We start from the raw sequence: 53,981 nt of genomic DNA, 5'->3' as shown, positions 1-53,981 counted from the left end.
ACGTCTACGGCAGCGAGCGCGTCGGCTTCGAGGGCTCCGCCGAGATCCTGCGCTCGGACTGGGGCCTGACCTGGAACGCCGCGCTGGAGGCCGGCGGTGGTGGCGGTACGGAGCCTGCGGGGAACGCGGTCCTGCGACAGACCGCAGTCCTCCGGCTCAGGCCTGCCGGACGGCCGAGATGTCGAAGGTCAGCTTCACCTTGTCGCTGACCATGACACCGCCGGCCTCCAGCGCGGCGTTCCAGGTCAGGCCCCAGTCCGAGCGCAGGATCTCGGCGGAGCCCTCGAAGCCGACGCGCTCGCTGCCGTAGACGTCCGTGGCGGAGCCGTTGAACTCCAGGTCGATGGAGAGCGGCCGGGTGACGTCCTTGATCGTCAGATCGCCGGTGATGCGGTAGGTGTCCGCCCCGACCCTGGCCGCCCCGGTGGAGCGGAAGGTCATCAGCGGGAAGGCGTCGGCCGCGAAGAAGTCCTCGCCGCGCAGGTGGGCGTCGCGGTCGGCGATGCCGGTGTCCACGGAGGCGATCTTCACGTCGATGGTGGCGGTGGAACGGGCGGGGTCGCCGCCGTCCAGGTGCAGCGAACCGGAGTAGTCGCCGAAGCTGCCGCGGACGTTGGTCACCATCGCGTGGCGGACGGTGAAGCCGATGCTGCTGTGGGCGGCGTCGATGGCGTAGTCGCCGGTGAGGGCGGCCAGGGCCGGGTCCGCGTCGAGGGTGGCGACGGCGGCGGTGGTGTCCTGCTGGCTGCGGCGGGTGAACAGACCCATGACTCTCTCCTCGGTGGGGGTGGCGCTGTCGAAGTGGTTTAACCTTCAACGAGAACGACCGTAGACCCATTCTGTTCAAATTTCAACATCTGGTCGGGGTGTCAGGCCGTTTTATGGAACCTCCACAACCGGCGACCGTCTCGCCTGGTGGTCTTCGCGCCCCGCTCCGCGGTTCTGTGCGGGCCGGACAGCGGAACACGGCCGAGACTGTGTAGAACCAACGGAGGTTTTTCATGGTCGGCTTCGTAAGGTCGGTACATGACCGTTGTGGACCAGACTCCGAGCGAGCCGACGGACGCCCGCGGGCGCGTGGCCGAGCTGCACTCCCTGCGCGAGCAGGCGCGGCGTGGACCGAGTGACCGGGCGACCGAGGCCCAGCACGCGAAGGGCAAGCTGACGGCGCGGGAGCGCATCGCGCTGCTCCTCGACGAGGGTTCCTTCAGGGAGGTCGAGCAGCTGCGCCGGCACCGGGCGACCGGTTTCGGCCTGGAGGGCCGCAAGCCGTACACCGACGGTGTGATCACCGGCTGGGGCACGGTCGAGGGCCGCACGGTCTTCGTGTACGCGCACGACTTCCGGATCTTCGGCGGCGCGCTGGGCGAGGCCCACGCCACGAAGATCCACAAGATCATGGACATGGCCATCGCGGCGGGTGCCCCCCTGGTCTCCCTCAACGACGGCGCCGGCGCGCGCATCCAGGAGGGCGTCTCGGCGCTCGCCGGCTACGGCGGCATCTTCCAGCGCAACACCAGGGCCTCGGGTGTCATCCCGCAGATCTCGGTGATGCTGGGCCCGTGCGCGGGCGGCGCGGCGTACTCGCCGGCGCTGACGGACTTCGTGTTCATGGTCCGCGACACCTCGCAGATGTTCATCACCGGCCCCGACGTCGTGCGCGCCGTCACCGGTGAGGAGATCAGCCAGAACGGCCTGGGCGGCGCCGACGTCCACGCCGAGACCTCCGGCGTGGCGCACTTCGCGTACGACGACGAGGAGACCTGCATCTCCGAGGTGCGCTACCTCATCTCGATGCTGCCCTCCAACAACCGCGAGAACCCGCCGGTCCACGAGACCTCCGACCCGGCCGACCGCCGCTCGGACGTCCTGCTGGACCTGGTCCCCGCGGACGGCAACCGCCCGTACGACATGCACAAGGTGATCGAGGAGCTCGTCGACGACGGCGACGTCCTGGAGATCCACGAGCGCTGGGCCCGCAACATCATCTGCGCCCTGGCCCGCCTCGACGGGCAGGTCGTCGGCATCGTCGCCAACCAGCCGCAGACCCTGGCCGGCGTCCTCGACATCGAGGCCTCCGAGAAGGCCGCGCGCTTCGTCCAGATGTGCGACGCCTTCAACATCCCGATCATCACCCTGCTGGACGTGCCCGGCTTCCTCCCGGGTGTCGACCAGGAGCACGGCGGCATCATCCGCCACGGCGCCAAGCTGCTCTACGCGTACTGCAACGCCACCGTCCCGCGGATCTCCCTGATCCTGCGCAAGGCCTACGGCGGCGCGTACATCGTCATGGACTCCCAGTCCATCGGCGCGGACCTCACCTACGCCTGGCCGACCAACGAGATCGCGGTCATGGGCGCCGAGGGCGCCGCCAACGTCATCTTCCGCAAGCAGATCGCGGAGGCCGAGGACCCCGAGGCCATGCGGGCCCGCATGGTCAAGGAGTACAAGGCCGAGCTGATGCACCCGTACTACGCGGCCGAACGCGGCCTCGTCGACGACGTCATCGACCCCGCCGAGACCCGCGGGACGCTGATCGGCGCCCTCGCCATGCTCCGCAGCAAGCACGCCGATCTGCCGTCCCGCAAGCACGGCAACCCGCCGCAGTAACGAGCGAAGGAGACCTGCCACCCATGAGCAACACTGCCGACACCCTGCTGCGCGTCGAGAAGGGCAACGCCGAGCCGGAGGAGCTGGCCGCGATCACCGCGATCCTGCTCGCCCGCGCCGCCGCCGCGCCGGAAGCCCGCCCGACGCACCGCATCGGCACCCAGGCCGGATGGCGCCGCCTGGAGCGCGCCCGTGGCTTCCGCGCCCCGCACAGCTGGCAGGGCTGACCCGCAGCTGCCTTCGTCAGGCCCCGCACCCTCCCCGGACTCCGTCCCGGGCCCGGGGTGCGGGGCGACGCATGTCCGGGGCCTGCACAGGGCCCCACGGGTGCCTCCGGGGCTGCAGGGGCGGCTGAGAGCCCCTCTGCGGGCTTCCCGGCCCCCGGCTGGGTCAAAGGGCCATCGAAGCCGTACCAGGCCCTCAGGAGGCCGCCTACGGCGGGAACGGGAAAGGCCCCGTGTCCACGGGACACGGGGCCTTCGCGTACGCGCTGCGCGGTGCTACCGCAGCCGTGCCATGAGGGCGTGCTCGACCAGGGTGATGAGCGCGCTCTTGGCGTCGGCCCGGTGGCGGGCGTCGGTGGTGATGATGGGGGCGTCCGGGCCGATCTGGAGTGCCTCGCGGACTTCTTCGGGGGTGTAGGGCTGGTGTCCGTCGAAGCCGTTGAGGGCGATGACGAAGGGCAGTCCGCTGTTCTCGAAGTAGTCGACGGCGGGGAAGCAGTCGGCGAGGCGGCGGGTGTCGACGAGGACGACGGCGCCGATGGCGCCGCGGACGAGGTCGTCCCACATGAACCAGAACCGGTCCTGTCCGGGGGTGCCGAACAGGTAGAGGATGAGGTCCTGGTCCAGGGTGATGCGGCCGAAGTCCATGGCGACGGTGGTCGTCGTCTTGTCCCCGGTGTGGGTGAGGTCGTCGATGCCGGCGGAGGCGCTGGTCATCACGGCTTCGGTGCGCAGCGGGTTGATCTCGGAGACCGCGCCGACGAACGTGGTCTTGCCCACGCCGAAGCCGCCCGCCACCACGATCTTCGCGGAGGTGGTGGAGCGAGCCGCTCCGCCGTTAGAGCTTGCGAAGTCCACTGAGCACCCTTTCGAGCAGTGTCACATCTGGCTGGCCACCGGCGGATTCGTCGCCGCCGGGCTGGTGAATGGCGACAAGGCCCGCCTCCGCCAGGTCGGCGACGAGAATGCGGGCGACACCAAGAGGAATGGAGAGAAGTGCCGAGATCTCCGCAACGGATTTGATCTCCAGGCACAGGCGGCAGATGCGCTGGTGCTCGGGCAACTGCCCTTGCAGCCGCGCGGGGTCTGCCGTGGTACTGACCAGCGCCTCGATGGCGAGCTGGTAGCGCGGCCGCGTACGGCCGCCGGTCATCGCGTACGGACGCACCAGCGGGTTGTGGGCCTTGGGAGCCTGCGGCTGACCGCCCCGGTGGGGCTGCTGCTGCGGAGGTCGCTGGGGCACCTGATGCTGGGGCTGTCCGTATGGCTGTTGCTGGTAGGGAGCCTGCTCCGGCACGGTCCGGCTTGGTGCGGAGGGGAAGTTGAAGCGGTTCTGGTCGTGCCCACCCTGCGGCTGCTGAGCGCCGCCATAAGGATGTCCTCCGGGTGTTGTCACGTCTCCTCCTCCGACTCCAAGAACGCAGTACTCCCTGTGGAACCGCGCCACCGCACCCTACGGTGCGATGGCGCGAAACGCACTGCCTGTTTGCTAGTTCAGAAGGCTTCCCTGCAGTTCGGCGCGCAGGTCCGGGGTGAGGACCGTACCCGCTCGATCCACGAGGAGGGCCATCTCGTAGCCGACGAGACCGATGTCGCACTCGGGGTGCGCGAGCACCGCGAGCGAGGAGCCGTCGCTGATGGACATGAGGAAGAGGAATCCCCGGTCCATCTCGACGACGGTCTGGTTGACGGCGCCGCCCTCGAAGATGCGGGAGGCTCCGGCGGTCAGCGAGGTCAGACCGGAGGCCACGGCCGCCAGCTGATCTGCGCGGTCGCGCGGGAATCCATCGGACATCGCCAGAAGGAGGCCGTCGGCGGAGACCACCACCGTGTGGGACACCCCGGGGGTGTTGTCCACGAAGTTGGTGATCAACCAGTTCAGGTTCTGTGCCGCCTGGCTCATCGGGCTCACACTAACGCTCCTGGTCATAGCTGTTACTTGACTGCTCAGTACCCGCGCTCCGGCCCTGCTGGACACCGCGCCGCAGGTTGCTCAACCTGCCGCGCACGTCCTCCGGAGCCCGGGAGACCTGGGGGCCGTTCTGCGGAGTCGTCTCCGCAGAACCTTCGACCAGGTTGGCCTTGGGCACCCGCCGAGGCAGACCGGACGCGGTGACCCCGCCCGCCTTCGGCTCACGGAGCTTTCCGGCCGCCGACCAGCGCTCGTCGTTCTTCGAGCGCCAGGCGTCACCGCCCGCCTCGCCCTGCTCCGCCGCGGCCGGCTGCTGCTGTCGCGGCGACCGCTGCTCGAAGAGGGATCCGGGGGACTCCGCTTCCTGCTGCGCCGGCTGCCGCTGCTGCTGGCTGCCGCGGCGCGGCAGGCCCGCACCGGTCATGTGGTGACCGGCGTCGGCAGCGGCGCCCGGACGATCGAAGCCTACGCGGTCCGCGGCGGGTTCGGGAGCGACCGGGGGTTCCGATTCAGTCCCGTACTGCTGCTGGTAGCCATCGGAGTACGTGTTCTGCTCGGGCCACGCCGCATGCTGCGACTGGGCAGCGTAGCCGTTGTCGTAGCCCTGCACGTCCTGCTGAGGCTGGTGGTAACCCGCTTCCGCATAGGGGTAGTCCTGCTGCGGGTAGGCCCCGTGGCCCTGCTGGTCCGCGTGGGCCTGCTGCTCGTCGTACGAGGCGTCATAGCCCTGCGCGGGCTGCTGCTCGAACTCCGGGTACGACTGGTAGCCGTGCTCCGGCTGCGGTTCCGCATACTCCTGCTGCGCAGCGTGGTCGCCGGCCGGGGCCTGCGGCTGGTGCAGCTGCGCCTCCAGCGCCGCTCGGCGGTCCTGCTGGCCGAGGGAGCGGCCGACCGCGTCCAGGCCGCCTTCGGCATCCTGACCGTCGTAGCGGGAGTCGTCGAAGCCGAGTTCGGCGGCCGTGCGCATCGGCGCGGCCTGCTGGACGTGCTGCTGCGGGATCATCGAGGAGACGGTGAACTCGTCGTCCGGGATGCCCTCGCCACCGCCACCGTGGGTGATCGCGTCCGGGAGCATGATGAGCGACGTCGTACCGGCCGCCTCGCCCGAGGGACGCAGCTGGACGCGGATGTTGTGCCGGTCCGCCAGGCGGCCGACCACGAAGAGGCCCATGCGCTGCGAGATCGCGGCGTCCACGGTCGGCGGGTTGGCCAGCTTGTGGTTGATGTCCGCGAAGTCCTCGGCGGTCAGGCCGATGCCCTTGTCGTGGATCTCGACCATGACGCGGCTGTCCGGCAGACGCGTGGCGTTGACGCGGACCTTGGTCTGCGGCGAGGAGAACGTGGTGGCGTTCTCCAGCAGCTCGGCGAGCAGGTGCACGAGGTCGGTCACGGCCTGGCCGTGGATCTCGGCCTCGGAGACGTTCGAGAGCTCGATGCGCTCGTACTGCTCCACCTCGGAGGAGGCGGCGCGCAGCACGTCGACGAGGGGCACCGGCTGGTCCCAGCGGCGGCCCGGCTCCTCGCCCGCGAGGATGAGGAGGTTCTCGCCGTTGCGGCGCATACGGGTGGCCAGGTGGTCCAGGCGGAAGAGGTTCTCCAGCTGGTCCGGGTCGGCCTCGTTGTTCTCCAGCTCGGTGATCAGGGTCAGCTGGCCCTCGATCAGCGACTGGTTGCGCATGGAGAGGTTCGTGAAGATCGCGTTGACGTTCCCTCGCAGGAGCGCCTGCTCGGCGGCGAGCCGGACGGCCTCCCGGTGGACCTGGTCGAAGGCGCGGGCGACCTCGCCGATCTCGTCCCGGGAGTCGATCGGGATCGGCGCGACGCGGGTTTCGACCTTGCCCGGGTCGGTCCGCGAGAGCTGGTCGACGAGCATCGGCAGGCGCTGCTCGGCGACGTCGAAGGCAGCGGCGCGCAGGCGGCGCATCGAGCGGCTCATCTGGCGGGCGACCATGGCGGCCAGGATGAACGCGGCGAGCAGGGCCACGACCACCGCGGCGCCGGTCCAGATGGCGACGTTGCGGGCGTCGTCGGAGACCGCGACGGCGTCCTTGACGGCCTTGTCGAGGAGATCCTTCTCGATCTCGGCGTAGCCCTCGAACTTGGCGGTGGCACCGGCCTGCCAGGCGGCCGGCGTGACGCCGATCTTCGCCAGGGCGGCGGGCTTGTCGCCGCGGGCTATCGCATCGGTCATGCCCGTGAGCACCGAGCCGTTGACCGTGGGCGGGGTCGTGAACGTGGTGCCGTTCTGCTCCGCCTGCGCCTTCGCCGCGGCGAGCTTCGCGGCCCCGTCCTGGGACTTCTTCTGCATGACGTCTTTGAAGCGGTTGACGTCTTCGGCGGTGCCCGCGGCGATGTACTCGCCGACCGCGATCTCCTCGAGGTAGGCGTAGGAGGAGAAGGCGACCAGCTGGGCCTTGCGGACCTCTTCGTCGGGGTTCGGGCGGACCAGCAGGTGCATGCCGATGGAGCGCTGGAGCGATTCGGCGGCCTTGGCCAGCTCGATCGCGTAGACCATGCGCCCGTAGCTGGTCACGTTGCCGGTGCCCAGCCCCAGTTCGTTGGAGAACTGCATCAGGTAGTGCTGGACGAGGAGGTAGCCGTCCTCGGTCGGGATGGGACCCAACTGGGTGGGTGGGTTCTTCTTCGCCGACTCGGGGGCCTTGAAGGCCGTCTGACGGACCGTGGACAGCTTGGGCTCCTCCTGGCGGAAGAGCTGCAGGCGCCGCTCCAGACCCTGGTTCTTCGGCAGGTCCTTGACGGCCTCGGCGAATTTCGCCTTCGCCTCGTTGGTGGCGTCGTAGGCCTTCGTGACCGCGGGGTTGCCCGTGTCGCCCTTCAGCAGCGGCTCGGCCGTGAGGTCGCGCTCGTTGAGCAGCGCCTGGCCGTATTCCGCCGCCGCCTGGACGATGCGGGCGGTCTTCTCGGCGTCCTTGGCCTCGTTCCAGGTGTCGAGGGACCCCTTCACCTGGAAGCCGCCCATGACCAGGCCGACGAGGACCGGTACGAGCAGGATGGCGTTCAGACGGGTCGCCACACGCCAGTTGCGGGGCGAGAACCTGCTGGTGCTGCCGCTCTTCGGCGCCGGTTCCGCGGGCGCGTCGACGGGCGGCGCGGCCGCGCGCTGCGGCGGGGTGAAGTTGCCGCGCGCGGATTCATCCACGGGGCTCGAGTTGCTTCGCCTCACTCGACCAACAACCTCTCGGCGGTGCTACTAGCTAGTTGGTTGAATTCCAGCACGGTCAAGGGCCGTGTTCCAAACAGTTGGTTCCGGCCGGTCCCCGAGACCTTCGACACACGTAAAACGGACATAAAGAGCGAGCGGCGGCAAAAACGGGGCCGCATGTACGCGCAGCGGTACCGCCCGAACGCGCGGTGTGCAGGTCCGGGGGCAATTCTCTGTCGAAACGTTATGAACGAGAAGGGCGGGCCGTGTCGTATGACACAGCCCGCCCCTTCCCGGTCCGCACGACAGGCCCGGTTACTTCAGCCGTGCCATGAGGGCGTGCTCGACCAGGGTGATGAGCGCGCTCTTGGCGTCGGCCCGGTGGCGGGCGTCGGTGGTGATGATGGGGGCGTCCGGGCCGATCTGGAGTGCCTCGCGGACTTCTTCGGGGGTGTAGGGCTGGTGTCCGTCGAAGCCGTTGAGGGCGATGACGAAGGGCAGTCCGCTGTTCTCGAAGTAGTCGACGGCGGGGAAGCAGTCGGCGAGGCGGCGGGTGTCGACGAGGACGACGGCGCCGATGGCGCCGCGGACGAGGTCGTCCCACATGAACCAGAACCGGTCCTGTCCGGGGGTGCCGAACAGGTAGAGGATGAGGTCCTGGTCCAGGGTGATGCGGCCGAAGTCCATGGCGACGGTGGTCGTCGTCTTGTCCCCGGTGTGGGTGAGGTCGTCGATGCCGGCGGAGGCGCTGGTCATCACGGCTTCGGTGCGCAGCGGGTTGATCTCGGAGACCGCGCCGACGAACGTGGTCTTGCCCACGCCGAAGCCGCCCGCCACCACGATCTTCGCGGAGGTGGTGGAGCGAGCCGCTCCGCCGTTAGAGCTTGCGAAGTCCACTGAGCACCCTTTCGAGCAGTGTCACGTCCGGCGTGCCGCCGGCCTCTCCGTTGCCCGGCTGGTGGATGGCCACCATGCCGGCCTCTGCCAGGTCGGCCACGAGGATCCGGGCCACACCGAGCGGCATGGACAGCAGCGCGGAGACTTCCGCGACCGACTTGACCTCGCGGCACAGCGTGCAGATGCGCTGGTGCTCGGGCAGCAGGCCGGACAGGTGCATCGGATCGGCGGTGGTGCTGACCAGTGCCTCGATGGCGAGCTGGTAGCGCGGCCGAGTCCGACCGCCGGTCATGGCGTACGGGCGCACGAGCGGCTGGTCGCCCTCCGAGTACGACGAATCGTCGTACGCATCGGAATAGGCGGGGGGCGGGGTCATTGATCCTCCGGGCTGGACAGCAGTGGTCAGCGTGCCGTCTGACGGGGCGGCCGGTGGGGGGGACTGTATGACGGCCTGGCGGTGGTACTGGGCACTGGGGCGGGGCCCCGCTCCCCCGGCCGGAAGTACCGTCCGGCCGGGGAATGGTCGGTCAGATGAGCAGGCTTCCCTGCAGTTCGGCGCGCAGGTCCGGGGTGAGGACCGTACCCGCTCGATCCACGAGGAGGGCCATCTCGTAGCCGACGAGACCGATGTCGCACTCGGGGTGCGCGAGCACCGCGAGCGAGGAGCCGTCGCTGATGGACATGAGGAAGAGGAATCCCCGGTCCATCTCGACGACGGTCTGGTTGACGGCGCCGCCCTCGAAGATGCGGGAGGCTCCGGCGGTCAGCGAGGTCAGACCGGAGGCCACGGCCGCCAGCTGATCCGCGCGGTCGCGCGGGAATCCATCGGACATCGCCAGAAGGAGGCCGTCGGCGGAGACCACCACCGTGTGGGACACCCCGGGGGTGTTGTCCACGAAGTTGGTGATCAACCAGTTCAGGTTCTGTGCCGCCTGGCTCATCGAACTCAACTAACGCTCCTGCTGGTAAGTGGGGTCGATGTGGTAACTGCCGGTCTCCGGGCCGTTGTTTCCGGCCTGGCGACCCTGCTGGATACCGCGTCGGAGGTTGGTCAGACGACCCCGGACGTCATCCGGTGCACGCGAGACCTGGGGACCGGCCTGAGTGTCGGTCTGCTGCTGCGCGGTGCCGGCCACGAGGTTCGCCCGCGGAACTCGGCGGGGCAGCCCCGAAGTGGTGATGCCGCCGGCGGCGGGCTGGCGCACGCGCTCGGCCTGGCGCATCAGTTCGTCGTTCGGCGAGGAACGCCAGCTGACGGTCGGCGCGCTGCCGTTCGCCGTCTGGGCGGACTCGGCCGAAGGCTCCTGGCCGCGCTGCGGCATCGGCTGCTGCAGGCGCTGGCGCGGAGCGGGTGCCGGGGCCGGAGGGGCGGCCTGCGGCTGCTGGAACGCGGACGGCGCCTGCCCGGACGGCTGGGAGCCGTCCTGCGGGTACCAGTTCGACTCCAGAGTGTCGAAGATCGGGCTGCGCTCGCCGCCCGGGCCCCCGGCCGGCGGCAGGGCCTCCGGCTGCTGGGCCTGCGGGAGCTGCGGCGCCTGCGGCGGCGGCGGGAAGCTGCCGACGCCCGGGCCGCCGGGCCGCGGGGCCTGGAACTCGGGGCGGGCGAACTGCCCCGTGGCGGACGGGTCCGCCTGGCCGCGCACGTCCGGACGCTCGAACTGCCCGGTCGTGCTGTTGCCGCCGGCCTGCGGGCGCGGGGCACCGAAGTCCGGGCGCGGGAACTCGGCCGTGGAGCCGGGACCCGAGAGCTCGTCGTGGCCGCGCGGGACCTCCTGGCCGCCGTGGCGGGCCGGAGCGGCGCCCCAGCTGGCGGCCTGCGGGACCCCGGCGGGACCGCCGGCGGCACCGGCACCCGGGAGCTCCGGGCGCAGGGCGCCGTCGCGCGGCGGCAGCTGCGGCCGAGGGCCGCGCTGGGCCTGGGCCTCGGGAGCCCGCCCCGCGGGGGCGGCGGGCTGCGGCGGCTGGGGCCGCTCGAAGCCGTTGCCCTGCGGGAAGCCGGCCTGGCCGGAAGCGGAAGGGCCGGAAGCGGAAGGGGCCGAGGCGGGACGGCCCTGGGGGCCGCCGGCAGGACCGCGGCCCGGCAGCGGGCTGTTGCCGCCGAAGGAGCCCTGGCCCTGGCCGGCCGGAGCACCGCCCGGCGCACCCTGTCCGCCGGGCATGCCCGGCATGCCCGGGCCGCCCTGCGGACGCCCGCCGGGACCGCTCTGCTGCGGACGGCCGGGGAGGCCCTGCGGACCGCCGGCGCCGCCCTGCTGGGCCAGCGCGGCACGCTGGCCCATGGCCGCGGCCACACCGCTGCGCTGGGGGCCGGAGCCCACCGGCTGGCGGGCACCGCCGCCCGGGCCGGAGCCCTGTCCGACGGAGCCGCCGGGACCGCCCTGCGGACCCGCGGCACCCTGGCCGCCGGGGCCGCCCGGCTTCTTGCCGCCCTGGGCGACGTCCACCGGCAGCATGACGAGTGCCGTCGTACCGCCGGAGTCCGACGGGCGCAGCTGGATGCGGATGCCGTGTCGCAGGGACAGGCGGCCGACCACGAAGAGGCCCATGCGACGGGAGACGGAGACGTCCACGGTCGGCGGCGCGGCGAGGCGCTCGTTGATCGCGGCGAGGTCCTCGGGGGACAGGCCGATGCCGGTGTCGTGGATCTCGACGAGCACGCGGCCGTCGGGCAGCGCGTGACCGGTGACCTTGACCTTGGTCTGCGGGGAGGAGAACGACGTCGCGTTCTCCAGCAGCTCGGCGAGCAGGTGCACGAGGTCGTTGACGACGCGGCCGGCGACCTCGGTCGCCGGGACCGCGGCCAGTTCGATGCGCTCGTACTGCTCCACCTCGGACGCGGCGGCGCGGAGCACGTCGACGAGCGGGACGGGGCGGGTCCACCGGCGGCCCGGCTCCTCGCCCGCGAGGACGAGGAGGTTTTCGCCGTTGCGGCGCATGCGGGTCGCGAGGTGGTCGAGCTTGAAGAGCGAGGACAGCTGGTCCGGGTCGGCCTCGCGCGACTCCAGTTCGGAGATGAGCGAGAGCTGACGCTGGATGAGGCCCTGGCTGCGGCGCGAGAGGTTGGTGAACATCGCGTTGACGTTGCCCCGCAGAAGGGCCTGCTCGGCGGCGAGGCGGACGGCCTCGCGGTGCACGTCGTCGAAGGCCGCGGCCACCTGGCCGATCTCGTCGCGGGTGTGCAGGCCGACGGACTCCACGGACGTGTCGACGTCCTGCGGGTCGGACTCGGACAGCTGCTTGACGAGCTCGGGCAGGCGTTCCTGGGCGACCCGGGTGGCGGTGTCCTGCAGGCGGCGCAGCGAGCGGATCATGGACCGGGCCATGACGAAGGCGCCGACGAGGGAGACGCCGAGCACGAGGAGGATCAGGGCACCGTTGATGATCGCGTCGCGCTGCGACTCGTTCTTCAGCTCACGGGCCTTCTGCTCCATGTCCTCGAGCAGCGTCAGCTCGATGACCTTCATGGCCTGGATCTTGGTGTCGTCCGCGTCGTACCAGTCCATCCAGGACTTGTACTGCGTCTCCTTGCCGAACTGGTCCTTGGTGGACAGGACGCGGCGGGTGTAGTGGTCCGCCTTGCCGATCTCCGGGTTGCCGTCGCCGAGCGAGGCGAGGAGGTCCTCGGTCTTGCCCTGGTAGACGAGTTCGAAGGTCTTCTTCGCCTGGCTTTCCCCGCGGAGTGCGGAGAGCGCGTAGAGGCGGTCGTTCTCGGTGAGCGTGCCGGTCTTCTCGTTGCTGTCGGGCAGCGAGGCGGCGATGATCGCGCGCTGGATCGAGGCGTATTCCTTGGCGGAGGAGAACGCCGCCAGGGCACGCGTACGCTTGATCATCTCGGGGCTGGACGTGGCCTGGGCCATGTCCTGGGAGAGCGAGAGCAGCGAGACGATCAGCGAGTTGTACTCGGTGACTGTCTGCTGGGCGCCGTTCTGGTACGCCTTCTTGCGGATCGCCTCGATCTCGGTGAGCTGACGGCCGATCTGCAGGATGTTGTTGCGGATCGACTTGAGCGTCTCGTCCTTGTCCTCCGTGGCGTCGACCTTGTCGGTCGCGGCGGCGAAGGACTTGAGGGCGGCATCGGTGTTCGACCGGACACCCTGGGTGAGGCTGTCGGGCTTGCCCGACTTGTCGATGGACAGCGGACCCGCCGACTTGTCGCGCTCCTCCTGGAGCGCGGCGGCCAGGTTGGTGGCCTGGCGCGTCATCGTCGTCAGCAGCTGCATGTGCTCGAGCTGCGAGATGTCGTTGAGCGAGTCGTTGATGCGGAAGCCGCCGAGCGTGGTGGCGGCGACGACCGGCAGGGTCAGCAGCGACACCAGTCGCGTGCTGATGCGCCAGTTCTGCATGTGCAGACGCGATCCGGGCCCGGCAGGGGCCTTCGGTATCGCAGTGTCCTTGTCGGCAGGCTCCTCGACCGGGGCCTTGCCCTTGGACTTGCCCCTGGGCTTGATGCGGGAGGCCTTGCTCTTCGCTCCGGAGGGGCCGGGGCCCGTGCCTTCGACGGCCGGCCCGCGGCCCTGGGCGTGCTGGGGCGATGAGCCTCGGTCGGTCCCGCCGCGCGGGTCCTGCTCCGCAGCAGCGTCCCCTCTGCCCTGAAGGGCCTGGGGAGACCCCTTGCCGTCCCTCTTGAATCGTCCCTGCACTAGCGTCGCAACCTCTGGACCAGGCGTCCCGCCGGGTGACCGGCTGGACGGTGTCGAGTCGTGGGGCGCTGTCGCGGCCCCATGGTGGTCGTCGGTGACCGGCGCGTCTCCTTCTTCACCGCCGCTCGGCGCGGTCTCGCGCCACCTGCGCGCCGGCTGTCTCGCGCGGCGGTCTCGCGCATTCCAGCACAGTGCCGGATCTCCAACAAGGTGCGCGCACCGGCCCTGCAGATCATCGACGGAACGTGACGGTCCGACTACGGCGCGTGTGGCGCCTTTCGGGGCGAAATGGACTTACGCGATTCAAACGCAAGGACCGTCAAGGTGTCCCAGTCGAGATGATCAGCAGCGGAATGGCAGATTCAGTGGCGTAATGTCCGTTTCGCCGCTTCGAGTTGACCGTCTGCTATGTCCGAATTGCCGGGTGGCTGGTGAGCAAACTCACATGACAGAGGCCAATAGTTCCCGGTTCAGGGCGCGAATCGGATGTTTAGCCTTGCCCTTTACAGGGTTGACGGAACCGACAACCCACCCGACAACCGAGCCGAGGGCCCGAGACTCCGATGAAGACGACGATGATGTTCCGCAACATAGCCAACCCGCGCCGCACCACCCTCGCGCACCTGAAGGACGCCGAGGAGCTGCAGCCGGCCCCGGCTCCGGAACACGCCGTCGAGCTGCCGACCCAGACCGCGAACCCGCGCCGCACCGTGCTGATGCACGCCCCGGCCGCGCCCGCCGCCGAGTAGGGCACCGCCGCAGCGGCGGAAGCAGGAGGGCGCGTACGGGCGGCGGCAGCCGAGCCGGGCACGCCGCCGCGGGGCGCCGCAAAGGAACGCGAAGCCGCGCCGCCCGCCGCGCTAGCCTGGAGTCCGCAGACTCCAGCCAGCGGAAATAACAGAGGGGCAGGCGCAAGGCGTGCGCATCGCCAGGTTCTCGATCGACGGCAATGTCGCGTTCGGCGCGGTCGAGGGCGGCACCGCCCCCGGCGCCGAGGGCGAGCTCGTCCTCGACATCATCAAGGGCATCCCGTTCGCGGACTTCGAGCTCTCCGGCACGAAGGTCCCGCTGAGCAAGGTCCGGCTCCTGCCGCCCGTGCTCCCGAACAAGGTCGTGGCCGTCGGCCGCAACTACGCGGAGCACGCGGCGGAGCTCGGCAACCGCATCTTCGACGATCAAGGCCGTCCCGAGGCGCCCATCACCTTCTTCAAGCCGTCCACCTCGGTGGTCGGCCCGGGCGACCCGATCACGTACCCGTCCTTCTCCCAGGACCTCCACCACGAGGCGGAGCTCGCCGTGGTGATCGGCCGGATGTGCCGCGAGGTCCCGCGGGAGCGGGTCAAGGACGTCATCCTCGGCTACACCTGCGCCAACGACGTCACCGCCCGCGACGTGCAGCAGCGCGAGCAGCAGTGGGCCCGCGCCAAGGGCTTCGACAGCGCCTGCCCGCTCGGCCCCTGGATCGAGACCGGCCTGGACCCGGCGGCGATCGCCGAGGGCCTGGCCGTCCAGTGCACCGTCAACGGAGAGCAGCGCCAGCTCGGCAGCACCCGCGACATGGTCCGCTCCGTCGAGGACCTGGTCGTGCACATCAGCGAGGCCATGACGCTGCTGCCCGGCGACGTCATCCTCACGGGGACCCCGGCCGGAGTCGGCCCCCTCAACGTCGGCGACGAGGTCGCCGTCACCATCGAAGGCATCGGCACTCTCACCAACAAGGTGATCAAGCGTGGCTAACGCGACCCCCGTCCGCGTACGTTTCTGTCCCTCCCCGACCGGCAACCCCCACGTGGGCCTGGTCCGGACGGCCCTGTTCAACTGGGCGTTCGCCCGCCACCACGGCGGCACGTTCGTCTTCCGCATCGAGGACACCGACGCGGCGCGCGACTCCGAGGAGTCGTACGAGCAGCTCCTCGACTCGCTGCGCTGGCTCGGCTTCACCTGGGACGAGGGTCCCGAGGTGGGCGGCCCGCACGCCCCGTACCGCCAGTCCGAGCGCATGGACATCTACGCGGACGTCGCGCAGCGGCTCCGGGACGGCGGCTACGCGTACGACTGCTACTGCACCACCGAGGAGCTCGACGCCCGCCGCGCGGCCGCCCGCGCCGCCGGCAAGCCCTCCGGCTACGACGGCCACTGCCGCGAGCTGACCACCGTGCAGCTGGAGGCGTACCGGGGCGAGCACCGCACCCCGATCGTCCGCTTCCGGATGCCCGAGGAGCCGATCACCTTCACCGACCTGGTCCGCGGCGAGCTGACCTTCACCCCGGAGAACGTGCCGGACTTCGGCATCCTGCGCGCCAACGGCGCCCCGCTCTACACGCTCGTCAACCCGGTCGACGACGCGCTGATGCAGATCACGCACGTGCTCCGCGGCGAGGACCTGCTGTCCTCCACCCCGCGCCAGATCGCGCTGTACGAGGCGCTGATGGAGCTGGGGATCGCCACGGGCGTCCCGCAGTTCGGCCACCTGCCGTACGTGATGGGCGAGGGCAACAAGAAGCTCTCCAAGCGCGACCCCGAGTCCTCGCTCAACCTGTACCGCGAGCGCGGCTTCCTCCCCGAGGGCCTGCTGAACTACCTCTCGCTCCTCGGCTGGTCCTTCTCCAAGGACCAGGACGTCTTCTCGATCGAGGAGATGGTGGCGAAGTTCGACATCACCGAGGTCAACGCCAACCCGGCCCGCTTCGACCTGAAGAAGGCCGAGGCGATCAATGCCGACCACATCCGCCGGCTGGACGAGAAGGCCTTCGCGGACGCCTGCGCCCCGTGGCTGCGGGCCCCGTTCGCGAACTGGGAGCCCGAGGACTTCGACACGGCGGCCTGGGAGGCCATCGCGCCGTACGCCCAGACCCGTGTGACCGTCCTGTCGGACATCACCGCCAACGTCGACTTCCTGTTCCGCAAGGAGCCGGTCGAGGACCAGGCGTCCTGGGACAAGGCCATGAAGGGCGACCCGGCGGGCCTGCTGACCTCCGCCCGCGCCCGCCTGGAGACGGCCGACTGGAACGACCCGGAGTCGCTCAAGCAGGCCGTCCTCGCCGCGGGCGAGGCCCACGGCCTGAAGCTCGGCAAGGCCCAGGCCCCGGTCCGCGTGGCCGTCACCGGCCGCACGGTCGGCCTGCCGCTCTTCGAGTCGCTGCAGATCCTGGGCAAGGAGCGCTCGCTGGCCCGCATCGACGCGGCCCTGGCGAAGCTGGCCGCCGCCGCGTAGGCAGCAGGCGCCGTCGTCCCGCAGGGGGCGGCCCCCGGTTCGTCCGGAGGCCGCCCCCGCGGCGTTCTCCGTGACGGACTTCGCCATCGGGCCGCCGCGGGACGGGCGGGCGGCGTAGCCTCGGCGTATGCCGATCCGCGCCGTGCTGTGGGACATCGACGACACCCTGTTCGACTACACGGGGGCGGACACCGCCGGGCTCGCCCGCCGGCTCGCCGAGGAGGGCCTGGCCGAGCGCTACGGCTCCCCGGAGAAGGCGCTCGCGCTGTGGCGGGAGGCGACCGCCCGGCACTGGGAGCGCTTCGCGGTCGGCGAGGTGACCTTCCAGGGCCAGCGCCGGGACCGGGTGCGGGACTTCCTCGGCGAGCCCGCGATGGGCGACGAGGGGGCCGACGCCTGGTTCGACCGGTACGTGGAGCACTACAAGGCCGCCTGGACCGTCTTCCCCGACGTCGTGCCCGCCCTGGACGCCCTGGCGGGACGCTACCGGCACGGCGTGCTCTCCAACTCCTCCAGCGCCAACCAGGACCCCAAGCTGCGCGCGCTCGGCCTGCGCGAGCGCTTCGAGGTGCTGGTGTGCGCCGCCGAGCTCGGGGTCAGCAAGCCCGAGGAGGCGGCCTTCCACGCGGCCTGCGGGGCGCTGGGGCTCCCTCCCGGGGACGTGGCCTACGTGGGCGACCAGCCGGAGATCGACGCCCGCGGCGCCCGCGACGCCGGAATGACGGCGGTCTGGCTCGACCGCGGCGGCGACAGGGGGCCCGCACCCGCAGGCGTACACCGGATCGAGGGGCTTGCGCAGCTCCCGGAGGTGCTGGCCGGGGATACCCGTTTTGGAGCACGGTCAGCCATCCGGTAATGTTCTTTCTGCGCCGCCGGGGCGGGCCGAAAGGCCGGAAACCGGAGGAGCAGCCCGAAGGAAAATCCCGCAAGGGGTTGACTTCTGGTGGGGTATGGTGTAATTGGCAACACGAGGGTTTCTGGTTCCCTTATTCTAGGTTCGAGTCCTGGTACCCCAGCGCAGTGCAGCAGTATTCGCAGTGCTTTGCCCCCGTTGTGTAGCGGCCTAGCACGCCGCCCTCTCAAGGCGGTAGCGCCGGTTCGAATCCGGTCGGGGGTACAGATCCTTCCCGCGAGGGGTCCTGGGTAGCTCCCGGACATCTTGATGCAGGATCGCTAGGGCCCCCGTTGTGTAGCGGCCTAGCACGCCGCCCTCTCAAGGCGGTAGCGCCGGTTCGAATCCGGTCGGGGGTACTCAGGTTGGTTCAGACCACCTTGGGCTATGGTGTAATTGGCAACACGAAGGTTTCTGGTTCCTTTGTTCTAGGTTCGAGTCCTGGTAGCCCAGCGCAGTACAGCGCAAGCTGTAAGGCATGCCCCCGTTGTGTAGCGGCCTAGCACGCCGCCCTCTCAAGGCGGTAGCGCCGGTTCGAATCCGGTCGGGGGTACACACAGGAGAGGCCCTCCGCGTCCATCGCGGAGGGCCTCTTCGTCGTTCCCGCCCGGGCGGCCCCCATACGGTCCCGCCCGTGGCGCGGTGCACAAGGACGGGCCCGGAAGCGCGTGTTCGGACGTGTGCGGCGTCGTACGCGCCCCCGGGCCCGAGGGAGGGGGAAAGGCGTCGGCAGGTCAGCCGGCGCGGCGCAGGGCCTCGGTCAGGCGCGCTGCGGCGTCGATGACCGCCTGGGCGTGCATCCGGCCGGGGTGGCGGGTCAGGCGCTCGATCGGCCCGGAGACCGACACGGCGGCCACCACGCGGTTCGAGGGTCCGCGCACCGGTGCCGAGACGGACGCCACACCGGGCTCCCGCTCGCCGATCGACTGTGCCCAGCCGCGGCGCCGCACTCCGGACAGGGCCGTCGCCGTGAAGCGCGCGCCCTGCAGTCCTCGGTGCAGCCGCTCGGGCTCCTCCCAGGCCATCAGGATCTGCGCGGCCGAGCCGGCCTTCATCGGGAGCGTGGAACCCACCGGCACCGTGTCCCGCAGACCGGACAGCCGCTCGGCGGCCGCCACGCAGATGCGCATGTCCCCCTGCCGGCGGTAGAGCTGCGCGCTCTCCCCGGTCACGTCGCGGAGGTGGGTGAGTACCGGTCCCGCCGTGGCCAGCAGGCGGTCCTCGCCGGCCGCGGCGGCGAGCTCCGCCAGCCGCGGTCCCAGGATGAACCGGCCCTGCATGTCCCTCGCCACCATCCGGTGGTGTTCCAGTGCCACGGCCAGGCGATGTGCCGTGGGTCGTGCGAGCCCTGTCGCCGCGACCAGCCCGGCGAGGGTGGCCGGACCGGACTCCAATGCGCTCAGAACCAGAGCTGCCTTGTCGAGAACGCCGACGCCGCTAGAGTTGTCCATGAAACGATATTCACGTCTCACACTGTGAAACGCAAGTTCAATTTTTCCAAGAACCAGCGAGTCTGTATGTGCGGGTCCACGAACCACTGGGTCCGAGGCCGTCGTCCGGCACGTGGGGTACCGGCGATCGGCGCACCACATCTCTATGAAGCGCCGGCCACACCGGCCGGCCGGAGGGAAAGCGATGGGTAGGACACTCGCGGAGAAGGTCTGGGACGACCACGTCGTCCGGCGCGCCGAGGGCGAGCCCGACCTCCTCTTCATCGATCTGCACCTGCTGCACGAGGTGACCAGCCCCCAGGCCTTCGACGGCCTGCGGCAGGCCGGCCGCAAGGTCCGCCGTCTCGACCTCACCATCGCGACCGAGGACCACAACACCCCCACCCTCGACATCGACAAGCCGATCGCGGACCCGGTCTCCCGGGCCCAGCTGGAGACGCTGCGCAAGAACTGCGCCGAGTTCGGCGTACGCCTGCACCCGCTCGGCGACGTCGAGCAGGGCGTCGTCCACGTCGTGGGACCGCAGCTCGGCCTGACCCAGCCCGGCACCACCGTGGTCTGCGGCGACTCGCACACGTCCACGCACGGCGCGTTCGGTGCGCTGGCCTTCGGCATCGGCACCAGCCAGGTCGAGCACGTCCTGGCCACCCAGACCCTGCCGCTGGCCCGCCCCAAGACGATGGCGATCACCGTCACCGGCGAGCTGGCCGAGGGCGTCACCGCCAAGGACCTGATCCTGGCGATCATCGCCAGGATCGGCACCGGCGGCGGCCAGGGCTACGTCATCGAATACCGCGGCGAGGCCGTCGAGAAGCTGTCGATGGAAGCCCGCATGACCGTGTGCAACATGTCGATCGAGGCCGGCGCCCGCGCGGGCATGATCGCCCCCGACCAGACCACCTTCGACTACCTCCGGGGCCGCGACCACGCCCCGACGGGCGAGGACTGGGACGCGGCGGTCGCCTACTGGAAGACCCTGCGCACCGACGAGGACGCGGTCTTCGACGCCGAGGTCGTCATCGACGGCGCATCCCTGTCGCCGTTCGTCACCTGGGGCACCAACCCGGGCCAGGGCGCCCCGCTGTCGGCCAGCGTCCCCGACCCGGCTTCGTACGAGGACGCCTCGGAGCGCCTGGCCGCCGAAAAGGCCCTGGAGTACATGGGGTTGACCGCCGGGCAGCCGCTGCGCGACATCAGGGTGGACACCGTCTTCGTAGGCTCCTGCACCAACGGCCGGATCGAGGACCTGCGCGCCGTCGCCGACGTCGTCAAGGGCCGCAAAGTCGCCGACGGCGTACGGATGCTGGTCGTCCCCGGCTCGGTCCGCGTCGCCCTCCAGGCGGTCGAGGAAGGCCTGGACCAGGTCTTCAAGGAGGCCGGCGCCGAGTGGCGGCACGCCGGATGCTCCATGTGCCTGGGCATGAACCCCGACCAACTGGCCCCCGGTGAGCGCTCCGCGTCCACCTCCAACCGCAACTTCGAGGGCCGTCAGGGCAAGGGCGGCCGTACGCACCTGGTCTCCCCGCAGGTGGCCGCCGCCACCGCGGTGCTGGGCCACCTGGCCTCGCCCGCCGACCTGTCCGACGCCCACGCCACCGCCGGAGTCTGAACCATGGAAGCCTTCACCACCCACACCGGCCGGGCCGTGCCGCTGCGGCGCAGCAACGTCGACACCGACCAGATCATCCCGGCCCACTGGCTGAAGAAGATCACCCGTGACGGGTTCGAGGACGGGCTCTTCGAGGCCTGGCGCAAGGACCCCGAGTTCATCACCAACCGCCCCGAGCGCGCGGGCGCCACCGTGCTGATCGCCGGCCCCGACTTCGGTACCGGATCCTCCCGCGAGCACGCCGTCTGGGCCCTGCAGAACTTCGGCTTCAAGACGGTCATCTCCTCCCGCTTCGCCGACATCTTCCGCGGCAACTCGCTGAAGAACGGGCTGCTGACGGTCGTCCTCCCGCAGGAGACCGTCGACCGGCTGTGGGAGCTGACCGAGGCCGACCCGGCAGCCGAGGTGACCGTCGACCTGGTCGCACGCCAGGTCCGCGCGGCGGGAATCGAGGCGGAGTTCGAACTCGACGACAACGCCCGGTGGCGTCTGCTGGAGGGCCTGGACGACATCTCGCTCACCCTTCAGAACGAAGCCGACATCGCCGCGTACGAAAGCGCCCGGCCCGGCTTCAAGCCACGCACGATTCGCGCTTGATTACAGCCTGATCAGGGGTTATTCGCCTTCTGAAGATCACGCGGACAACACTGTGCCCCCCGCCCCGCGGCGGGGGGCACAGCCGTGTGTTGAGGCCCCGTGGGGCGACAACTCGCCCCAGATGGCACAATCTGTGCATGGAACGCGACGGTCAACTGGAGCTCTACCAACTCGTCGCGGACCGGTTGAAGGAAGCGCACACACGGGTGCGCACACTGCAAGTCCCGGAGGGCGTAAGGATGGCGCTGTCCCGGAAGCTGTTGGTCGTCACGGCTGCGGCGAAACATGATGTCGCCGATGCGGCAAGGCGCCTGGACAGGTTGATGAAGGACCTCGACGAGGGTCGATTCCCTGAAGGCGACTGATGCGAAGGAACTCCGCAACGGGCACTTCCGTTGCGGCACTAGGGTGATTAGCCCGTTTCGTGTTTGATTTGCGGTATATATCCGCCTAACGTGCGAAATAAGCTTGAACACATTCGTTCTGGCGATGTCTCCGAAGGGGAAGACGTGAACAAGGCGCAGCTCGTAGAAGCGATTGCCGACAAGCTGGGTGGCCGCCAGCAGGCCGCCGACGCTGTCGACGCGGTACTGGACGCCATGGTCCGCGCGGTCGTCGCAGGCGATCGGGTCTCGGTCACGGGCTTCGGCTCGTTCGAGAAGGTGGACCGGCCGGCCCGCTACGCCCGCAACCCGCAGACGGGTGAGCGCGTCCGGGTCAAGAAGACCTCGGTTCCCCGCTTCCGCGCGGGCCAGGGCTTCAAGGACCTGGTCAGCGGCACCAAGAAGCTCCCCAAGGGCGACGAGGTGGCCGTGAAGAAGGCACCCAAGGGCAGCCTGACCGGCGGAGTTTCCGCCACGGTCAAGAAGGCCGCGGCCAAGAAGACCGCCGGCGCCAAGAAGGCGGCCGTGAAGAAGACGACGGCGGCCGCGGCGAAGAAGGCCACGGCGGCCAAGAAGACGACTGCTGCGGCGAAGAAGACCACCGCGGCCAAGAAGACGACCGCGGCCAAGACCACCGGCGCGGCGAAGAAGACGACGGCCGCCAAGAAGGCGACCGCCGCGAAGAAGACCGCGCCCGCCACCAAGGCCGTCGCGAAGAAGGCGCCGGCCAAGAAGGCCACGGCGCGCTCGACCGCTGCGAAGAAGACCACCACCGCCGCGAAGAAGACCACCGCCCGCAAGAAGTAGGGCACACGTCTCACACGCCGGGCCGGCTTCCCCAGGGGAGCCGGCCCGCGGTGCGTCATCGCAGGTCAGAAGTTTTCTTCGTCAGAACGTCTGCAGGGTCACCAGGGTGATCCGCAGGCTCGCGCCCGCACCCGAGGTCTCGATCCGGACCCGCTGGCCCGGGCGCAGCAGCCGCAGCCCGCCCGCGTCGAACGCCGGGGCGTCGAACGGCACCGGCGTGCCGTCGTCCAGCAGCACGCTGCCGCTGCGGGTCTGGGGGTCGTACGTGTACGCGGTCGCCTGCATACCGGCACTGTATCGGGCCGTGTGTGGGCCCACGCCCAGGGAGAGCGCCCTGCGCAGGTCCGCCCCCGTGTCCACGTCCCGGCGCACGCTGTCCACTCCCGAGAGGGCGATTTCCGCCGCCCCCGACGCGGAATGCCGGGCCCGCGACGGCCCCCCGAACGAGGGTGCCAATTCCGACTCCGGTGCCGCGGAAAGCAAGGTCGTACCGATTCCCGCGGCGTCCGCGAGAAATGCCCGGGGAAATGCGGATGCCGCATCGAGCACGCGTAGCAATTCCGGCGGACGCAGTGCGGGGAGATCCGCGTTCATCGCGGCGACCGCCGCCCGGGGCCGGGCCGCGCGTATCTCCTGCGCCCCGTGGGCGAGAGCCGCGTTGAGGCCCGCGGCCGGCGCGTCCGCCACGATCCGCGCGCCCAGCCGGGCCAGTTCCGCCCCCGCCGCCGGGTCGTCCGTGACGACCACCACATCCGCCACCGCCGGGCAGGCCAGCGCCCCCGCCACGGTGTCCTGTGCGAACGCCAGCGCCAGCCCCGGCCGCGAGGCGCCCACGGCGGCCGCGAGGCGGCTCTTGGCCACGGCCAAGGGCTTCAGCGGGATCACCAGGCTCCAGACGGCGTTCGTGGCGGACCCCTTCCCTCCGGTGCCCGGCGGCACCCCCCGCGTGCCATGGCCGGGTCATGAGCCGGTCATGCATCGGTCCATTGTCGCCCCCTGCGCCCGGCCCGGGGCCCCGGCGGGCCGAGCGGGGCGTACGGTGTTCTCGACAGGGACCGGTCCCAAGGCCACACTTGCGGCCGACGAGGTGCCCAAGCCGCACCGGTCCCCGAGCCCAGAGGAAGGTGTCCGAGTGTCCCGCCGCAGAATCGGCTTCTGGTACCGCCTGGCGGCGGTCATCGCAAAACCGCCGCTCGTGGTGCTTTTCAAGCGGGACTGGCGGGGAACGGAGCACATTCCGGCCGACGGCGGATTCATCACCGCCGTCAACCACAACTCGTACCTGGACCCGCTCTCCTACGCGCACTACCAGTACAACACCGGCCGCGTGCCCCGCTTCCTCGCGAAGGCCGCCCTGTTCAAGGTGCCGTTCGTCGGCGCCATCCTGCACGGCTCCGGCCAGATCCCCGTCTACCGCGAGACCACCAACGCCCTGGACGCGTTCCGGGCCGCAGTGGACGCCATCGAGCGCGGCGAGTGCGTCGCCTTCTACCCGGAGGGCACCCTCACCCGAGACCCCGACGTGTGGCCGATGGCCGGCAAGACCGGCGCCGCCCGCGTCGCGCTGATGACCAAGGTGCCGGTCATCCCGGTGGCCCAGTGGGGCGCCAACCTGGCCATGCCGCCGTACGCCAAGGAGAACAAGGTCCGGCTGTTCCCGCGCAAGACCCTCCAGGTGCTCGCCGGGCCGCCCGTGGACCTCACCGCGTACTACGACCGGGAACCCACCCCGGAGGTCCTCAAGGAGGCCACCGAGGCCATCATGGCGGCCATCACCGCCCTCCTGGAGGAGCTGCGCGGCGAGCAGGCGCCCGACCGGCCGTACGACCACCGCCTGGCCAGGGCGGAACAGCGGCGCAAGGCCGCGGGGGAGGGCACCAAGTGACGCGTCCCGTCAAGGCAGCCGTCTTCTCGGCGGGCTCCTGGGGCACCGCCTTCGGCATGGTGCTCGCCGACGCCGGCTGCGAGGTCACCCTGTGGGCCCGGCGCCCGGAGGTCGCCGACGCCATCAACACCGGCCGTACCAACCCGGACTACTTCCCCGGCGTCGAGCTCCCGGCGAACCTGCGCGCCACCACCGACCCGGCCGAGGCCGCACGGGGCGCCGACTTCACCGTCCTGTCCATCCCCTCCCAGACCCTGCGCGGCAACCTCGCCGAGTGGGCTCCGCTGCTGGAGCCCGACACCGTCCTCGTCTCGCTGATGAAGGGCATCGAACTCGGCACGGCCAAGCGGATGAGCGAGGTCATCGAGGAGGTCGCCAAGGTGCCCGCCGAGCGGGTCGCCGTCGTCACCGGCCCCAACCTGGCCCGCGAGATCGTCGCCCGGCAGCCTGCCGCCGCGGTCGTCGCCTGCTCCGACGGGGCCGTCGCCCAGCGCCTCCAGGCTGCCTGCCACACCCCGTACTTCCGCCCGTACACCAGCACCGACGTCGTCGGCTGCGAGCTCGGCGGCGCCGTGAAGAACGTCATCGGCCTCGCCGTGGGCATCGCGGACGGCATGGGCCTCGGCGACAACACCAAGGGCTCCCTCATCACCCGCGGGCTCGCCGAGGCCACCCGGCTGGGCGTGGCCATGGGCGCCGACCCGCTGACCTTCTCCGGCCTCGCGGGCCTCGGCGACCTGGTCGCCACCTGCTCCTCGCCGCTCTCCCGGAACCACACCTTCGGCACCAACCTCGGCCGCGGGATGACCCTGGAGGAGACCATCGCGGTCACCAAGCAGACCGCCGAGGGCGTCAAGTCCTGCCAGTCGGTGGCCGATCTGGCCCGCCGCCACGGGGTCGACATGCCGATCACCGACACGGTCGTCGAGATCGTCCACCACGGCAAGCCGCCGCTGGTCGCACTGAAGGACCTCATGGCACGCAGCGCCAAACCGGAACGGCGCTGACTCCATTCCGGACGTATGAGCGGGTACCCTCGTGGCGATATGAGCAGCGAGAACCTCCCCCAGACCCCTGAGCAGCAGGGCCGCAAGCCCCGCGTGGCCGTCGTGTTCGGCGGCCGCAGCTCGGAACACGCCATCTCGGTCGTCACGGCGGGCGCCGTGCTGCGTGCCATCGACCGCTCCAAGTACGAGGTGCTGCCCATCGGCATCACCACGGACGGGCGGTGGGCGCTGACCGCCGACGAGCCCGAGCGGATGGCGATCGCCGACCGCAAGCTCCCGAGCGTCGCGGAGCTCGCCGACTCCGACGAGGGCGGCGTCGTGCTCTCCGTCGACCCGGCCAGCCGCGAGGTCGTCTACACCGAGCCGGGCGCCGTCCCCAAGGCCCTGGGCGAGGTCGACGTCGTCTTCCCGATGCTGCACGGCCCGTACGGCGAGGACGGCACCCTGCAGGGCCTGCTGGAGCTCTCCGGCGTCCCGTACGTCGGCTCGGGCGTCCTGGCCTCGGCCGTCGGCCAGGACAAGGAGTACATGAAGCGCGTCTTCACCTCCTTCGGCCTCGCCGTCGGCCCGTACCTGACCATCCGCCCCCGCGAGTGGGACGCCGACCGGGACGCCGCCAAGGCCCGGATCCTGGACTTCGCCGGCGAACACGGCTGGCCGCTGTTCGTCAAGCCCGCCCGGGCCGGGTCCTCCATCGGCATCACCAAGGTCGACGACGTCTCCGGGCTGGACGCCGCGATCCGCGAGGCCCGCCTCCACGACCCGAAGATCATCGTGGAGGCGCTGCTGCGCGGCCGCGAGATCGAGTGCGGGGTGCTGGAGTTCGAGGACGGGCCGCGCGCGAGCGCGCCCGCCGAGATCCCGCCGGTCTCCAGCCACGACTTCTACGACTTCGAGGCCAAGTACATCGACTCCGCGGCGGGCATCGTGCCCGCCCCGCTGACCCCGGAGCAGACCGCCGAGGTGCAGCGGCTCGCGGTCGAGGCCTTCGAGGCCGCGTCCTGCGAGGGCCTGGTGCGCGCCGACTTCTTCCTCACCGAGGACGGCACCTTCGTCATCAACGAGATCAACACCATGCCCGGCTTCACGCCGATCTCCATGTACCCGCGGATGTGGCAGGAGACGGGCGTCTCCTACGCGGAGCTGGTGGACCGCCTGATCCAGGCGGCGCTGCGCCGCTCCACCGGGCTGCGCTAGCCGCGGCCCGCGGCGCGGCCGGCCCGCCGGCCCGCACACGCGAAACCGCCCGCCGGGGGAATCCCGGCGGGCGGTCGGTGTGTCGGTACGGGCCGGTGGGTCAGTACGAGGAGATCCCCTCCGGAACGGTCTTGGACACCGCGGCGGACAGCCCGACCAGCATCCCCGCGTCCGAGGCGTGCTCCTTGTCGACCCGGACCTCCGCGTACGCCAGCCGCATCCCGGTCGTGAACCGGAAGGAGCCGTCGTCGAGCTTCTCCAGCAGCCAGGCGACGTCGTTCACGTGGACGCCTTCCTGCGCGGGATCGGCCATCTTGGCGGGCTTGGGGATACCGCACCGCAGTACGATCGCCGAGCCGCCCCACGCGGCGGTCAGATCGGACTCCGGCTCGGTCGGAGTCCGTTCCAGACCGGCCACCGTCTCCGGGAGTTCCCTGTGCAGCGCCGCGCAGAACCCCGCGACGTCGGCAGGCGGTGTGGGCGGAGGGTCCACCCGGGCCGCACCGCCGCCCGGGGAGCAGCCCGCGAGGGCGGCTGCCGCGACCAGGGCGGACAGGGCGGGCACACGGACACGGAGCGGCCGGTGGTGGATTGACATCACCGGCCAAGAGTAGACGGGGGCTACAGATGGACCACCGGGCAGGTCAGGGTGCGGGTGATGCCCTCCACCTGCTGGACGCGGGCGACCACCATGCGTCCGAGATCGTCCACGGTGTCCGCCTGGGCGCGCACGATCACGTCGTACGGGCCCGTCACGTCCTCTGCCTGGATCACCCCCGGGATCTGGCTGATGGACTCGGCGACGAACGACGCCTTGCCCACCTCGGTCTGGATGAGGATGTACGCCTGTACCACGGAACCTCCACAGCGGCCACGAGGATCGATTCCCCTAACCTCAGGATGGGCCCGTGGACAGCGGGCGGGCCCGGGGAAGAAGGGACGCCACGGTACCGCGTCGCCGTGCACCGCGGGGAGACCCGGGTGATCAGCGCCACGCACAGCGGGGCGTACGAAGAGCAGAAGTTGACGTATCAGTTGACGGTACCCAGAGCTGTGACGGGGCGCGACCGCAAGCGGACTGGGCAAGAAGGGGCACAGCGATGAAGGGCACTGTGGGCGAGCTGGGGGAGTTCGGGCTCATTCGGGAGCTCACCTCACGGCTCACCACCACCCCGGCGGTCCGGCTCGGGCCGGGCGACGACGCCGCAGTGGTGTCCGCCCCCGACCGCAGGGTCGTGGCGAGCACGGACATCCTGCTGGAGGGCCGGCACTTCCGGCGCGACTGGTCCACGGCCTACGACGTCGGACGCAAGGCCGCCGCGCAGAACCTCGCCGACATCGCTGCCATGGGCGCGGTGCCGACCGCACTGCTGCTCGGCCTGGTCGTCCCGGCCGAGCTGCCGGTCACCTGGCCCACCGAGCTCATGGACGGCCTGCGCGACGAGTGCCAGGTCGCCGGAGCGGCCGTGGTCGGCGGGGACGTCGTCCGCGGCGACACCATCACCGTCGCCATCACCGCCCTGGGCGACCTGCGCAACCACGAGCCCGTGCTGCGCTCCGGCGCCCAGCCCGGCGACGTCGTCGCCGTCACCGGCTGGCTCGGCTGGTCCGCGGCCGGCTACGCGGTCCTCAAGCGCGGCTTCCGGTCACCGCGGGCCTTCGTCGAGGCACACCGGCGGCCCGAGCCCCCGTACCACGCGGGCCCGGCGGCGGCCGGACTCGGCGCCACCGCCATGACCGACGTGAGCGACGGCCTGATCGCCGACCTCGGGCACATCGCGGAGGCCAGCAAGGTGCGGATCGACCTGCGCTCGGCGGCCGTCGACATCCCGACGCAGATGCACGACATCGGGCAGGCGGTCGGCGTCGACCCCCTGCAGTGGGTGCTCACGGGGGGAGAGGACCACGCCATCGTGGCGACCTTCCCGCGCGACGTGAAGCTGCCCGCCCGCTGGAAGGTCATCGGGGAGGTGCTGAACCGGTCCGCGCTGCCCCAGGTGACCGTGGACGGGGCCCCCTGGACCACCACCGGCGGCTGGGACCACTTCGGCTCCGACCCCTCCGACGAGGAGGTCTCACGATGAGCGACGCGCCGCCGCTGTGCCTGACCGTTGCCGGATCGGACTCCGGCGGCGGCGCCGGGATCCAGGCCGACCTCAAGACCATGCTGGCGCTCGGCGTGCACGGGATGAGCGTGGTGACCGCCGTGACCGCGCAGAACTCCCTCGGCGTGCGCGGGGTCTGGGAGCTGCCCGCCGAGGCCGTCACCGCCCAGTACCGGGCCGTCGCCGACGACATCGGCGTCCGGGCGGTGAAGACCGGGATGCTCTCCTCGGCCGCCCTGGTGGAGACGGTGGCCGGGCTCCTTGCCGCCACCGGCGCCCCGGCGGTCGTCGACCCCGTCGGGGTCTCCAAGCACGGGGACGCGCTGCTCGACCCCTCGGCGCTGGACGCCGTACGCGGGGAGCTGCTGCCGCGGGCCACCGTGGCGACGCCCAACCTGGACGAGGTGGCGCAGCTCACCGGGCTGGCCGTGGAGAGCGAGGACGACATGCGGCGGGCCGCCGACGCCGTCCTCGCCCTCGGGCCCGAGTGGGCGCTGATCAAGGGCGGGCACCTGGCCGCCCACGGCGGCGAGGCCGCCGACCTGCTGTCCGACGGCGAGACGCAGCTGTGGCTGCGCTCCCCGCGCCACGACAACCGGCACACCCACGGCACCGGCTGCACCCTCGCCGCCGCGATCGCGGCCGGACTGGCCAAGGGGCAGGACGTGCCGCAGGCCGTCACGGAGGCCAAGGAGTACGTGACCGGCGCCATCGCGTCCGGCTTCGCGCTCGGCAGCGGCATCGGACCGGTGGACCACGCCTGGCAGTGGCGCCGCTGACGCACCCGCCGACCCCCGAAACGGACGGAAGCCCGCCGCATCGGCCGATGCGGCGGGCTTCCCGCACGGAGGGAAGACTCCCGCGGGCAAAGGCAAAAGGCCGGTCCACGAGGTGGACCGGCCTTCCAGGCAACCGGAAAGGGCTGCGCTACGACGACGGGACGCGTCAGCGCGAGACCTTGCCGGCCTTGATGCACGAGGTGCAGGCGTTGAGGCGCTTCGGCGTCCCACTGACCACGGCACGCACTCGCTGGATGTTCGGGTTCCAGCGACGGGACGTACGGCGGTGCGAGTGCGAGATGTTGTTGCCGAAGCCCGGCCCCTTGCCGCAAACGTCGCAGTTGGCAGCCACAGGTCACTCCAAAGACTTCAGATGCACTTACAGTGAAATCCGGCGCACCGGATCAGAGATCTGAAGTGGTTTGCCGGGGGAAAACCCGACTCTCATCGGGCAACCGGAGCAGCATACAACGACTGCTCCCGTCCAAGAAAACTACCATGGCCGCCGCCCGGCCCGCCCCGCGGTCCCCGCGCCCCGGAGGCGCTTCGTTACCCTGCGGTGAACCCTGGCCCGCATAAGGAGGAACGCCCGGTGCCGCACGAGGAGCAGCTGCAGCCCTTCGACGAGTTCGACGCCGCAGCGGTGCGCACCTGGAGCTCGCTGGCCCTGGCCGCGCTGGACCGGGCCCGCGACGACATCGACGCGATCAACGTCTACCCGGTCGCGGACGCGGACACCGGCACCAACCTCTACCTCACCGCCGAGTCGGCCGACCGCGCCCTGGACGCCGTCGGGGCCGCCGCCTCCCTCGGCCAGGCCGTACGGGCCTGGGCGCACGGCGCGCTCATAGGCGCCCGCGGCAACTCCGGGACGATCCTGGCCCAGTTGCTGCGCGGGGTCGCCGACGTCCTGGGCGACGAACCCGCGGGGCGGGGCCCGGACCGGCTGCTGGCCCAGGCGCTGACCCGGGCCGCGCAGGAGGCGTACGAGGCCGTCGCGCACCCCGTCGAAGGGACCATGCTCACCGTGGCCGCAGCGGCGGCGCGGGCCGCCGAGACGGCAGCGGCGGCCGCAGGAACGGCCGCCGGGAGCGTCGCGGACGTCGCCCGGGCCGCGTACGAGGGGGCCCGCACGGCCCTCGCCGACACCCCGGGGCAGCTGGCCGAGCTGGGCCGGGCCGGGGTGGTCGACGCCGGGGGCTGCGGGCTGGTCGCGGTGCTCGGGGCCCTGTGGCAGACGCTGTCCGGGCAGGAGCCCGCCGCGGAGGCGGTCCGCGGCGAGGCCGTGTCCGCACCCGTGGCCGTACCGCAGCAGCAGCGGCCCTGCGAGGCCCACGGGGAGCACGGCGGGCCCGCCTACGAGGTGGTCTACCTGCTGGAGGCCTCCGAGGAGGCGGTTGCGGTGCTCCGCAGGCGGCTCGACGGCCTCGGCGACTCCCTCGTGGTGGTCGGCGGCGACGCGCTGTGGAACGTGCACGTCCACGTCGACGACCCCGGCGCCGCCGTGGAGGCCGGCGTCGTCGCCGGACGGCCGTACCGGATCCGCATCACGCACTTCGGCGACGAGCGGCGCCGGGCGGCGCGCGGGGAGCGCGCCCAGCGGGCCGTCGTCGCCGTGGTCCCCGGCGAGGGCCTGGCCGGCCTGTGCGCGGAGGCCGGCGCGACCACCGTCCTCACCCCGCCCGGACACGCCCCCGACCCCGGCGAGCTCGCCGACGCCGTCCGGCGCGCCCACGCCCGCGAGGTCGTGCTGCTGCCCGGCGGCGCCGACCAGCGCGCGGCCGCGGCCTCCGCGGCCGAGCGGGCCCGCGCGGACGGCGTCCGGGTCGCGGTGATCCCCACCCGGTCCGCGGTCCAGGGCCTCGCCGCCCTCGCCGTGCACGACCCTGAGGCCACCTTCGACGAGGACGTCGTCGCCATGACCGCGGCCGCCGGGGCCACCCGCTACGCGGAACTCGCCGTCGCCGAACGGCAGTCCTTCACCTCCGCCGGGATCTGCCAGGCCGGGGACGTGCTCGGGCTGATCGACGGCGACGTCGCCGTCATCGGCGCGGGCCTCGCCGACACCGCCGAGGCCGTCCTGGAGCGGATGCTCGGCTCCGGCGGCGAACTCGTCACCCTGGTCCTGGGACCCGAGGTGCCGCAGGCCCTCGCCGAACGGCTGGAGGCCTACGTCCAGCACGGCCACCTGGCCGTGGACACCGTCGTCTACCGGGGCGGCCACCACTCGGCGCCCCTGCTGATCGGGGTCGAATAGCCCTCTTGTCGGCGCCATGGTGTGCAATGAACACGTGCCCGCGCTCGACGAAGACCTCAAGAAGACGCTCGGCCCCGCCACCGCCAAGGTGCTGGCCGAGCAGCTCGGCCTGCACACGGCCCTGGACCTGCTCCACCACTACCCGAGGCGGTACGCCGAGCGCGGCGAGCTGACCTCGCTGGACGGGCTCGCCGACCAGCTCGACGAGCACGTCACCGTCGTCGCCCAGGTCGCCGACGCCCGGGTCCTGACCTTCAACGGAGGCCGCGGCAAACGCCTGGAGGTGACCATCACCGACGGCAGCGGCCGGCTCCAGCTCGTGTTCTTCGGCGCGGGCGTGCACAAGCCGCACAAGGAGCTGCTGCCCGGCCGCCGCGCCATGTTCGCCGGCAAGGTCTCCCTGTTCAACCGCAAGCTCCAGCTGGCCCACCCCGCCTACGAGCCGCTCGGCGCCGACGCGGGCGAGTCCGACGCCGCCGCGGCCTTCGCCGGCAAGCTCATCCCGATCTACCCGGCCTGCAAGCAGCTGGAGTCCTGGAAGATCGCCAAAGCCGTCGACGCCGTCCTGCCGCGCGCGGGCGAGGCCGTGGACCCGCTGCCGCCGGCGCTGCGCGAGGGCCGCGGCCTGGTCCCGCTCCACGAGGCCCTGCTGAAGATCCACCGGCCGGGCACGAAGGCCGACGTCGAGGACGCCAGGCAGCGCCTGAAGTGGGACGAGGCCTTCGTCCTCCAGACCGCCCTGGCCCGCCGCCGGCACGCCGACTCCCAGCTCCCGGCCGTCCCCCGGCGCCCCGCCCCCGGCGGGCTGCTCGACGCCTTCGACGCCAAGCTGCCCTTCACCCTCACGGAGGGCCAGCAGGCCGTCTCCCGCGAGATCTTCGACGACCTCGCCACCGAACACCCCATGCACCGCCTCCTCCAGGGCGAGGTCGGCTCCGGCAAGACGCTGGTCGCGCTGCGGGCCATGCTCGCCGTCGTGGACGGCGGCGGGCAGGCCGCGATGCTCGCGCCCACCGAGGTCCTCGCCCAGCAGCACCACCGCTCGATCACCGAGATGATGGGCGAACTCGCCGAGGGAGGGATGCTCGGCGGGTCGGAGCAGGGCACCAAGGTCGTCCTCCTCACCGGCTCCATGGGCGCGGCCGCGCGTCGGCAGGCCTTGCTCGACCTGGTCACGGGCGAGGCGGGCATCGTCATCGGCACCCACGCCCTCATCGAGGACAAGGTCCAGTTCCACGACCTGGGCCTGGTCGTCGTCGACGAGCAGCACCGCTTCGGCGTCGAGCAGCGCGATGCGCTGCGTTCGAAGGGCAAGCAGCCGCCGCACCTGCTGGTGATGACCGCGACCCCGATCCCGCGCACCGTCGCGATGACCGTCTTCGGGGACCTGGAGACCTCCGTCCTCGACCAGCTGCCCGCGGGCCGCTCCCCGATCGCCACCCACGTCGTCCCGGCCAAGGACAAGCCGCACTTCCTCGCCCGGGCCTGGGAGCGGGTCCGCGAGGAGGTCGAGGCCGGCCACCAGGCGTACGTGGTCTGCCCCCGCATCGGCGACGACGTCGACCAGGACGACCAGCGCAAGAAGAAGCCGTCCCCCGAGGACGAGAGCGAGAAGCGCCCGCCGCTGGCCGTCCTGGAGATCGCCGAGCAGCTGTCCCGCGGACCCCTGGCCGGGCTGTCCGTCGAGGTGCTGCACGGCCGGATGGACCCCGCCGACAAGGACGCCGTCATGCGGCGCTTCGCCGTCGGCGAGGTACAGGTGCTGGTCGCCACCACCGTCATCGAGGTCGGGGTCAACGTCCCGAACTCCACCGTCATGGTGATCATGGACGCGGACCGGTTCGGCGTCTCCCAGCTCCACCAGCTCCGCGGCCGCGTCGGCCGCGGCTCGGCCCCCGGCCTGTGCCTGCTGGTCAGCGAGATGCACGAGGCGAGCCCCGCGCGGGCCCGGCTGGCCGCGGTCGCCGCAACCCTGGACGGCTTCGAGCTCTCCCGGATCGACCTCGAACAGCGCCGCGAGGGCGACGTGCTCGGCCAGGCCCAGTCGGGCGTGCGGTCCTCCTTGCGGATGCTCGCGGTCATCGAGGACGAGGAGGTCATCGCCCAGGCCCGCGAGGAGGCCACGCGCGTCGTCGCCGCCGACCCGGAACTGGAGGGGCTCCCGGGCCTCAGGGGCGCCCTGGAGGCCCTGCTGGACGCGGAGCGGGAGCAGTACCTGGAGAAGGGCTGAGCGGAGGGCCGGACGAAGGGCCGGGCAAGGCCGGGCGAGGGCCGGGCGCAACCGCCGGGAGGCACGGCATATCGTGGAGGCGCTGTGATCGCCGTAGTGAAGGACCCCAGATGACCCGCGTGATCGCCGGCACCGCCGGCGGGCGACGGCTGGCCGTGCCCCCCGGCACCGGCACCCGGCCGACCTCGGACCGGATGCGCGAAGGCCTCTTCTCCACCTGGGAGTCGCTGCACGGCGTCGAGGGGGCCCGGGTGCTCGACCTGTACGCCGGCTCCGGCGCGGTCGGCCTGGAGGCCCTCTCCCGCGGCGCGGAGCACGCCCTGCTCGTCGAGGCCGACGCCAGGGCCGGCAAGGTGATCCGGGACAACATCAAGGCGCTGGCCCTGCCCGGCGCCGAGTTCCGGGCCGGCAGGGCGGAGCAGATCGTGGCCGTCCCCGCCGGCGGGGAGCCGTACGACGTGGCCTTCCTGGACCCGCCGTACGCCGTCAGCCACAGCGATCTTGGCGAGATCCTGCTCACACTCCGCGCCAACGGCTGGCTCACGGACGATGCGCTCGTCACCGTGGAGCGCGGCACGAGGAGCGGCGCGTTCCCGTGGCCCGAGGGATTCGAGCCGCTCCGCTCCCGCAAGTACGGCGAAGGCACCCTTTGGTACGGCCGCGCCGCCTTCACCAGCGAAGAGTCATGATGACCGCTCCGGAGAGCAAGGGGACCAAGTTGCGCCGCGCCGTCTGTCCGGGGTCCTTCGATCCCATCCACAACGGACACCTCGACATCATCGGCCGGGCCTCCCGGCTCTACGACGTCGTGCACGTCGCTGTGATGATCAACCAGTCGAAGAAGGGCCTGTTCACCGTCGAGGAGCGGATCGAGCTGATCCGCGAGGCGACGGCGCACTACGGCAACGTCGAGGTCGAGTCCTTCCACGGACTGCTCGTCGACTTCTGCAAGCAGCGCGAGATCCCGGCCATCGTCAAGGGCCTGCGCGCGGTCAGCGACTTCGACTACGAACTCCAGATGGCCCAGATGAACATGGGCCTGTCGGGCGTCGAGACGCTGTTCGTCCCGACCATCCCCACCTACAGCTTCCTGTCCTCCTCCCTGGTCAAGGAGGTCGCGGCCTGGGGCGGCGACGTCTCCCACCTGCTGCCCCCGCACGTGCACGCGGCACTGACCGCCCGGCTCGCCGAGCGCTGACCGGCTGACGCGGCGCCGGACCGTGTCCGGCGCCGCCCCCGTGGGCATACAGTCGACCCGTCCGTCTCGGGACCGCCCCGAGGCCGAGGAAGTGCGAGCCACCATGGACGTGCAGAAGAAGCTCGACGAGATCGTCGCAGCCGTCGGCGGCGCCCGCTCCATGCCCATGTCGGCCTCCTGCGTGATCAACCGCGCCGAGCTGCTCGCCCTGCTCGACGAGGTCCGCCAGGCGCTGCCCGGCTCCCTGGCCCAGGCGCAGGAGCTCATCGGCGGCCGCGAGCAGATGGTCGAGGAGGCACGGCAGGAGGCGGACCGGATCATCGAGTCCGCGCACGTCCAGCGCGGCACGCTGATCTCCGACACCGAGGTCGCGCGCCGCTCCCGGGACGAGGCGGACCGGATCCTGGCCGAGGCGCACCGGGAGGCGGCGGAGATCCGCGCGCAGGCCGACGACTACGTCGACAGCAAGCTCGCGAACTTCGAGGTCGTGCTCGCCAAGACCATCGGCTCGGTGGACCGCGGCCGCGAGAAGCTGATGGGCCACGGGGCCGGGCTGGACGAGCACGGCCACCCGGACGCGGACGCCCCCGAGCCCAGCACCGACCCGGAGACCCGGCGCCGGCAGGCGGACGCGTACGTGGACACCAAGCTGGCGACCTTCGAGGCGGTGCTCACCAAGACCCTGGAGGCCGTCGGCCGCGGCCGCCAGAAGCTGCTGGGCCAGGTGCCCACGGACGACCTGGGCGCCCACATCGCCGCCCAGGACGCCGCCGGCGTGCCGCAGTCCCGGTCGGCGAGCGACGCGGACTTCCTGGCGGGGCTGGCCGAGCCGGCGCAGCACCTCCAGGCCCCCGCCCCCCTCATCCCGGCGCAGACCGCAGCAGAGCCCGCGTACAACGCGTACGACGCGTACGGCTACGGGCAGCAGCCCGCCCCGCAGGACGGCTGTCCCGGTGCGGGCAGCGGTTCCACCGGAGCGGCTTACGCCGCGCCCCCCTACGGGGACCCGTACGGGTACCCGCAGCCGCCGGCCCAGCCGGACCCCTACGCGGCGGCCTACGGGGGGCAGCCGGACCCGTACGCGGCGTACGGGCACCACGGGGCGGGGCGCCCGCAGCAGGGCGCGCTCGACGAAACCAGCTTCTTCGACACGAGCATGATCAATGTGGAGCAGCTGCGCGGGTACGAACAGGGCCGCTGAACCCGGATTGGGCTCAGGGCGGAGGGCCGGGTATCCTGGCTGTTCGGTCGCGCGTATGCGTCGCGATCCATGCTGCCCTTGAGCGGCGGAATTCTTGATCTTCAGCGATCTGTGAAAGCAGGAACGGCCCTGAACACCCGCCTCGACCACCGCAACCCCCTCGTGTTCGACACGCACGAGCTGGGTCGGCGTCCTGGTGCCATGCAGCGGCTGTCCCGTGAGATCGCGGCTCCGGCGGACCTCGGTGTCGCCGGTGTCATCGGAGTGCCGGAAGGCGCTCCGCTGAAGCTGGAACTCCGTCTGGAGTCGGTCATGGAAGGGGTGCTCGTCACAGGCACCATCCGTGCATCGGCCGAGGGGGAGTGCGTAAGGTGTCTGGAGCCCGTCGATCGCGAGGTCGATGCGGACTTCCAGGAGATGTTCTCGTACCCTGACGCCGACGACCGGGGCCGCCCCAAGGCGGAGCCGGCCGACGACGCCGAGGACGACGAGGACACGCTCTACCTTGAGGACGGCTTGTTCGACCTCGAACCCGTGCTGCGTGACGCGGTGGTGCTCGCACTGCCGCTGCAGCCGGTGTGCCGGGAGGACTGTCTCGGACTGTGCCCGCAGTGCGGGGTCAGTCTGAACGAGGACCCGGAGCACCATCACGACGCCGTCGACATCCGTTGGGCGGCTTTGCAGGAACTCGTCGGGACCGATCAGGACGGCGAGAAGGACAACATGAGCGGCACTGCATCTGACGACGTTCAGAGCGCCGCCGAGAAGCAGGAGAAGTAGCCGTGGCTGTTCCGAAGCGGAAGATGTCGCGCAGCAACACGCGCCACCGCCGGTCGCAGTGGAAGGCTGCGGTCCCCACCCTGGTTTCGTGCGAGCGCTGCCAGGAGCCGAAGCAGCAGCACATCGCGTGCCCGAGCTGCGGCACCTACAACAAGCGCCAGGTCCTCGAGGTCTGAGCGGCTGGTGAGAGGCGCAATGTCTGAGCTGTCCAACGCTGAAGAGCAGGCAGACAGTAAGAACGCGGCCTCGTCCCACACGCTTCTGGAAGGGCGGCTCGGGTATCGACTCGAGTCCGCCCTTCTGGTGCGTGCACTGACCCACCGCTCGTACGCGTACGAGAACGGCGGCCTGCCCACGAACGAGCGCCTGGAGTTCCTCGGGGACTCCGTCCTCGGCCTGGTGGTCACGGACACGCTGTACAACACCCACCCCGACCTGCCGGAAGGCCAGCTGGCCAAACTGCGGGCCGCGGTGGTCAACTCGCGTGCTCTGGCGGAAGTGGGTCGCGGCCTCGATCTCGGCTCCTTCATCCGGCTCGGCCGGGGCGAAGAGGGCACGGGCGGCCGGGACAAGGCCTCCATCCTCGCCGACACCCTCGAAGCGGTGATCGGCGCGGTCTACCTCGACAAGGGCCTCGACGCGGCCTCGGAGCTGGTGCACCGGCTCTTCGACCCGCTGATCGAGAAGTCCTCGAACCTCGGGGCCGGCCTGGACTGGAAGACCAGCCTCCAGGAACTGACGGCCGCCGAAGGCCTTGGCGTGCCCGAGTACCTGGTCACCGAGACCGGTCCGGACCACGAGAAGACCTTCACCGCTGCCGCCCGAGTCGGTGGTGTCTCGTACGGCACCGGCACCGGTCGCAGCAAGAAGGAAGCGGAACAGCAGGCGGCGGAGTCCGCATGGCGCGGCATCCGTGCCGCTGCGGACGAGCGGAAGGCCGCGCAAGCCGCGGCCTCCGACGGCGTACCGGCCGCGGCCGGTGACGGCGGGTCGCCGACCCCCGCCGGTCCGGCGCCGAAGGCCTGACCCTTCCTTCCGGTCCCCCGCGGATCCTCCCGCCCGCCCCTGCCGGAAACAGGGGCGGGCGGTTCTGCGTTTGAGGGGGAGGGGAGGGCACCGGGTGCGGGCGGCCGGCCGGTAGGCTCGCGGCGGAGCCCTGAAGAGCCGTATCCCACCGGAGGAACACCGTGCCCGAGCTGCCCGAGGTCGAAGTGGTGCGGCGGGGCCTGGAGCGCTGGGTGGCCGGACGGACCGTCGACGCCGTCGAGGTGCTCCACCCGCGCGCCGTGCGCCGGCACCCGGCAGGCGGGGCCGACTTCGCGGCACGGCTGGCCGGCCGGACCATCGGTGTGCCGCAGCGGCGCGGGAAGTACCTGTGGCTGCCCCTGGAGGGGCGGGACCTGTCCGTCCTCGGCCACCTCGGCATGAGCGGGCAGCTGCTGGTGCAGCCCGAGGACGCCCCCGACGAGAAGCACCTGCGCATCCGCCTTCGGTTCAAGGACGACGCGGGCACCGAGCTCCGCTTCGTCGACCAGCGCACCTTCGGCGGGCTCTCGCTCCACGACACCACGGCCGACGGGCTGCCCGACGTCATCGCGCACATCGCCCGGGACCCGCTGGACCCCCTCTTCGACGAGGACGCCTACCACCGCGCGCTGCGGGCCAAGCGGACCACCGTCAAACGGGCCCTGCTCGACCAGTCCCTGATCAGCGGGGTCGGCAACATCTACGCCGACGAGGCCCTGTGGCGGTCCCGGCTGCACTACGAGCGTGCCACCGCCGCCCTCACGCGCCCGCGGAGCACCGAACTCCTCGGCCACGTCCGGGACGTGATGAACGCGGCCCTCGCCGTGGGCGGCACCAGCTTCGACAGCCTCTACGTCAACGTGAACGGCGAGTCGGGCTACTTCGACCGCTCGCTGGACGCCTACGGACGCGAGGACGAGCCCTGCCGGCGCTGCGGCACGGTGATACGGCGGCGCCCCTGGATGAACCGGTCCAGCTACTTCTGCCCGCGCTGTCAGCGGCCGCCGCGCGTGGCGTCGTAGGACTCCCGGGCGGTCAGCACCTGCGGCATGCTGCCCTCCAGGAAGTGGATGAGGGCCAGCAGCCGGTCCGCCACCTCGATCCCGAGCGGCGTCAACTCGTAGTCGACCCGCGGCGGGTTGGTGGGCTGCGCCTCCCGGTGGACGATGCCGTCGCGCTCCAGCGCCTGGAGGGTCTGCGACAGCATCTTCTCGCTGACGCCGTCCACCTTGCGGCGCAGCTCGTTGAAACGGCAGGAGCCGTCGCGCAGGGCGCCCACCGTGAGGCTGCCCCAACGGCCGGTGACGTGCTCCAGGGTCTCCCGGGACGGGCAGGCCCGGGCGAAGGCGTCGAACGGCAGTGCTGTCGTCTCCATGCGGCCAGCCTAACCGCGCACAGCGCTTGCGGACAGGTTGCGCTGTCGTGCGGCAAGTGCCCGCCCCCCCCGTGAGGCCGGCAGCCGCCTCAGAAGCCGAAGTCCTGGGTCCACCAGGGGCCGCCGGCCCCGACGTACACGCCGACGCCGAGGGTGCGGAACTCGCAGTTGACGATGTTGGCCTTGTGGCCGGGGCTGTTCATCCACGCGTTCATCACGGCCTGGGCGTCGCCCTGGCCGCGCGCTATGTTCTCGCCGCCGATGCCGGAGATGCCCGCGTTCGCGGCCCGGTCCCACGGAGTGTTGCCGTCGGGGTCGGTGTGGTCGAAGAAGCCGCGGACGGCCATGTCCTTGCTGAACGCCCCGGCCAGCGCCGCGAGCGGCGGGTTCGCCCGCACCGGGCCGCAGCCGGCCTGCGCCCTCACCTGGTTGACCAGCTCCACCACTGCGGCCTCCTCGGCGGAGTGGCCGTCGTCGGGCGTGGGCGCCGGGGCGGCGGGCGGCTCGGGCGAGGCCGGCTTGGGGGCGGCCTGCTTGGGTGCACTCTGCTTGGGGGCGGCCGGCTCGGGAGCGACGGGCCGGGGAGCGGGCTGCTGCGGAGCGGCCTGCTTGGGGGCGGCCTGCTTGGGTGCGGTCTGCTTGGGTGCGGTCTGCTTGGGGGCGGCCTGCTCCGGAGCGGCGGCGCTCTTCTCCGGCGTCGGGGCCGAGGCGGACGGGGAAGGAGTGGCGGATGTGCTCGGCGAGGCCGACGGCGAGGGGGAGGCCGAGGGGGAGCCGGAAGGCGACGCGGTGGCTCTGTCGGGGGCGCGGCCGGACAGGCTGGCGAGGCCGCCCTGCTGCTCGACAGGGGCGACGGCCCGGGTGGTGCCGGCGGGCCTCGCCTCCGTGCGGTCGGCCGCGGAGCCGGCCGCGGTGACCCCCAGGTAGGGGAAAGAGGAGCCCACCGGCACCACACCGGTGGTGACGGCGGCCGTGGCCATCACCACGGCCACGGCGCCACCCAGCAGGCCGGCGCCCGCGGCGGTGCGGCGCCTGTCGATGCGACGCGGCGCCGCGGGAAGTCGGTGGCGACCCATCGGTCCTGCCTTCCTACACGTCCAAGATCAACCTTTGTGCACCCAAATGGGTGAGTTCGTTGCTGCGCGACTGTACCGTCCCGGTGCCCGGGGGCGGTGCCCTCCGTGATCGCCCTCCCGGTTAGCGTTCGGGCATGAACGAAGATGTCCGCCTGACCGCCTGGGTGCGCGGCCGTGTACAGCGCGTGGGCTTCCGCTGGTTCACCAGGGCCAATGCGCTGGAGATCGGCGGGCTGGTCGGCTTCGCGCTCAACCTCGACGACGGGCGGGTACAGGTGGTGGCCGAAGGTCAACGTGAGAATTGCCACCGGCTGCTCGACTGGCTGCGCTCCGCCGACACGCCCGGCAGGGTCGACGGGGTGACGGAAATCTGGGGGACCCCGCGCGGCGGTTACGGCGACTTCGCGATCAGATGAGCAGTCGGATGATCATGCACTGATCGCGTCTACGGATCTCGCACACGGTGTCGGATCTGCGTGTTCGTCCCCCGCGCGTTGCCGGGGGCGCGGAACCGTGGAACGCTCGAAGATGCGGACGATCTCCACGCTCCCCGGGAGAGTCGGGCGGCCCGGCGATACGGGGCGTGATCGTGTTGACCGTCAAACTTTTTGGTGAGACGCTGGAAGCCCCGCGCACCTGAGCTGTTTGGCAGTGATGGAGTAGTAAGCGCAGTGACTGGCCGTCGCTGTCGGACATCCGCGGGTGCGATTCCCTCACGACCCACACCGCTTCGGTCGGTCACTCAGTGTGGAGGACCATCCATCATGGCAAAGGCGCTTCTCGGTTACGTCGGCGGTTCCGACCCGCGACTCCTCGCCGAGATGCGACGGCTTCAGCAGCGCGTCCAGGACCTTGAGTCCGAGCTCGTACGGATTCAGTCCGAAAACGACGCGCTGAACGCGGCCGCCGCTCAGCACGGAGACTCGCTGCTGGACCGCATCGACATCGACGTACCCCAGGCGGAGCCTGCGCTCACCTGATCCGCGCTCACTCGTCAGCTCGACTCCAGCCCCGCACGATCTGCAAGGGACGCTCCGGCGTCCCTTCTTTCCTTTTGCGGAGCCGAATTCCTTGACGTCTCTTGTGCCCTGCACCTTCATGGGTGAAACCGAAAGCGACAGGTAGAGTCCGGCGGCGTGCACCTCAAGTCCCTGACCCTGCGAGGCTTCAAGTCCTTCGCGTCCGCCACCACCCTGCGGTTCGAGCCCGGCATCACCTGCGTGGTGGGCCCCAACGGCTCAGGGAAGTCCAACGTGGTGGACGCGCTGTCCTGGGTCATGGGGGAGCAGGGCGCCAAGTCCCTGCGCGGCGGGAAGATGGAGGACGTCATCTTCGCCGGGACGACCGGGCGGCCACCGCTCGGGCGGGCCGAGGTCTCGCTGACCATCGACAACTCCGACGGCGCCCTGCCGATCGAGTACGCCGAGGTCACCATCACCCGGATCATGTTCCGCGGCGGCAGCAGCGAGTACCAGATCAACGGCGACACCTGCCGGCTGCTCGACATCCAGGAGCTGCTCTCCGACTCCGGCATCGGCCGCGAGATGCACGTCATCGTCGGCCAGGGACAGCTTGACTCCGTCCTGCACGCCGACCCGGGCGGCCGCCGCGCCTTCATCGAGGAGGCCGCCGGCGTCCTCAAACACCGCAAGCGCAAGGAGAAGGCGCTGCGGAAACTGGACGCGATGCAGGCCAACCTGGCGCGCGTACAGGATCTCACCGACGAGCTGCGCCGCCGGCTCAAGCCCCTGGGACGGCAGGCGGCGGTGGCCCGGCGGGCGGCCGTGATCCAGGCCGACCTGCGGGATGCCCGGCTGCGGCTGCTCGCCGACGACCTCGTCGCGTTGCGCACCGCCCTGGAGGCGGAGATCGCCGACGAGGCGGCGCTGAAGGAGCGCAAGGAGGCCGCCGAGGCCCAGCTCGCCGGGGCGCTGCGGCGGGAGGCGGAGCTGGAGGAAACGGTGCGGCAGCTCACGCCGCGGCTCCAGCGGGCGCAGCAGACCTGGTACGAGCTCTCACAGCTGGCCGAACGGGTGCGCGGCACGATGTCGCTGGCCGAGGCGCGGGTCAAGTCGGCCACCGCTCCGGCCGAGGAGGAGCGGCGCGGCCGCGACCCCGAGGACATGGAGCGCGAGGCGGTGCGGATCCGCGAGCAGGAGGCGGAGCTGACGGCCGCTCTGGAGGCGGCCTCCCGGGCCCTGGAGGACACGGTCGAGCACCGCGCCGAGCTGGAGCGGGCCCTCGCCGAGGAGGAGCGGCGGCTGCGGGACGCGGCGCGGGCCATCGCCGACCGGCGCGAGACCCTGGCCCGGCTGACGGGGCGGCTGGGGGCGGCCCGGTCCCGGGCCGAGGCGGCGCAGGCCGGGATCGACCGGCTGGTCGCGGCCCGCGACGAGGCGGAGCAGCGGGCGGGTGCCGCGCAGGCGGAGTACGAGGCGCTGGCCGAGGAGGTCGGCGGGCTCGACGAGCCGGAGGGGGACGGCGCGTACGAGGCCGCGCGGGCGGAGCTGGCGGCCGCGGAGGCCGCCCTGGCGGCGGCACGGGACGCGGCCACCGCCGCCGAGCGCTCCCGGGCGGCGGTCGCGGCCCGCCGGGACGCGCTGGCGCTCGGGCTGCGCCGCAAGGACGGCACCGGGGCGGTGCTCGCCGCGAAGGAACGGCTGGCCGGACTCCTCGGCCCCGCCGCGGAACGGCTGACGGTGACCCCGGGCCACGAGGCCGCCGTCGCCGCGGCCCTCGGCGCCGCGGCGGACGCCGTGGCGGTGGCTTCGCCCGGCGCCGCCGCCGAAGCCATCCGCCACCTGCGCGCATCGGACGCGGGCCGCGCCGCCTTCCTGATCACGCCGTCCCCGGCCACCACCCCGTCCCCGGACCCGGCCGCTCCGGACCCGGCCGCCCCGGACCCGGCCACTCCGGCCGCCTCGGGCGCGGCCGTCTCGGCGCCCGCCCCGGATGTATCCGCCGGCAGGACACCGGGCCCGGGCGCCCTCCCGAATGCCGCGGCCTCGGGTGGCGCCGTCTCGGCGCATGCAGCGGACGCCACCGGAGGCCGGACGGCCGGTGGGCCGGGGACGCCCGTGGCCGAGGTGGTGCGCGGCGAGCCCGGGCTGGTGCGGGCCGTGGGGCGGGTGCTGCGGGAGTACGTCCTCGTCGGGTCGTTGGAGGAGGCCGAGGCGCTGGTCGCCGCGCAGCCCGACGCCGTGGCCGTCACCCTCGACGGGGACGTGCTCGGGGCGCACCACGCGCACGGCGGCTCCGCGGCCGCCCCCAGCCTGATCGAGGTACAGGCGGCCGTCGACGAGGCGGCCGCCGAGCTGGACCGGCTGGACGGGCAGTGCAAGGAGCTCGGCGAGGCCCAGGAGGCCGCCCGGGAGCTGCGCCGCGAGCGCGCGGCGCGGGTCGAGGAGGCCGGTGAGCGGCGCCGCGCCGCGGAGCAGGCCCGGGCCGGGGTGGCCCAGCAGCTCGGGCGGCTCGCCGGACAGGCGAAGGGCGCCGCGGGCGAGGCGGAGCGTACGGCGGCTGCAGCGGCCAAGGCGCAGGAGGCGCTGGAGCAGGCGCTGGCCGAGGTGGAGGAATGCGCCGAGCGGCTGGCCGCCGCCGAGGAGATGCCGGTGGAGGAGGAGCCGGACACCGCCGTGCGCGACCGGCTCGCCGCCGACGGGGCCAACGCCCGGCAGACCGAAATGGAGGCCCGTCTCCAGCTGCGCACCCACGAGGAGCGGGTCAAGGGCCTGGCCGGCCGGGCCGACGCGCTCGACCGCGGCGCCCGCGCCGAGCGCGAGGCGCGGGCGCGGGCCGAGCGCCGCCGCCGGCGGCTGCAGCACGAGGCCGCGGTGGCCCGGGCCGTTGCCGACGGCGCCCGCCAGCTCCTCGCCCACCTCGGCGTCTCCCTGGGCCGCGCCGATCGGGAGCGCGCCGCCGCCGAGCAGGCGAAGGCGCTGCGCGAGCGGGAACTGGCCGAGGCGCGGGGCCGCGGCCGGGACCTCAAGGGCGAACTGGACAAGCTCACCGACTCCGTCCACCGCGGGGAGGTCCTCGGGGCCGAGAAGCGGCTGCGCATCGAGCAGGTGGAGGGCCGCGCCCTGGAGGAGTTCGGGGTCGAGGCCGCGGCCCTCGTCGCCGAGTACGGGCCCGACCAGCCGGTGCAGCCGAGCCCGCCCGCCGAGGGGGAGGAGCTCCCCTCGGACCCGGAGCACCCCCGCAACCGGCCCGGGCCGTTCGTCCGGGCACAGCAGGAGAAGCGGCTGAAGGCCGCCGAGCGCGCCTACCAGCAGCTCGGCAAGGTGAACCCGCTCGCACTGGAGGAGTTCGCGGCGCTGGAGGAGCGCCACAGATTCCTCAGCGAGCAGCTCGAAGACCTCCGCAAGACCCGCGCCGACCTTCTCCAGGTCGTGCGCGAGGTCGACGAGCGGGTCCAGCAGGTCTTCACGGAGGCCTACCAGGACACCGCCCGGGAGTTCGAGGGCGTGTTCTCGCGGCTCTTCCCCGGCGGCGAGGGCCGGCTCGTCCTCACCGACCCCGGCAACATGCTGACCACGGGCGTCGATGTGGAGGCCCGGCCGCCGGGCAAGAAGGTCAAGCGGCTGTCGCTGCTCTCCGGCGGCGAGCGGTCACTGACTGCGGTCGCCCTGCTGGTGTCCATCTTCAAGGCCCGGCCGAGCCCGTTCTACGTCATGGACGAGGTCGAGGCGGCGCTCGACGACACCAACCTCCAGCGGCTGATCCGGATCATGCAGGAGCTCCAGGAGAGCTCGCAGCTGATCGTCATCACGCACCAGAAGCGGACGATGGAGGTCGCCGATGCCCTCTACGGCGTATCCATGCAGGGCGACGGCGTCTCCAAGGTGATCAGCCAGCGGCTGCGCTGACCCCCTTTCGCTTCAAGAAGTGAAGTGCTCCTCTCGGGGGCTCTCGCGTCATCTCCGGGCATTCTCCATCCTGTGGACTCGTCTCCCCCTATTGACTTCAAGAACTGAACACATAAGCTCGCTCCGCCGCCTTATCCATTCGAGTGGTGCCGGATCTTCGGCTGTGCGCCACTGGAAGCACCACCCCACCACACCCGCCCGCCGCCGCAGCCGGGCACGCAGGAGCACACCTTGAGCAGCAGGAGCGCAGCGCCGCCGCCCGCGAGCAGCGGACGCGCCGCCCACCCCGAGCACCTCGGGCACGTCGTCTTCATCACCGCCGCCGCCGCGATGGGCGGTTTCCTCTTCGGTTACGACAGCGCCGTGATCAACGGCGCCGTCGAGGCGATCCGGGACCGCTTCGACATCGGGTCCGAGGCGCTGGCGCAGGTGATCGCCGCCGCGCTGATCGGCTGCGCGATCGGCGCGGCCACCGCGGGCAGGATCGCCGACCGGATCGGCCGCATCCGGTGCATGCAGATCGCATCGGTCCTGTTCGCCGCCAGCGCGATCGGCTCGGCCCTGCCGTTCGCCCTGTGGGACCTGGCCGTGTGGCGGGTCATCGGCGGCTTCGCCATCGGCATGGCCTCGGTCATCGGCCCTGCCTACATCGCCGAGGTCTCCCCGGCGGCGTACCGGGGTCGGCTGGCCTCCTTCCAGCAGGCCGCCATCGTCATCGGCATCGCCGTCTCCCAGCTCGTCAACTGGGGCATCCTCAACATGGCCGGAGGCGAGCAGCGCGGGGAGCTCGGCGGGCTCGAAGCCTGGCAGTGGATGCTGGGCGTGATGGTCATCCCGGCCGTGCTCTACGGCCTGCTGTCCTTCGCCATCCCCGAGTCCCCGCGGTTCCTGATCTCGGTGGGCCGCACCGAGCAGGCCAAGAAGGTCCTCGCCGAGGTCGAGGGCTCCGGCATCGACACCGACGTGCGCGCGGCCGAGATCGACCGCGCCATGCGCTCCGAGCACAAGTCCACCTTCAAGGACCTGCTCGGCGGCCGCTTCGGCCTGCTGCCCATCGTCTGGGTCGGCATCGGCCTGTCGGTCTTCCAGCAGCTCGTCGGCATCAACGTGATCTTCTACTACAGCTCCTCGCTGTGGCAGTCCGTCGGCATCGACCCGAGCAGCTCGTTCTTCTACTCGTTCACCACGTCGATCATCAACATCGTCGGCACGGTGATCGCGATGGTCTTCGTCGACCGGATCGGCCGCAAGCCGCTCGCGCTGATCGGCTCGGCCGGCATGGCCGTCTCCCTCGGTGCCGCCGCCTGGGCGTTCTCGTACAAGACCGAGGCCGGCGGCCAGATCTCCATCCCCGAGACCCAGGGCACCGTCGCCCTCCTCGCCGCGCACTCCTTCGTGCTCTTCTTCGCCCTCTCCTGGGGCGTGGTGGTCTGGGTGCTCCTCGGCGAGATGTTCCCCAACCGGATCCGTGCCGCGGCGCTCGGCGTCGCCGCGGCCGCCCAGTGGGTCGCGAACTGGCTCGTCACCGTCACCTTCCCGACGCTGTCGGACTGGAACCTGTCCGGCGCCTACATGATCTACACCGGCTTCGCCCTGCTCTCGATTCCGTTCGTCCTCAAGTGGGTGCCGGAGACGAAGGGCAAGGCGTTGGAGGAGATGGGGTAACCACCCCCGCCAAAACCCCCACTCCTCTCGCACCGGGTGCTGCCCCGGCTCAGTCCCTGAGCCGGGGCAGCACCTGTTCGCACAGGAGGTGCAGGCTGCGCCAGCCCTCGTCCGGCGGCATCCCGCCGCACAGCGGGTGCAGCACCAGGTTCCCCGCCTCGCCCGCCGCCCGGGCGTACGCGACCGCCTCGTGCGGGGTCAGCACGCGGTACACGCCCTCCGCGCGCAGCTCCTCCACCGTCCGGGCGCGCGACCGCACCGCGCTGCGGACCTCCTTCGTCTGCCAGGACGCGTACGAGGCCGCCTCGTGCAGGAAGCAGCCGCCGTACTCGGCCCATACGCGGTCCGGGTCCTCGGCGATGTGCAGCAGCGGCGTCTCGGCCGCCGGCATCAGGCAGAAGCCCTCCGTGCCGTACTCCGCCAGCCGCTCCGTGTAGTACTGCCGGAGCTCCGGCAGGTGCGCGCTCGGGAAGAACGGCAGCCCGAACCTGGCCGCGCGGCGCGCCGCGGCCCGCGAGCCGCCCCCGACCAGCAGCAGCGGGTGCGGCCGGGTGAAGGGTGCCGGGGTCACCCGCACCGTACGGCCGCGGAAGCGGAACGGCTCGCCCGTCCAGGCCGCGAGCAGTGTTTCGAGCAGCTCGTCCTGGAGCCGACCGCGCCGGCCCCAGTCGACGCCGTGCTGCTCGTACTCCTCGGGCCGGTAGCCGATCCCCGCCACCGTGACGAGCCGGCCGCCGCTCAGCAGGTCCAGGACGGCGATGTCCTCGGCCAGCCGCAGCGGGTCGTGGAGCGGGCCGATGACCGCCGAGACGGTGACGGAGATCCGCCGGGTGGCGCCGAGGGCCGCGCCCGCGAACGCGAACGGCGACGGCAGCCAGTTGTTGTCCGTGCCGTGGTGCTCCTCGGTCTGGACGGTGTCGACGCCGCCGTCGTCCGCGTACCGCGCCATCTCCAGGGCGGCCCGGTAGCGGGCGGAGAGGCTCCCGGGGGTGCCGTGCGGATCGACGAGGTTGAACCGGGCCACGGTGGCGGGCATGAGGAGGTCCCCCTTCGCCGGATGCGGGTGGGCGGGCGAAGGGGGACGGTAGCTGACCGGCCGTCAGTTGGACAGGGCCGCGTACCGGGGAGCGGTGCGTCAGCCGGACAGGGACGCCGCCCGCTCCGGCCGTCCGGCCTCCGCCTGCGGCCGCACGCCCTCCGCGGCCGCCGGCTCCGCCACCGCCTGCGGGGTGCGCGGCAGGACGGCGTACAGCGCGCCGGAGGTGAGGATGCCGGCCACCCAGCCCAGGCCGTTCGCGCCGATCCAGGTGTCGGCGAGGGGGCCCGCGAACCAGTCGACCCGGGTGAAGAGCAGCCCCACCGCGAGGGCCGCGCCCCACGCCGCCATGGCCTGCCAGGCGTACCCGCCCCGGTACCAGTAGGCGCTGGTGCGCGAGGTGTCCAGCAACGCGGCCCCGTCGTAGGACGTCCGGCGCAGCATGTCCACGCCGAAAACGCCGATCCACGCGGAGAAGGCCACCGCCAGCAGCGTCAGGAAGGAGATGAACGAACCGAAGAAGCTGGTGGCGACGACCATCAGCAGGAAGCCGAAGACGAGGCTGATCGCCGCGTTGACGCTGACCGCGGCCGCGCGCGGCACCTTGATGCCGAGGGTCTGGGCGGTGAACCCGGCCGAGTACATCGACATCGAGTTGATCAGCAGCATGCCGACGAGCGCGATCAGCAGGTACGGGACCGCGATCCAGGCGGGCAGCAGGCGCCCGATGAAGGAGACCGGGTCCTGTGCGGAGGCCAGGTCCGGGGTCCCGACCGCCATGACCGCGCCCATCAGCACCATCGGGATGACGACGACGGCCGCACCGCCGACGGTGGTGCCGACCACCCCCCTGGTGGACGCCGTGCGCGGCAGGTAGCGGGTGAAGTCCGGGCCGGACGGCACCCAGCTGATGCCGCCGGCGGCGATGGTGCCGATGCCCGCGACCATCATGGCGGTGGAGCCCGCCGGCTTGCCGAACACCGCGGACCAGTCGGTGGCGGCGACCAGCCAGCCCAGCACCAGCAGGCTGAACGCCCCGAACAGGTACGTCGACCAGGTCGAGCACACGCGCAGGGCGCTGATGCCGAGCCCGGAGACGAGGAAGGTGCAGCCGACGAACAGCAGCAGGGCGACCACGATCAGCACGGTGTTCTTCCGCACGCCGAACAGCAGGTCCAGGACCGTCAGCAGGGCGAACGCGCCGCTGACCGCGTTGATGGTCTCCCAGCCCCAGCGGGCGATCCAGATCAGCGCCCCGGGGAAGAGGTTGCCGCGCTGCCCGAACACCGCCCGCGACAGCGCCATGCCGGGTGCGCCGCCGCGTCGGCCGGCGATCGAGATCAGGCCCACGAGCCCGTACGAGACCACGGGTGCGGTCACCGCGACGACCAGCACCTGCCAGATGTTCAGCCCGTTGAAGATCACCAGCCCGGCGCCCATGGTCAGCAGCAGCACGCTGATGTTGGCGGCGACCCAGGTGGGGAAGAGCTCGCGGACCCGACCGGTGCGCTCCTCGTCGGGTACGGGCTCCAGACCGCGGGTCTCTATCGCGCCGTCGGCGGACTCGGCAGGCATACGTGCTCCGATGGGGTGATGTGCAGAGAGTCGCCCATCATTGCCGTTAACGCCTGAAAGGTACAAACCGCGGCGGATGGCCGGAGAGGGGGACGGGCCGGACCCGGCCGCGGCGCAGCCGCGGCCCGAGCGGGGATGCCCCGGGCCCGGCGACCGGGTCGCGCATACTGAGTTTCGCTATGGACATCCTCATCATTGCTCTACTCATCGCCCTGGTCGCGGTCGTCGTGGCCGGCGGGCTCGTGGTCGGCAGCCGCAAGAAGAAGCAGCTGCCGCCCCCGGCGCCGCCGAGCACGCCGACCATCACTGCCCCGCCCGCCGAACCGCAGGTGGGGGAGGACGCCGCCACGACGGCGGAAGAGCCGCGCCGCACGATCGAGGAGGTCGTACTCCCCGAGGCGGAGGCGGCGGCCCCTGCGGCCCCCGAGGCCCCGGTCGTCCCGGCCCAGGCCGCTCCCGCCCCCGAGATCGAGGTGCCGGAGCCCACGGCCGGCCGCCTGGTCCGGCTCCGCGCACGGCTCGCGCGCTCGCAGAACTCCCTCGGCAAGGGGCTGCTCACGCTGCTGTCCCGCGAGCACCTCGACGAGGACACCTGGGAGGAGGTCGAGGAGACCCTCCTCGTCGCCGACGTCGGCGTCGTCCCCACGCAGGAGCTGGTCGACCGGCTCCGCGAGCGGGTGCGGGTCCTCGGCACCCGCACCCCGGCCGATCTGCGCGCCCTGCTGCGCGAGGAGCTGCTGACCCTGATCGGCACCGACCTCGACCGCGCCGTGAAGACGGAGAGCGGCACCGACACCCCCGGCGTGGTGATGGTCGTCGGCGTCAACGGCACCGGCAAGACCACCACCACCGGCAAGCTCGCCCGCGTCCTCGTCGCCGACGGCCGCAGCGTCGTGCTCGGCGCCGCCGACACCTTCCGCGCCGCCGCCGCGGACCAGCTCCAGACCTGGGGCGAGCGGGTCGGCGCGCGCACCGTGCGCGGCCCCGAGGGCGGCGACCCCGCCTCGATCGCCTTCGACGCGGTCAAGGAGGGCATCGCGGAGGGCGCCGACGTGGTGCTCATCGACACCGCCGGCCGGCTGCACACCAAGACCGGCCTCATGGACGAGCTCGGCAAGGTCAAGCGCGTCGTGGAGAAGCACGGCCCGCTGGACGAGGTCCTGCTCGTCCTCGACGCGACCACCGGGCAGAACGGCCTCACCCAGGCCCGTGTCTTCGCCGAGGTCGTGGACATCACCGGCATCGTGCTCACCAAGCTCGACGGCACGGCCAAGGGCGGCATCGTCGTCGCCGTGCAGCGCGAGCTCGGCGTCCCGGTCAAGCTCGTCGGCCTCGGCGAGGGTCCGGACGATCTGGCTCCCTTCGAGCCGGAGGCCTTCGTCGACGCCCTGATCGGCGACTGAGCCCCGTACGCATGCCGGCGCCCCCGCGTTCCGCCCGGAACGCGGGGGCGCTGCCGTTCGTGCCGGGGGGGGGGGCAGCCCGCCGGGCACGGCTGCGGTGCTATCGCCGCAGCCGGTGGCAGATGTACGCGAGCGTGCCCAGCAGGAGCCGGGCCTGCGGCGGGTTGCCCGCGGAGTCGAGCGCGGGCGGGCGCAGCCAGCCGACGGGGCCGAGGCCCGCGTGATCGGACGGCGGGGCGGTCACGAAGGCGCCCTGCCCCAGGGCGCGCAGGTCCAGGTCGGCGTCGTCCCAGCCCATCCGGTAGAGCAGCTGCGGCAGCTCGGCCGCCGCGCCGGGGGCCACGAAGAACTGGGCCCGGCCGTCCGGGGTCGCGGTGACCGGACCGAGCGGCAGGCCCATCCGCTCCAGCCGGACCAGCGCCCGGCGGCCGGTCTCCTCCGACACCTCGATGACGTCGAAGCCGCGGCCCACCGGCAGCAGGACCGCCGCACCCGGGTACTGGCCCCAGGCCGCGGTGACCTCGTCCAGGGTGGCGCCCGCTCTGACGGTGGGGGCGAGCGGCAGGGGGTGGGCGCCCGGCGCGGGGCAGTCCGCGCGGCCGCAGGAGCAGGTGCGGGCGGGTGCCGCGGCCCGGGCACCGGGAACCACGTCCCAGCCCCACAGTCCGGTGTACTCCGCCACCGCCGTGCACTCCGACGTCCGCCCGCGGCGCCGGGCGCCGGAGCGGAATTCCTTGGTGCTGCGGCTGCTGCCGATCGTGAAGCCCATGCCCATGCCCCCTCCAACGGGTTGGATGCGCCGGTGGTTACGACGTCGGCGGGTGCGGGCCGGGTCCGGTTTCCGGCGATACGCCCGGCGCACTCCTCGCCGCGCGCGCCCCGAGCGCACTCCCGTCCAACCGATCGTTTTTGGCTCGCTGCCCAGTGAATCGCGCCTGGCGGTCGGCTTCTCCAAGTGAAGGGGTGGCGAATGGTGGCGTTTCGACGATCGGGCTCGCTCTCGGGGTGATCGTAGGATTACTTTCGGTGCACGAACCCGAACGGCGGACCCGAATGTGGTTATGCCGGAGGCAAGGCGTGAAGGACCTGTGAAGGTCCCCGGCGGCGCCCGCCGCCCCGGCCAGGGTTTCGTGAGGACAAACTGAGCGGATGGGGGCGTTCCAGTGAGCGGCAACGGCGCAAGCGGAACGAGCGGAGAACCGGATATCCCGGGCCCGGCCGCCCGCAACGAACAGCTGACCTCCTGGTTCGTGCGCAGCGGCTGGTCCAAGGGCGAACTCGCCCGTCAGGTGAACCGGCGCGCCCGGCAGATGGGCGCCCACCACATCAGCACCGACACCTCCCGGGTGCGCCGCTGGCTCGACGGCGAACAGCCCCGCGAGCCCGTCCCGCGCATCCTGTCCGAGCTGTTCTCCGAGCGGTTCGGCTCGGTCGTCGCCATCGAGCAGCTCGGCCTGCGCACCGCCCACCAGACCCCCTCCGTCTCCGGCGTGGACCTGCCCTGGGCCGGCCCCCAGACCGTCGAACTGCTCGGCGAGTTCTCCCGCAGCGACCTCATGCTGGCCCGTCGCGGCTTCCTCGGGACCTCCCTCGCCCTCTCCGCCGGCCCGGCCCTCATCGAGCCCATGCAGCGCTGGCTGGTCCCGGCCCCGCCCGCCGACCCGGCCGTCCGCGACCCCGGCTCCGGCGGTGCGCTGAGCGGCCACCGCCCGCCACGGCTGTCCGGACCGGAACTCGACCTCCTCGAAGCCACCACCGTGATGTTCCGCCAGTGGGACGCCCAGTGCGGTGGCGGACTGCGCCGCAAGGCCGTCGTGGGCCAGCTCCACGAGGTCACCGACCTGCTCCAGGAGGCCCACCCGGCCCCCGTCATGAGGCGGCTGTTCAAAGTCGCCGCCGAACTCGCCGAACTCGCCGGCTGGATGAGCTACGACGTCGGTCTGCACCCCACCGCGCAGAAGTACTTCGTCCTCGCGCTGCACGCCGCCAAGGAGGCCGGGGACAAGCCCCTCGGCTCGTACATCCTCTCCAACATGAGCCGCCAGATGATCCACCTCGGCCGCCCCGAGGACGCCCTGGAGCTCATCCACCTCGCCCAGTACGGCAGCCGCGACTGCGCCGGCCCCCGCACCCAGGCCATGCTGTATGCGATGGAGGCCCGCGCCTACGCCAACATGGGCCAGCCCAGCCGCTGCAAGCGGGCCGTCCGCATGGCCGAGGACACCTTCGGCGACATCGCCTTCGCCGCCGAGCCCGAGCCCGACTGGATCCGCTTCTTCACCGAGGCCGAGCTCAACGGCGAGAACTCCCACTCCTACCGCGACCTCGCCTACGTCGCAGGCCGCAGCCCCATGTACGCCTCCCTCGCCGAACCGGTCATGGAGCGGGCCGTCGAACTCTTCGGCAAGGACGAGGTGCACCAGCGCTCCTACGCCCTCAACCTCATCGGCATGGCCACGGTGCACCTGCTCCAGCGCGAGCCCGAGCAGGCCGTCGTCCTCGTCGACCGCGCCCTCGAAGTGGCCGGAAAGATTCGGTCCGAAAGGGTGAACAACCGGCTGCGGAAGACCGTCGACACCGCAGCCCGTGAGTACGGCGACGTCGCCGAGGTGGTCCGGCTCACCGACCACCTCGCCACCCGCCTCCCCGAGGCCGCGGAGGCCGTCTGACGGCCCCGCCCGGCCGCCCCCCGAGGCCCCGGCCGCGGCAGACACCCCGTGAAGCCCGATCAGGCTCCCCCAGCCAGGACTCCCGGGTGCTGCCGCGGCCGGTCCCCTTGAACGACGCGTTCATGGGCGCGTAACACGTCCGACCTCTTCGTCACGGGCGCGAAACATCGAGCGGCGCCGCCGGAAACCGGCCTGCGCGAATCTCATGGCCATTAACCGGCCAGCCCGGGATCCGGGCCCACCCCCGGCC

Annotated in this window: 49 protein-coding genes, 5 tRNA genes and 2 pseudogenes; 37 read left to right on the top strand and 19 right to left on the bottom strand. The window is 71.8% G+C overall.

Translation table 11 applies throughout. The features are described from left to right. Positions 1-209, top strand: a pseudogene (locus HYE82_RS37660) (YceI family protein); the annotation flags it as partial. On the opposite strand, the gene HYE82_RS04505 reads toward HYE82_RS37660, so the two are convergent. Beyond that, the gene (locus HYE82_RS04505; protein WP_179172596.1) at positions 157-768 is read right to left on the bottom strand and encodes a YceI family protein; all 612 of its coding nucleotides are present in this window, start codon (positions 766-768) and stop codon (positions 157-159) included. The pseudogene HYE82_RS37660 and the gene HYE82_RS04505 overlap by 53 nt on opposite strands. A gap of 258 nt (positions 769-1,026) precedes the next feature. On the opposite strand from HYE82_RS04505, the gene HYE82_RS04500 reads away from it, so the two are divergent. Both HYE82_RS04500 and HYE82_RS04495 read left to right on the top strand, forming a co-directional pair. After that, complete coding sequence (locus tag HYE82_RS04500; protein WP_179172595.1) at positions 1,027-2,610, top strand: acyl-CoA carboxylase subunit beta; 1,584 nt, start codon at positions 1,027-1,029, stop codon at positions 2,608-2,610. A 23-nt stretch (positions 2,611-2,633) separates the two neighbouring features. Then, on the top strand, positions 2,634-2,837 hold the full coding sequence (locus tag HYE82_RS04495; RefSeq protein WP_179172594.1) for an acyl-CoA carboxylase subunit epsilon: 204 nt from the start codon (positions 2,634-2,636) through the stop codon (positions 2,835-2,837). 273 nt (positions 2,838-3,110) lie between these two features. Here HYE82_RS04495 and HYE82_RS04490 read toward each other — a convergent pair whose 3' ends face one another. From HYE82_RS04490 to HYE82_RS04455, 8 genes are all read right to left on the bottom strand, one after another. Next, the gene (locus HYE82_RS04490; protein ID WP_037792108.1) at positions 3,111-3,692 is read right to left on the bottom strand and encodes an ATP/GTP-binding protein; all 582 of its coding nucleotides are present in this window, start codon (positions 3,690-3,692) and stop codon (positions 3,111-3,113) included. Then, positions 3,673-4,230: a DUF742 domain-containing protein gene (locus HYE82_RS04485; protein ID WP_179172593.1), complete on the bottom strand. Its 558-nt coding sequence runs from the start codon at positions 4,228-4,230 to the stop codon at positions 3,673-3,675. Before HYE82_RS04485 ends, HYE82_RS04490 begins: the two co-directional genes overlap by 20 nt. A gap of 93 nt (positions 4,231-4,323) precedes the next feature. Beyond that, the gene (locus tag HYE82_RS04480; protein ID WP_114058494.1) at positions 4,324-4,737 is read right to left on the bottom strand and encodes a roadblock/LC7 domain-containing protein; all 414 of its coding nucleotides are present in this window, start codon (positions 4,735-4,737) and stop codon (positions 4,324-4,326) included. A 10-nt stretch (positions 4,738-4,747) separates the two neighbouring features. After that, the gene (locus tag HYE82_RS04475) at positions 4,748-7,930 is read right to left on the bottom strand and encodes a nitrate- and nitrite sensing domain-containing protein (protein ID WP_179172592.1); all 3,183 of its coding nucleotides are present in this window, start codon (positions 7,928-7,930) and stop codon (positions 4,748-4,750) included. A 294-nt stretch (positions 7,931-8,224) separates the two neighbouring features. Further along, a complete protein-coding gene (locus HYE82_RS04470) occupies positions 8,225-8,806 on the bottom strand; it encodes an ATP/GTP-binding protein (RefSeq protein WP_114054330.1) in 582 nt (193 codons plus the stop codon). Next, positions 8,787-9,182 carry a DUF742 domain-containing protein gene (locus tag HYE82_RS04465; RefSeq protein WP_125541140.1) on the bottom strand — a complete coding sequence of 132 codons (396 nt, stop codon included), beginning with the start codon at positions 9,180-9,182 and terminating at the stop codon, positions 8,787-8,789. The genes HYE82_RS04470 and HYE82_RS04465 overlap by 20 nt, the downstream gene beginning before the upstream one ends. 151 nt (positions 9,183-9,333) lie before the next feature. Continuing rightward, positions 9,334-9,747 (bottom strand): roadblock/LC7 domain-containing protein, encoded by a 414-nt coding sequence (locus HYE82_RS04460; protein WP_179172601.1) that lies wholly within the window; start codon positions 9,745-9,747, stop codon positions 9,334-9,336. A 9-nt stretch (positions 9,748-9,756) separates the two neighbouring features. Next, positions 9,757-13,149 (bottom strand): nitrate- and nitrite sensing domain-containing protein, encoded by a 3,393-nt coding sequence (locus HYE82_RS04455; RefSeq protein WP_256986915.1) that lies wholly within the window; start codon positions 13,147-13,149, stop codon positions 9,757-9,759. A 378-nt stretch (positions 13,150-13,527) separates the two neighbouring features. Here HYE82_RS04455 and HYE82_RS04450 point away from each other — a divergent pair, with 378 nt between their 5' ends. The 10 genes from HYE82_RS04450 (at position 13,528) to HYE82_RS04405 (ending at position 18,105) form a co-directional block, all read left to right on the top strand. Next, a complete protein-coding gene (locus HYE82_RS04450) occupies positions 13,528-13,695 on the top strand; it encodes a hypothetical protein (protein ID WP_179172590.1) in 168 nt (55 codons plus the stop codon). Positions 13,696-14,009: 314 nt separating this feature from the next. Beyond that, entirely contained in the window at positions 14,010-14,195 is a 186-nt protein-coding gene (locus HYE82_RS04445) for a hypothetical protein (protein ID WP_179172589.1), read from the top strand. 169 nt (positions 14,196-14,364) lie between these two features. Continuing rightward, complete coding sequence (locus HYE82_RS04440) at positions 14,365-15,183, top strand: fumarylacetoacetate hydrolase family protein (RefSeq protein ID WP_179172588.1); 819 nt, start codon at positions 14,365-14,367, stop codon at positions 15,181-15,183. After that, positions 15,176-16,660: a glutamate--tRNA ligase gene (gltX, locus tag HYE82_RS04435; protein ID WP_179172587.1), complete on the top strand. Its 1,485-nt coding sequence runs from the start codon at positions 15,176-15,178 to the stop codon at positions 16,658-16,660. Before HYE82_RS04440 ends, gltX begins: the two co-directional genes overlap by 8 nt. A 127-nt stretch (positions 16,661-16,787) precedes the next feature. Continuing rightward, positions 16,788-17,516, top strand: a complete 729-nt coding sequence (locus tag HYE82_RS04430; protein WP_179172586.1) for an HAD family hydrolase — start codon at positions 16,788-16,790, stop codon at positions 17,514-17,516. A gap of 88 nt (positions 17,517-17,604) precedes the next feature. Continuing rightward, a tRNA-Gln gene (locus HYE82_RS04425) sits at positions 17,605-17,676 on the top strand. A gap of 28 nt (positions 17,677-17,704) precedes the next feature. Further along, a tRNA-Glu gene (locus HYE82_RS04420) sits at positions 17,705-17,777 on the top strand. Positions 17,778-17,838: 61 nt separating this feature from the next. Then, positions 17,839-17,911: transfer RNA gene (locus HYE82_RS04415), tRNA-Glu, on the top strand. A gap of 22 nt (positions 17,912-17,933) precedes the next feature. Next, a tRNA-Gln gene (locus HYE82_RS04410) sits at positions 17,934-18,005 on the top strand. Positions 18,006-18,032: 27 nt separating this feature from the next. After that, a tRNA-Glu gene (locus HYE82_RS04405) sits at positions 18,033-18,105 on the top strand. A gap of 181 nt (positions 18,106-18,286) precedes the next feature. On the opposite strand, the gene ndgR is transcribed toward HYE82_RS04405, so the two are convergent. Continuing rightward, the gene (ndgR, locus tag HYE82_RS04400) at positions 18,287-19,003 is read right to left on the bottom strand and encodes an IclR family transcriptional regulator NdgR (protein ID WP_114054338.1); all 717 of its coding nucleotides are present in this window, start codon (positions 19,001-19,003) and stop codon (positions 18,287-18,289) included. A 184-nt stretch (positions 19,004-19,187) separates the two neighbouring features. Between ndgR and leuC the strand changes: the two genes are divergently transcribed. The 4 genes from leuC (at position 19,188) to HYE82_RS04380 (ending at position 22,399) form a co-directional block, all read left to right on the top strand. After that, entirely contained in the window at positions 19,188-20,612 is a 1,425-nt protein-coding gene (gene leuC / locus HYE82_RS04395; protein WP_179172585.1) for a 3-isopropylmalate dehydratase large subunit, read from the top strand. Between the two features lie 3 nt (positions 20,613-20,615). Continuing rightward, positions 20,616-21,209: a 3-isopropylmalate dehydratase small subunit gene (gene leuD / locus HYE82_RS04390; RefSeq protein WP_179172584.1), complete on the top strand. Its 594-nt coding sequence runs from the start codon at positions 20,616-20,618 to the stop codon at positions 21,207-21,209. Positions 21,210-21,346: 137 nt separating this feature from the next. Continuing rightward, on the top strand, positions 21,347-21,574 hold the full coding sequence (locus tag HYE82_RS04385) for a hypothetical protein (RefSeq protein WP_179172583.1): 228 nt from the start codon (positions 21,347-21,349) through the stop codon (positions 21,572-21,574). 144 nt (positions 21,575-21,718) lie between these two features. Next, positions 21,719-22,399 carry an HU family DNA-binding protein gene (locus HYE82_RS04380; protein WP_179172582.1) on the top strand — a complete coding sequence of 227 codons (681 nt, stop codon included), beginning with the start codon at positions 21,719-21,721 and terminating at the stop codon, positions 22,397-22,399. Positions 22,400-22,684: 285 nt separating this feature from the next. Here the strand turns inward: HYE82_RS04380 and cofC are convergent. Continuing rightward, a pseudogene (gene cofC, locus HYE82_RS04375) lies at positions 22,685-23,338 on the bottom strand (2-phospho-L-lactate guanylyltransferase); the annotation flags it as partial. Between the two features lie 193 nt (positions 23,339-23,531). Between cofC and HYE82_RS04370 the strand changes: the two are divergent. Genes HYE82_RS04370 through HYE82_RS04360 form a run of 3 tightly spaced genes read left to right on the top strand, consistent with a single transcriptional unit; the run spans position 23,532 to position 26,488 of the window. Continuing rightward, the gene (locus HYE82_RS04370; RefSeq protein WP_179172580.1) at positions 23,532-24,284 is read left to right on the top strand and encodes a 1-acyl-sn-glycerol-3-phosphate acyltransferase; all 753 of its coding nucleotides are present in this window, start codon (positions 23,532-23,534) and stop codon (positions 24,282-24,284) included. Further along, positions 24,281-25,291: an NAD(P)H-dependent glycerol-3-phosphate dehydrogenase gene (locus tag HYE82_RS04365; RefSeq protein WP_179172579.1), complete on the top strand. Its 1,011-nt coding sequence runs from the start codon at positions 24,281-24,283 to the stop codon at positions 25,289-25,291. The genes HYE82_RS04370 and HYE82_RS04365 overlap by 4 nt, the downstream gene beginning before the upstream one ends. A 39-nt stretch (positions 25,292-25,330) precedes the next feature. Continuing rightward, positions 25,331-26,488 carry a D-alanine--D-alanine ligase family protein gene (locus HYE82_RS04360; RefSeq protein WP_179172578.1) on the top strand — a complete coding sequence of 386 codons (1,158 nt, stop codon included), beginning with the start codon at positions 25,331-25,333 and terminating at the stop codon, positions 26,486-26,488. Positions 26,489-26,588: 100 nt separating this feature from the next. On the opposite strand, the gene HYE82_RS04355 is transcribed toward HYE82_RS04360, so the two are convergent. Continuing rightward, positions 26,589-27,086, bottom strand: a complete 498-nt coding sequence (locus HYE82_RS04355; RefSeq protein WP_179172600.1) for a DUF3515 family protein — start codon at positions 27,084-27,086, stop codon at positions 26,589-26,591. 23 nt (positions 27,087-27,109) lie between these two features. After that, positions 27,110-27,343 (bottom strand): Lrp/AsnC family transcriptional regulator, encoded by a 234-nt coding sequence (locus HYE82_RS37655; protein ID WP_179172577.1) that lies wholly within the window; start codon positions 27,341-27,343, stop codon positions 27,110-27,112. Positions 27,344-27,588: 245 nt separating this feature from the next. Between HYE82_RS37655 and HYE82_RS04345 the strand changes: the two genes are divergently transcribed. Both HYE82_RS04345 and thiD read left to right on the top strand, forming a co-directional pair. Then, positions 27,589-28,572, top strand: coding sequence for a thiamine-phosphate kinase (locus HYE82_RS04345; protein ID WP_179172576.1), 984 nt, complete (start codon positions 27,589-27,591; stop codon positions 28,570-28,572). Continuing rightward, entirely contained in the window at positions 28,569-29,372 is an 804-nt protein-coding gene (gene thiD / locus HYE82_RS04340; protein ID WP_179172575.1) for a bifunctional hydroxymethylpyrimidine kinase/phosphomethylpyrimidine kinase, read from the top strand. Before HYE82_RS04345 ends, thiD begins: the two co-directional genes overlap by 4 nt. Before the next feature lie 166 nt (positions 29,373-29,538). On the opposite strand, the gene rpmB is transcribed toward thiD, so the two are convergent. Beyond that, positions 29,539-29,724 (bottom strand): 50S ribosomal protein L28, encoded by a 186-nt coding sequence (gene rpmB, locus HYE82_RS04335; RefSeq protein WP_064070327.1) that lies wholly within the window; start codon positions 29,722-29,724, stop codon positions 29,539-29,541. A 240-nt stretch (positions 29,725-29,964) separates the two neighbouring features. On the opposite strand from rpmB, the gene HYE82_RS04330 reads away from it, so the two are divergent. From HYE82_RS04330 to mutM, 9 genes are all read left to right on the top strand, one after another. After that, positions 29,965-31,629 carry a DAK2 domain-containing protein gene (locus HYE82_RS04330; RefSeq protein WP_309144191.1) on the top strand — a complete coding sequence of 555 codons (1,665 nt, stop codon included), beginning with the start codon at positions 29,965-29,967 and terminating at the stop codon, positions 31,627-31,629. Between the two features lie 16 nt (positions 31,630-31,645). Then, entirely contained in the window at positions 31,646-33,859 is a 2,214-nt protein-coding gene (gene recG / locus HYE82_RS04325; RefSeq protein WP_179172574.1) for an ATP-dependent DNA helicase RecG, read from the top strand. A 110-nt stretch (positions 33,860-33,969) separates the two neighbouring features. Continuing rightward, on the top strand, positions 33,970-34,548 hold the full coding sequence (gene rsmD, locus HYE82_RS04320; RefSeq protein WP_179172573.1) for a 16S rRNA (guanine(966)-N(2))-methyltransferase RsmD: 579 nt from the start codon (positions 33,970-33,972) through the stop codon (positions 34,546-34,548). A gap of 29 nt (positions 34,549-34,577) precedes the next feature. Beyond that, complete coding sequence (coaD, locus tag HYE82_RS04315) at positions 34,578-35,057, top strand: pantetheine-phosphate adenylyltransferase (RefSeq protein ID WP_179172598.1); 480 nt, start codon at positions 34,578-34,580, stop codon at positions 35,055-35,057. Between the two features lie 103 nt (positions 35,058-35,160). Further along, entirely contained in the window at positions 35,161-36,258 is a 1,098-nt protein-coding gene (locus HYE82_RS04310) for a cell division initiation protein (protein ID WP_179172572.1), read from the top strand. A gap of 69 nt (positions 36,259-36,327) precedes the next feature. Continuing rightward, the gene (locus tag HYE82_RS04305; protein WP_179172571.1) at positions 36,328-37,038 is read left to right on the top strand and encodes a DUF177 domain-containing protein; all 711 of its coding nucleotides are present in this window, start codon (positions 36,328-36,330) and stop codon (positions 37,036-37,038) included. 2 nt (positions 37,039-37,040) lie between these two features. Beyond that, on the top strand, positions 37,041-37,214 hold the full coding sequence (rpmF, locus tag HYE82_RS04300; protein WP_026165248.1) for a 50S ribosomal protein L32: 174 nt from the start codon (positions 37,041-37,043) through the stop codon (positions 37,212-37,214). A gap of 19 nt (positions 37,215-37,233) precedes the next feature. Beyond that, a complete protein-coding gene (rnc, locus tag HYE82_RS04295; protein ID WP_179172570.1) occupies positions 37,234-38,064 on the top strand; it encodes a ribonuclease III in 831 nt (276 codons plus the stop codon). A 161-nt stretch (positions 38,065-38,225) separates the two neighbouring features. Continuing rightward, positions 38,226-39,086, top strand: coding sequence for a bifunctional DNA-formamidopyrimidine glycosylase/DNA-(apurinic or apyrimidinic site) lyase (gene mutM, locus HYE82_RS04290; protein ID WP_179172569.1), 861 nt, complete (start codon positions 38,226-38,228; stop codon positions 39,084-39,086). Here mutM and HYE82_RS04285 read toward each other — a convergent pair. Both HYE82_RS04285 and HYE82_RS04280 read right to left on the bottom strand, forming a co-directional pair. Then, on the bottom strand, positions 39,059-39,439 hold the full coding sequence (locus HYE82_RS04285; RefSeq protein WP_179172568.1) for a helix-turn-helix domain-containing protein: 381 nt from the start codon (positions 39,437-39,439) through the stop codon (positions 39,059-39,061). The two genes, mutM and HYE82_RS04285, sit on opposite strands and share 28 nt — an antisense overlap. An 89-nt stretch (positions 39,440-39,528) precedes the next feature. Then, on the bottom strand, positions 39,529-40,515 hold the full coding sequence (locus HYE82_RS04280) for a CAP domain-containing protein (protein ID WP_179172567.1): 987 nt from the start codon (positions 40,513-40,515) through the stop codon (positions 39,529-39,531). A gap of 134 nt (positions 40,516-40,649) precedes the next feature. Here HYE82_RS04280 and HYE82_RS04275 point away from each other — a divergent pair, with 134 nt between their 5' ends. From HYE82_RS04275 to HYE82_RS04260, 4 genes are all read left to right on the top strand, one after another. After that, a complete protein-coding gene (locus HYE82_RS04275) occupies positions 40,650-40,931 on the top strand; it encodes an acylphosphatase (protein ID WP_179172566.1) in 282 nt (93 codons plus the stop codon). A gap of 348 nt (positions 40,932-41,279) precedes the next feature. Further along, a complete protein-coding gene (locus HYE82_RS04270) occupies positions 41,280-41,495 on the top strand; it encodes a hypothetical protein (protein ID WP_030162422.1) in 216 nt (71 codons plus the stop codon). 156 nt (positions 41,496-41,651) lie between these two features. Next, positions 41,652-45,383 carry an AAA family ATPase gene (locus HYE82_RS04265; RefSeq protein ID WP_179172565.1) on the top strand — a complete coding sequence of 1,244 codons (3,732 nt, stop codon included), beginning with the start codon at positions 41,652-41,654 and terminating at the stop codon, positions 45,381-45,383. A 231-nt stretch (positions 45,384-45,614) separates the two neighbouring features. Next, positions 45,615-47,048 (top strand): sugar porter family MFS transporter, encoded by a 1,434-nt coding sequence (locus tag HYE82_RS04260; protein ID WP_179172564.1) that lies wholly within the window; start codon positions 45,615-45,617, stop codon positions 47,046-47,048. 49 nt (positions 47,049-47,097) lie between these two features. Here the strand turns inward: HYE82_RS04260 and HYE82_RS04255 are convergent, their stop codons facing one another. Further along, positions 47,098-48,084, bottom strand: a complete 987-nt coding sequence (locus tag HYE82_RS04255; RefSeq protein ID WP_179172563.1) for an LLM class flavin-dependent oxidoreductase — start codon at positions 48,082-48,084, stop codon at positions 47,098-47,100. A gap of 99 nt (positions 48,085-48,183) precedes the next feature. Then, positions 48,184-49,659, bottom strand: a complete 1,476-nt coding sequence (locus tag HYE82_RS04250; RefSeq protein ID WP_179172562.1) for a cytosine permease — start codon at positions 49,657-49,659, stop codon at positions 48,184-48,186. 179 nt (positions 49,660-49,838) lie between these two features. Between HYE82_RS04250 and ftsY the strand changes: the two genes are divergently transcribed. Then, the gene (gene ftsY, locus HYE82_RS04245) at positions 49,839-51,062 is read left to right on the top strand and encodes a signal recognition particle-docking protein FtsY (RefSeq protein WP_179172561.1); all 1,224 of its coding nucleotides are present in this window, start codon (positions 49,839-49,841) and stop codon (positions 51,060-51,062) included. A gap of 100 nt (positions 51,063-51,162) precedes the next feature. Here the strand turns inward: ftsY and HYE82_RS04240 are convergent, their stop codons facing one another. Beyond that, a complete protein-coding gene (locus tag HYE82_RS04240) occupies positions 51,163-51,831 on the bottom strand; it encodes a bifunctional DNA primase/polymerase (protein ID WP_179172560.1) in 669 nt (222 codons plus the stop codon). A gap of 436 nt (positions 51,832-52,267) precedes the next feature. Between HYE82_RS04240 and HYE82_RS04235 the strand changes: the two genes are divergently transcribed. Continuing rightward, a complete protein-coding gene (locus tag HYE82_RS04235) occupies positions 52,268-53,731 on the top strand; it encodes a hypothetical protein (protein ID WP_179172597.1) in 1,464 nt (487 codons plus the stop codon). The last annotated feature ends 250 nt before the right edge of the window (positions 53,732-53,981 follow it).

Source organism: Streptomyces sp. BR123, from assembly GCF_013401435.1.
Taxonomy (GTDB): domain Bacteria; phylum Actinomycetota; class Actinomycetes; order Streptomycetales; family Streptomycetaceae; genus Streptomyces.
This window is presented reverse-complemented; position numbering and strand designations above follow the sequence as displayed.

Excerpts from the sequence above, each read along its gene's own strand:
- thiD (WP_179172575.1), top strand. The coding sequence starts at position 28,569 with ATGAGCGACGCGCCGCCGCTGTGCCTGACCGTTGCCGGATCGGACTCC.
- ftsY (WP_179172561.1), top strand. The coding sequence starts at position 49,839 with ATGGACATCCTCATCATTGCTCTACTCATCGCCCTGGTCGCGGTCGTC.
- HYE82_RS04460 (WP_179172601.1), bottom strand. The coding sequence starts at position 9,747 with ATGAGCCAGGCGGCACAGAACCTGAACTGGTTGATCACCAACTTCGTG.
- HYE82_RS04250 (WP_179172562.1), bottom strand. The coding sequence starts at position 49,659 with ATGCCTGCCGAGTCCGCCGACGGCGCGATAGAGACCCGCGGTCTGGAG.
- rsmD (WP_179172573.1), top strand. The coding sequence starts at position 33,970 with ATGACCCGCGTGATCGCCGGCACCGCCGGCGGGCGACGGCTGGCCGTG.
- HYE82_RS04360 (WP_179172578.1), top strand. The coding sequence starts at position 25,331 with ATGAGCAGCGAGAACCTCCCCCAGACCCCTGAGCAGCAGGGCCGCAAG.
- HYE82_RS04345 (WP_179172576.1), top strand. The coding sequence starts at position 27,589 with ATGAAGGGCACTGTGGGCGAGCTGGGGGAGTTCGGGCTCATTCGGGAG.
- HYE82_RS04355 (WP_179172600.1), bottom strand. The coding sequence starts at position 27,086 with ATGTCAATCCACCACCGGCCGCTCCGTGTCCGTGTGCCCGCCCTGTCC.
- HYE82_RS04275 (WP_179172566.1), top strand. The coding sequence starts at position 40,650 with ATGAACGAAGATGTCCGCCTGACCGCCTGGGTGCGCGGCCGTGTACAG.
- HYE82_RS04280 (WP_179172567.1), bottom strand. The coding sequence starts at position 40,515 with ATGGGTCGCCACCGACTTCCCGCGGCGCCGCGTCGCATCGACAGGCGC.
- HYE82_RS04310 (WP_179172572.1), top strand. The coding sequence starts at position 35,161 with ATGGACGTGCAGAAGAAGCTCGACGAGATCGTCGCAGCCGTCGGCGGC.
- HYE82_RS04500 (WP_179172595.1), top strand. The coding sequence starts at position 1,027 with ATGACCGTTGTGGACCAGACTCCGAGCGAGCCGACGGACGCCCGCGGG.
- HYE82_RS04445 (WP_179172589.1), top strand. The coding sequence starts at position 14,010 with ATGAAGACGACGATGATGTTCCGCAACATAGCCAACCCGCGCCGCACC.
- HYE82_RS04270 (WP_030162422.1), top strand. The coding sequence starts at position 41,280 with ATGGCAAAGGCGCTTCTCGGTTACGTCGGCGGTTCCGACCCGCGACTC.
- HYE82_RS04455 (WP_256986915.1), bottom strand. The coding sequence starts at position 13,149 with ATGCAGAACTGGCGCATCAGCACGCGACTGGTGTCGCTGCTGACCCTG.
- HYE82_RS04495 (WP_179172594.1), top strand. The coding sequence starts at position 2,634 with ATGAGCAACACTGCCGACACCCTGCTGCGCGTCGAGAAGGGCAACGCC.
- HYE82_RS04480 (WP_114058494.1), bottom strand. The coding sequence starts at position 4,737 with ATGAGCCAGGCGGCACAGAACCTGAACTGGTTGATCACCAACTTCGTG.
- ndgR (WP_114054338.1), bottom strand. The coding sequence starts at position 19,003 with ATGGACAACTCTAGCGGCGTCGGCGTTCTCGACAAGGCAGCTCTGGTT.
- recG (WP_179172574.1), top strand. The coding sequence starts at position 31,646 with ATGGTGTGCAATGAACACGTGCCCGCGCTCGACGAAGACCTCAAGAAG.
- rnc (WP_179172570.1), top strand. The coding sequence starts at position 37,234 with ATGTCTGAGCTGTCCAACGCTGAAGAGCAGGCAGACAGTAAGAACGCG.
- HYE82_RS04465 (WP_125541140.1), bottom strand. The coding sequence starts at position 9,182 with ATGACCCCGCCCCCCGCCTATTCCGATGCGTACGACGATTCGTCGTAC.
- HYE82_RS04385 (WP_179172583.1), top strand. The coding sequence starts at position 21,347 with ATGGAACGCGACGGTCAACTGGAGCTCTACCAACTCGTCGCGGACCGG.
- leuC (WP_179172585.1), top strand. The coding sequence starts at position 19,188 with ATGGGTAGGACACTCGCGGAGAAGGTCTGGGACGACCACGTCGTCCGG.
- HYE82_RS04505 (WP_179172596.1), bottom strand. The coding sequence starts at position 768 with ATGGGTCTGTTCACCCGCCGCAGCCAGCAGGACACCACCGCCGCCGTC.
- HYE82_RS04240 (WP_179172560.1), bottom strand. The coding sequence starts at position 51,831 with ATGGGCTTCACGATCGGCAGCAGCCGCAGCACCAAGGAATTCCGCTCC.
- HYE82_RS04305 (WP_179172571.1), top strand. The coding sequence starts at position 36,328 with ATGCTGCCCTTGAGCGGCGGAATTCTTGATCTTCAGCGATCTGTGAAA.
- leuD (WP_179172584.1), top strand. The coding sequence starts at position 20,616 with ATGGAAGCCTTCACCACCCACACCGGCCGGGCCGTGCCGCTGCGGCGC.
- HYE82_RS04255 (WP_179172563.1), bottom strand. The coding sequence starts at position 48,084 with ATGCCCGCCACCGTGGCCCGGTTCAACCTCGTCGATCCGCACGGCACC.
- HYE82_RS04285 (WP_179172568.1), bottom strand. The coding sequence starts at position 39,439 with ATGGAGACGACAGCACTGCCGTTCGACGCCTTCGCCCGGGCCTGCCCG.
- HYE82_RS04450 (WP_179172590.1), top strand. The coding sequence starts at position 13,528 with ATGGTGGTCGTCGGTGACCGGCGCGTCTCCTTCTTCACCGCCGCTCGG.
- HYE82_RS04430 (WP_179172586.1), top strand. The coding sequence starts at position 16,788 with ATGCCGATCCGCGCCGTGCTGTGGGACATCGACGACACCCTGTTCGAC.